Here is a 55,505-nt window from a genome sequence, read left to right as displayed (position 1 = left end):
CCCGGGCCGGCTCGACCAGCCGGTGTTCGTGCCCCCGCCCGACGCCGCCGCCCGCGCCGCCATCCTGCGCATCCTGTGCAGGGACAAGCCGCTCGCCGAGATGGACTTCGACGCCGTGGCCAAGGTGACCGAGCACTTCGTCGGCGCCGACCTCAAGGGCGTGGTGGACCGCGCGGTCGAGGTCAAGCTGCAGCAGTCGATCAGCGCAGGCCGGCCGATCCCGCTGTCCACGCCCGACCTGCTGGCGGCGGCCCGGAGCGTACGCCCGACGGCCGTACGCGAATGGATGGCCACCGCGCGCAACTACGTCATGCACGCCAACGACTCCGGCGCCTGGGACGAGCTGATGCCCTGGGTCAAGGGCAAGTGGTGAAGGTCGGCGACCCGGTCGAGCGGGCGCGCACGCTCCTGCAGATGCGGCGCCCGGCCGACGCCGAGCGGGAGTTGCGCGGGCTGCTCGCGCAGGAGCCGCAGCACCTCACCGGGCACGCGCTGCTGGCGCTCGCCCTGGTCGAGCAGCGCCGGGTCGCCGAGGCGGTCGCCGAGGCCGAGGAGTCCGTACGTCTCGCGCCCGACCACTGGTTCTCCCACTACGCCGGCGCCCAGGTGTACTACCGGGCCCGCGACGTCGATCGGGCCATGGCCGCCGTCCGCGCCACGCTGGACCTCGAACCGCAGTACGCGCCCGCGTGGGAGCTGCTGGCCCGCGTCCACATGCTCAAGGGCGAGTGGCCGCTCATGGCCGGGGCGGCGCGGCAGGGGCTGTCCCTCGACCCCGAGGACACCGACCTGGTGAGCCTGCTGGCCCTCGCCCACGTCAACCAGGGCGAGGCGGAGCCGGCGCGGGCCGCCGCCGCGCACGCCGTACGGCTGGATCCCGAGAGCCCGACCGCGCACTTCGTCTATGGGCGCGTGTCGCTGCGGTTCGGCGACGCCGGGCAGGCCGCCGACGCCTTCCGCGAGGTGCTGCGCCTGGACCCCGGCTACGGCGTCGCCAGGGACCTGCTGGTGGCGGCGCTCAAGCAGCGCAACCCCCTCTACCGGTGGTTGTCGCGGCTGCGTGGCCGGTTCGCCGGCGGCTGGCGGCTGATCTTCCTGCTGCCCGTCGTGCCGCCGCTCATCGCCGTCTTCATCGTGCTCGCGGTGCTGCACTGGGTGGCGTGGGTCGCCGAGGCGTGGACCACGCTGCGGCTGGCCCGGGGCAAGGCCACCGGCCTGCTGTTCGAGGGCACGGCGGCCCGGGTGGCGGCGGGTTGCCTCGCGCTCGTGGTGGTCGGCGCGGCCCTGCTCGCCGCGGGCGTCGCACTCGGCCATGAGGCTTGGGGCACCGCAGGGGTGGCCGCGATGGCGCTGGTCACGCCCGTCCAGGAGGCCGCCCACACCGGCGCACCCCGCCGCCGCACGGTGCTGTACGCCTGGTCCGCCCTCCTCGCCCTGACCATGATCGCTGGGGCGCTCTTCGCCCAGCCCGCGGTGCCCCTGCTCGCCGGCTACGCCGCCCTCGCCACGGTCTGGCCGGCCACGGCCCTCCGAGGCCGCCTCGCCACCGACGGCCTCTGAGCCTTCGATCTCAAGAGGCCGTCGGCGGTCAGAGGAGGGTGGCGCCGGTGACCTTGAAGCGGGAGAGGGCGTCGTCGATCCTGGCCAGCGTGTCCTCGTGGAGGATGAGGTCGGCGGCGGCCAGGTTCTCCTCGATGTGGGCGGGGGTGCGGCTGCCGGGGATCGGCACCACGTGCTCGTCCTGGTGCAGCAGCCAGGCCAGGGCGAGCTGGGCCGGGGTGATGCCGAGCGACACGGCGAGGTCGCGTACGGGGGCGTAGCGGTCGTTGTTGCCGGCGAGGTTCTCGGCCGAGAAGCGGGGGGCGTTGTGGCGGAAGTCGTCCTCGCCGAGGGCGGTGACCGTGCCGGCGAGGAAGCCGTTGCCGAGCGGGCTCCAGGCGACGATCCCGACGCCCAGCTCGCGCGCCGTGGCGAGCAGCTCGGCGTCGATCGGCCGCCACATCGACCACTCGGTCTGCACGGCCGCCACGGGGTGCACCGCGTGCGCGGCCCTGAGCTGGGCGGCCGTCAGGTTGGACAGGCCGATGTGCCGCACCAGCCCGTCGCGCACCAGCTCCGCCATCGCTCCCACCGTCTCCTCGATGGGCACGCCCGGGTCGGGATAGTGGGCGTAATAGAGGTCGATCACGTCGATGCCCAGGTTGCGCAGGCTGCGCTCGGCGTAAGGGCGTACGAGGCGGGGCTCGGCGTTCACGCGCAGCTCGCCGAAGGCGTAACCGACGGGCTGGGCCCGGCTCGGCTCGCCCTCGGGCACCGCCAGGCCGAACTTGGTCGCGACCGTCACCTCGTCCCTGCGGCCCTTGATCGCCCGGCCGACCAGGCGCTCGTTGTGGCCGTCGGGGCCGTAGGCGTCGCTGGTGTCCACATGGGTGCCGCCCGCGTCCAGCGCCGCCTTGATCGCGGCCTCGCCGCGGGCGTCGTCTACCTCGCCGTACATGCCGGGTGACAGCACCATCGCGCCGTAACCGATCGCAGGGACCCGCAGGCCGTCTCCAAGAGTGCGTGTCTTCATGCCGACGATCCTGGGGCCGCGGCGGGCCGCGCGTCCAAGACCCTTTGCTATAACCGATGGTTATGGACGTCCATTTGCGCGAGTTGCGGTATTTCGTCGCCGTCGCCGACGAGCTGAACGTCACCCGCGCCGCCGAGCGGCTCTTCGTCTCCCAGCCCGCGCTGTCCAAGCAGCTCAGGGTGCTCGAACGGCAGCTCGGCCACCGCCTGTTCGACCGGGTGCCGAGCGGGGTGGTGCTCACCCGGCAGGGCGCCGAGCTGCTGCCCGTGGCTCGCGACATGCTCGAACGGTGGGCGGCAGGGGTCGAGCGGGCGCGGGCCGCGGGGCCCGCCGGCACGCTCGTCATCGGCCTGCAGACCGCCGTCGGGCGGGGGCTGCAGCAGGAGGCGCTGCGGCGGTTCCGTTCGGTGATGCCGGGGTGGGAGGTGTCGCTGCGGCTGGTCGGCTGGGAGGACCCGAGCGGCGGGCTGGCCGACGGGTCGTCGGACGTGGCGTTCCTGTGGTTGCCGGTGCCGCCGGAGCTGCGGACGTACGTGCTGGTCACCGAGCGGCGCGGGGTCGCCATGCCCGCCGACCACCGGCTGGCCGGGCTCGCGGAGGTGCCGTTCGACGAGCTGCGGGACGAGCCGTTCATCGCGCTGCCCCCGGCGGCCGGGCCGCTGCGTGACTTCTGGCTCGGGGTCGAGCATCGTTCAGGGCCGCCGGTGATCGGCGTCACCGCCGGTACGGCCGAGGAGGTGTTCGAGGCGGTGTCGAGCGGGCTCGGGGTCGTGCTGGTGGCCGAGGGGAACGCGGAGCTGTACCGGCGACCTGGAGTGACGTACCGGCCTGTTAGCGGGCTGCCTCCCGGGGAACTGGCCATTGCCTGGCGCGAAAGGGATGCCAGGCCCCAAGTGATGGCATTCGTCGACGCGTTGCGACACGTCACCACTAAGGTCTGACCCGACGATCGGATCAAGCGGAAGGGCGACCCCCCACATGAGCGACTACGCGACGACCTTCAACCTCATCGACGCCGACAAGGACGGCCGGATCTCCGCCGACGAGCTGGTCCGGCTGATGGACGTGCTCGGCCAGCCCGTGACGCTGGAGGCCGCCCAGGAAGGGGTGCGGAAGCTGGACAAGGACGGTGACGGGCTGATCGACGTGGAGGAGTTCGGGGCCTTCCTCCAGAGGTGATAACAAACAAGCACTTGCTTACCATTTTCCTGTTGCCTGCGTCACAATGGCGACAGGAGGGACGATGGCCAACACGAGTGACACCAGCGGCAGCCGCCGGGACGCCGTGCGCGCGCTCAGATCGGGCATCGGGCGGATCTCCGACGAGCTGACCGCGGAGATCCAGGCCCGCATCCCGGAGTACGCCCGGCCCTCGGACGAGCTCTGCACCAAGGTCGTCAGGACGGCGGTGGAGCAGGCCGTCGAAGGCTTCGTCGATCGCGTCGAGCGGCCCGGCGCGGCGTGGGACCCCGAGCCGTTCCGGCTGATCGGCAAGGGCGAGGCCGGCGAGGGCCGCACCCTGGAGCCCCTCCAGTCGGCCTTACGGCTCGGGGCCCGAGTCGGCTGGCGCCGCCTCACCGACCTCGGGCTCCCCCCGGAATGCCTGCACGACCTGGGCGAGAAGGTCTTCGCCTACTTGGACGACCTCGCCGAAGCCGCAGCGGAAGGCTACGAGGCGGCCAAGGCGCACCTCCCCGACGCCCTGACCCGCCACCGCGCCCACCTGCTGAACCTTCTCCTGAACGACTCCCCTCCCTCTGCGGAGGCCCTCGGCAACGCCGCCCAAGCCGCCGCCTGGCCCCTCCCCACCACCGTCACCTGCATAACCCTCACCCCCACCCACCCCACCGCCAGGGGCACCGCGCCCCCCGCGGCGGGCATCACCCCCTTTCCCCCTCATCAAAAGGACGGTCGCCCTCGACGGCGGGAAAGCTTGGTGCGGTGGCCTGCTTGTGCGGGGTTGCCCTCCGACGTGTTGATGGGCCTGGAGCGGGACGTGCCGTGTCTCCTCGTGCCGGAGTCCGAGGGGAAGGGGGAGGTGATCGAGCGGGCTCTCCGGGGATGCAGGGCCGCGGTCGGGCCCGCTGTGCCGCTGATGGCGGCGGGGACGTCTCTGCGGTGGGCCTCAGAGGCGCTGGAGTTGTCGCGGCGGGGTGTGCTGCCCGGTGGGTTGCTGCGGTGTGCCGATCACATGGCGACGCTGGTGTTGTTCAAGGATGAGGAGCTGGTCAGGGCGCTGGCCCAGGTGCGGCTTGCGCCGCTCGCTCATCTGCGGCCGGCGCAGCAGGATCGGCTGGCCGAGACGTTGCTCGCCTGGTTGCGGCATGGCAGGGGCGCCGGTGAGGTGGCGGCCAAGTTGCACGTTCACCCGCAGACCGTGCGTTACCGGCTTCGGCAGCTCGAAGAGCTGTACGGCGACCAGCTCGCCGACCCCGACATCCGCTTCGAGCTGGAGATCGCGCTCAGGGCCAGGCAGGCCGCCCCGGCCGCCCGCTGACCTTTGCGGTTCCCCTGGGCGGACCGGGCCCACGGGCCTAGCATGGGGCGATGCCGACACCCGTGATCCTCGACTGCGACCCCGGGCACGACGACGTCTTCGCGATCTGGCTGGCGGCCGGGGACCCCGCCATCGATCTGCGGGCCGTCACCACCGTCGGTGGCAACGGCCGGCTCTACCACACCACCTACAACGCCAGGGTGGTGATCAGCCTGGCGGGCATCGAGGGGGTGCCGGTCGCGCCGGGCGCCGACAGCCCCATGGTGCGGCTGCTGAAGCCGGCCGAGTGGATCCACGGGGACAACGCGCTGGGCGGCCCAGAACTGCCGAAGCCCACGGTGGAGGCCGACGCGCGCTCGGCGATCGAGCTGATCAGGGACACGCTCGACGCAGCCGGCGAGCCGGTGACGATCGTGGCGACCGGGCCGCTGACGAACGTGGCGATGTTCGCCCGCACCTGCCCCGACCGCCTCCCGATGATCAGGGAGGTGGTCTGGATGGGCGGCTCGACGGGGAGGGGGAACGTCACCCCGTACGCCGAGTTCAACGCCTGGACCGACCCCGAGGCGGTGGCGATCGTGCTGGGCACGGGGGTGCCGTTCACGATGGTCGGGCTGAACGTCACCCACCAGGTCCTCGCCACCCAGGAGGTGATCGCGCGGATCGAGGCGGTGGGCAACAGGACGGCGGCGTTCGGGGTGGAGCTGCTCAACTTCTTCAACTCCACGTACGAGACCGACCAGGGCATGCCGGACGGCCCGCTGCACGACCCGGTGGCGGTGGCCCTGGTGGCCAGGCCGGGGCTGGTGACGACGGTCCGCACCCGCGTGGACGTCGAGCTGCACGGCACGGAGACCTCGGGCGCGACCTGCGTCGACCTGCTGGGCAAGCTCAACCGCCCGCCCAACGCGAACGTGGCCACCGGTGTGGACGTGCCCGCGTTCTGGCAGCTCGTGGAGGACGCCGTACGCACGCTCGCGTGACGGCGGACGGGCTGGGTAGCGGAGCCGGATGCGACTGACGTACACCTCCGACGTGTGGTGGAAGAACGCCGTCGTCTACTGCCTGGACGTGGAGACGTTCAAGGACGGCAACGGCGACGGCGTGGGCGACTTCCGCGGCCTGACACAGCACATCGACTACCTCGCGGGCCTGGGCGTGACCTGCCTGTGGCTCATGCCGTTCTTCCCCACCCCCAACAAGGACGACGGTTACGACATCACCGACTTCTACACGGTCGATCCCCGGCTCGGCACGCTGGGCGACTTCGTGGAGTTCGTGCGCACGGCGCACGACCGGGGCCTGCGCGTGATCGCGGACCTGGTCGTCAACCACACCTCCGACCAGCATCCGTGGTTCGCGGAGTCGCGGTCGAGCCGGGAGTCGCCGCTGCGCGACTGGTACGTCTGGAAGGACACCCCCGAGCCGGAGCCGGACCAGGTCGTCTTCCCCGACAAGGAGGACAGCGTCTGGGAGTACGACGAGCGCACCGGCCAGTACTACCTGCACAGCTTCTACCGGCACCAGCCCGACCTCAACGTGAGCAACCCGCAGGTCAGGGACGAGATCACCCGCATACTCGGGTTCTGGATGGAGCTGGGGCTGTCGGGGTTCAGGGTGGACGCGGTGCCGTTCCTCATCGACAACGTCGATCCCGAGCTGGCGGACCCGCACGAGTTCCTGGCGGACCTGCGGGGGTTCATGACGCGGCGCATGGGCGGGTCGGTCCTGCTCGGCGAGGTGAACCTGCCGTACAAGGAGCTGATGGCGTACTTCGGCGACGGCCTGGGCGACCAGCTCACCATGTGCTTCGACTTCGTCGGCATGCAGAAGGCGTGGTTGTCGATGGCCCGCGGCGACGCGCGGCCGCTGGCGGCGGCGCTGCGCGAGCGGCCCGAGCCGCCGAAGGACTGCCAGTGGGCGATGTTCCTGCGCAACCACGACGAGCTGACGCTCGACAAGCTCACGGACGGCGAGCGGCAGGAGGTCTTCGCGGCATTCGGGCCTGACGAGGACATGCAGATCTTCGGACGCGGCCTGCGCAGGCGGCTGCCGCCGATGTTCGGCGGGGACGAGCGGCGCGTGAAGATGGCGTACAGCCTGCTGTTCTCGCTGCCCAGCACGCCGGTGATCTTCTACGGCGAGGAGATCGGCATGGGGGAGAACCTCGCGGCGGAGGGCCGCATGGCGGTCCGCCTGCCCATGCAGTGGTCGCAGGACGGCGGCTTCAGCCGGGCCGAGCCGGTGCGCCCGATGGCCGAGGGCGCGTACGGCCCGGCACACGTCAACGTGGCGGCGCAGAAGCGGGACTCCGACTCGTTACTGCGCTGGTTCCAGCTCCTCATCGAGCGCTACCGGGAGTGCCCCGAGCTGGCGTGGGGCGCGTACACGGTGCTGGACGGCGGCCCCGACGCCGTGCTGGCGCACCGCTGCGACGCCGACGGCGCCACGGTGGTGGTCCTGCACAACCTGTCGGACGCGGCGCAGGAGGTGGAGCTGCACCTGGACGGCCTGGAGCGCTGCCGGCTGACGGACCTGCTGGTGGACGGCACGCTGGAGGTGCCGGACGACGGCGTCGTACGGCTGCCGCTCGACCCGTACGGCTGCCGCTGGCTGCGCGCCTCGGAGCCGGCGGTCTCCCCTGAGGACGCCTCGGTCAAGTCGCGGTGACGACCGGCCAGGCGGCCATGGCGCGGTCGGCGACCGCGAGCAGCTCGCGGAGGGAGGCGCCGTCGCGGGCCTGGGTGGACATGCCCTGGATGATCGCGGCGTAGAAGGTGGCGAGCCCGTCCGCGTCGGTGCCGGGCGGCAGGCGGCCCGCGTTGACGTCGTCGTCGATGCGCTGCCTGATCGCCGCCTTGGTCGCCTCCCTGAACCCGCGCAGCAGCTCGACCACCTCGGCCGACTCGCAGTTGACGGCGGCACTGATGATCATGCAGCCGTGCGGGTGGTCCGGGCGGGAGTATTCGCCGGCCGCGTCGCGCAGCACGCGCTCGACGGCCTCCCGGGCGGTGGGCTCCTCGGTCAGGGCGCGGGCGGCGAAGGCGCCGTAGGTCTCCTGGTAGCGCTGGACGGCCTCCTCGAACAGGCGGCGTTTGTCGCCGAAGGCGGCGTACAGGCTGGGCGGGTTGATGCCCATCGCGGTCGTCAGCGTGGCGACGGAGGTGGCCTCGTAGCCGTGCTGCCAGAACGTGCGCAACGCGCTCTCCAGCGCCTCGTCCCTGTCGAATGCTCGCCGTCTGGCCATGCGGCAATTCTATAGCGGTCGCTATGCTATTTTTCTGTAGCGATCACTAAAGCAAGGAGACGTTCGCATGCCTGTAGCCGCTCACGCCCTGGGAGACGTCCACTACCGCAAGGAGGGCAGCGGGCCCGGCCTGGTGCTGGTGCACGGCGCGTCCGGTGACGCGGAGACCAACTACGCCCACCTCGTGCCCGGCCTGTCCGACATCCGCACGGTCATCGCCCCCGACTACGCCGGCAGCGGCCGGACCTTCGACCACGGCGGCGACCTCACCCTCGACCTGCTCGCCGACCAGGTCGCCGCCACCTTCGAGGGGCCGTCGGACCTGGTCGGGTTCTCGCTGGGCGCGGCGGTCGCGGTCACCATCGCGGCCGAGCGGCCCGAGCTGGTCAGGCGGCTGGTGCTGGTCGCGGGCTGGACCCACCTCGCCGACTCCCGCCTTGAGCTGGGCCTGCGTACGTGGGCCAGGCTGTCGGAAACCGACCCGGAGAGCTACGCCGCGTACGGGCCGCTGCTGGCCTTCAGCCCCGGGTTCGTCAGCGAGATCGGCGTGGAGACCCTGATGGCGGGGGACCCGCCGCCCGGCGCCCTGCGCCAGATCGACCTGGGCCTGCGGGTGGACGTCAGGGACGCGCTGTCGAAGATCACCGCGCCGACCCTGGTCGTCGGGGCGGCCAAGGACTACCTGATCCCGGTCGAGCACTCCCGCGCGCTGCACGCGGCCATCCCGGGCAGTGCGTACGCCGAACTCGACAGCGGCCACGTGGTCCTCCACGAGCGCCCGGAGGAGGTCACCCGGCTGATCAGGAATTTCGTCACCAATGAGACCAACGGGTGATTCATCCCAGTTACCCTCGCCAACCATGCAGACCTCACGACTCGCCATCGCCGGGACCGCCGCGCTCAGCGCGCTGGTCCTGGTGGCACCCCCCGCGCAGGCCACGACGACCAGCTCTCCGGCGTCTCGTACGACATTGACGTCGCCAAGCCGGTCGGCCGGCGCGTCGCGAACCTGACCTACGACGGCGCGCCGGTGCCGGACGACAAGGAGTTCGTGGTCGCGATCAACAACTACCGCCAGTCGGGCGGCGGCGGCTTCCCGCACGTCACCGGGGCCGAGGTGGTCTACAACGCGCAGGTGGAGATCAGGCAGGCGCTCATCGAGTACGCCACCGCTCAGGGCACCATCGACCCGGCCGACTTCGCCGCCTCCAACTGGAAGCTGACCAGGGACGGCCGGCCGCTGTTCTAGAGGTAGGAGGGCCCGCTGACCCGATGCCGGAACGTCCACCACACCCATGCCTGCGCCGCCACCAGGAACGGCAGCAGGGTGAGGACGATCGGCACCAGCAGCGGCCCCGACGTGCCGGGCTCCAGCGGCAGCCGGAGCCCGGCCAGCACCCCCACGATCAGCAGCGCGGCGGACGTCAGCGCGTACGTGCCCGCCTCGCCGGCCCCGCCCGAGGTCACGGCCGCCCGCGCCCGCAGCTCGCCGCGCAGCCGCAGCGCCGCGAACGTCAGCCCGTGCGCGCAGAACAGCGCGGCGACCACCAGCGCGGGCAGCAGCGCGACCGGCCCCTCGATGCCGAGCAGCACCCCGGACAGGATCACGCCGAGGCTGATCGCCAGCCCCCAGCTGCCTGCCACGACGGCGCCGTCCCAGAACGCCTGCCAGCGCGCCCCCGGCACCCGCCCGCGCAGCCACAGCCCCATGTCGCGCACCACCCACGCGAGCAGCAGCGTCACCACCATCCAGAAGTTGCCGTGCAGCAGCTCGCCCTCCAGCCGGGGGAACAGCCCGGCCAGCACCCCGGCCGTGGCCACCAGCCACACCTCGTTGCCGAGGAAGAACGGAGCGATCGCGGCGATCACCTCGCGCCGCTCGCCCGGCGTCCTGCCCAGGTAGGGCAGCGCCATGCCGACCCCGATGTCGGCCCCGGCCAGCACGAGGTAGCCGAGCGCGAAGAAGGCCAGTACGAAGATCTCCATGTGCGGGGGGCTCCTAGAACGAGGGGACGGGGACGGGCGCCTCGACCGGCCGGTCGCCCAGCGCCACCGCGCCGGGGCCGCGACGGGCGTGCCTGGCCAGCAGCCAGGTGTTGACCGCGATCAGCACCGCGAAGACCGTGGCGAAGGCGAGCACGGAGAACGCCGCCTGTGCCCTCGTGACCGGCGACATGGCCTCCGACGTGCGCAGCAGCCCGTACACGACCCACGGCTGGCGGCCCATCTCGCGGAAGACCCAGCCGCCCAGCATGGCCACGAACGGCACCGGGATCATCAGCGTCAGCACCCAGTGCCACAACCGGAACCGGTAGACGGCCGGCTGGACGAGCATGAGCAGGAAGCTCGGGCCCATCACCACCATCATCAGCAGCCACAGCAGGATCATCACCAGGCCGCCCGCCCGCACCCAGCCGACGTCCGGCAAGTAGTCGCCGGGCCCGAGCCTGGCGACCAGCTCCGCCTGGAGTGAGGCCAGCCGGTCCGCGTCGGCCGACCAGGCGGCGGACTTGGCGGGCTGCAGGGTCTGGAACGAGATCCCGCCGATGACGGCGTTGAGGAAGGTCGCGGGCAGCGCGACGCCGATGCCGATGCGCAGCGACTTGCGGAACAGCTCCCACTCGGGGGTGCGGCGGCGCAGATGGTAGGCGCTCACCCCCGCCATGAAGAACCCGCCGACGATCAGCCCGCCCACCAGCACGTGCCAGAACGCCGCCTGCGCCGCCGGGTTGGCCACCATCGCGCCGAAGTCGGTCAGCCGCAGCCGCCCGCCCTCCACCACGTGGCCCACCGGGTTCTGCAGGAAACCGTTGGCGACGAGGATCCAGAACGCCGACGCGTACGCGGTGAGCGTCACCACCCAGATGAGCGCCAGGTGCGCCCACCGGTTCAGCTTGTTCCAGCCGAAGATCCACAGGCCCAGGAACGTGGACTCGACGAAGAACGCCACCAGCGTCTCGATCGCCAGAGCCGAGCCGAACACGTCACCCGCGTAGGTCGTCAGCCCGCTCCACGACAGCCCGAGCTGGAACTCCATCACCAGGCCGGTGACGATGCCCATCGCGTAGTTGATGATGTAGAGCTGCCCCCAGAACCGGGTCATCCGCAGGTGGACGTCCTTGCCCGAGATCGTCGCCGTGGTCTGCACGACCGCGAGCAGGGTCGCGAGGCCGAGCGTCAGCGCGACGAACAGGAAGTGCGCGCCCGCGGTGAGCGCGAACTGCAGGCGGGCGAGGTCGACGGTGTCCATGCCGTCGAGCCTCCGCCCGCGGCTTCGCTCGCCGCATCCGTCCACGGCGGGCAGCCGGCGTACCTCCTGGGATGACAGGCGGCCGCCGGCGTACGCCTCAGGGAGTAAGCCAGCCCGGGGTGATCATGCCGGCCTCGTACGCGATGACCACGAGCTGCGCCCTGTCGCGCACGCCGAGCTTGGTCAGGATGCGGCTGACGTGCGTCTTCGCCGTGGCGGGGCTGACCACGAGCCGGGCCGCGATCTCGTCGTTGGACAGGCCGCCCGCCACCAGCGTCATCACCTCGCGCTCCCGATCGGTGAGCGCGTTGAGCTCGGGGCCCGGGTCGGGGCGCTTGACCCGGCCGGCGAACTCGGCGATGAGCCGCCGGGTGATCGACGGCGCGATGAGGGCGTCGCCTCGCGCCACGACCCGGACGGCGTGGATCAGCTCGGCCGGCTCGGTGTCCTTCACCAGGAAGCCGCTCGCGCCCGCGCGCAGCGCCCCGTAGACGTAGTCGTCCAGGTCGAACGTGGTCAGGATGATCACTTTGACGTCGCCGAGCGCCTGGTCGCCGGCGATGCGGCGGGTTGCCTCCAGGCCGTCGAGCTCGGGCATGCGGATGTCCATGAGCACCACGTCGGGCCGGTGCTCGCGGGCTCCGTCGATCGCCTGGGCGCCGGTGGCGGCCTCGGCCACCACCTCGATGTCGTCCTCGTCGCTGAGTATGGACCGGAACCCCGCGCGTACCAGGGTCTGGTCGTCGGCGAGCAGTACGCGGATCATCGAGCCTCATTCGTGAGCGGGGTGGATCATGGGGTGAGGGGGAGGCGGGCGGTGACGCGGAAGCCGCCCTCTGGGCGGGGGCCCGCCTCCAGCGTGCCGCCGACGGCGGTGGCGCGTTCGCGCATGCCCTGGATGCCGTAGCCGGTGCCGTCCTCGTAGGGGGTGCCCGGGCCCTCATCTTCCACGCAGATGATGATATTTCCGGACTTGTTGGTGACGGTGAGGGTCGCCTGGTCGGCGCCCGCGTGGCGGGAGACGTTCGTCAGCGCCTCCCTGACGATGCGGGCGGCGGCCAGGTCGACCTCGGTGGGCAGCGCGTCAAGCGGGCCCGACGTCTCCGTACGGACCCGCAGCCCCGACGCCTTGACCAGCTCGTCCAGCCGCGCGAGCCCGGCGGCCGGCCCGGTCGGCGCGTCCTCGTCCACCTGCCGCAGCACGCCCAGCGTGGTGCGCAGCTCGCGCAGCGTCTCCTTGCTGGCGTCCTTGATCGTGCGCAGCGCCGTCTCGGCGTCCTCTGGCCGCTTCTTCAGCCCGTGCAGCGCCGCCGCGGCCTGCACGTTGATCATGGAGATGTTGTGGCCGATCACGTCGTGCAGCTCGCGCGCGATGCGCAGCCGCTCCTCGCCGGCCCGCCGCCTGGCCTCCTCCTCTTTCGTGCGCAGCGCGTCGAGCGCGAGTTGCCTGGCCGCTTCGAGGTACGCACGGCGGTTACGGGTGACGCCGCCGAACGCGATGGCGGCCACCACCCACCCGGCGATCATGATGAACATGCTGTCGTCCACGTGCCGGACGCCCCCGCTCTCGCCGTAGCCCATGGCCAGCAGCGCGGCCGCGCCCGTCGCCACGGCGGCGGCCAGGTGACCCCGGTCGGCGGCGGTGTAGAGGGCTACGAAGATCACCACGATGAGCGGCCCGTCGAGCTTCGCGTACGGGTAGTAGGCGACGGTCGAGGCCGCCGCCACGATCACCGCCGCGACCGGGTGCCGCCGCCGCGCCAGCAGCGCGCCGCAGGCGGCCAGCGGCAGCACGACGTCGAGCGCGTTGAGCTCGACGGGACGGCGGGTGACGTAGGTGAAGACGAGGCCCGCCAGCACGGCGGCGCAGATCGCGAGCGACACGATCGTGCCGGTGGAGAGCCTCGACATGGCTCCCATTCTGGACGTTGCCCGCGCTGCCCGGTAATCGGGCGGGTACTGCTGGGTAGAGCCCGTGCATGAGCACCAAGGACGAACTCCAGCAGATCGAAGCGGACCTGGCCCGGCTGCGCGCCGAGAACCAGGAGATCCGCGACCAGATCAGGGACATCGGCGCGACCGACCAGGTCGAGATCGGGGCGATGATCAGCCAGGCGGACGAGCAGGTCGAGCTGATCGCCGACCTCGAACGCCGCCGCGACGGGCTGCTGCAGAAGCTGGAGTCAGAAGGAGGCGGCAAGGAGGGCACCCGCTGACCGGCCGCCCTCCTGGGAGGTCAGCCGACGGCCGCGGCAGGGGGACGGCGTAGGGCGGCGCCCACCTCGTGCAGATGGGACAGCGCCTGCCCGTACGACTCGAACAGGCCGGTCTCCAGGTAGCTGACACCGATCTCGGCGCAGTACCGCTCGACGATGGGCTGCGCCTTGCGCAGGTTGGGCGCCGGCATGTTGGGGAACAGGTGGTGCTCGATCTGGTAGTTGAGCTGGCCGAGCGCGATGTCGGTGAACCAGCCGCCGCGCACGTTCCGCGAGGTGAGCACCTGCTTGCGGAGGAAGTCCAGCTTGTCGTCCTTGGTGAGGACGGGCATGCCCTTGTGGTTCGGTGCGAACGTACTGCCGAGGTAGACCCCGAACAGGCCCTGGTGCACGATCAGGAACAGCACCGCCTTGCCGGGCGAGAGCACGGCGAAGACCGCGCCGAGATAGATCACGGCGTGTACGACCAGCAGGATCAGCTCCAGCTTGCGGCGCTTGGCGGCGGGGTTCAGCAGCGCCTTGAAGCTGGCGACGTGCAGGTGCCAGGCTTCGAGCGTGAGCAGCGGAAAGAACCAATAAGCCTGATACTTCGCGATAAATCTGGGCAAGCCGGAGCTGCGCGCCACCTGATCCTCCGACCAGACGATCACCGCGGGGGAGACGTCGGGGTCGTGGTCCTCGTGGTTGGGGTTGGCGTGGTGGCGGTTGTGCTTGGTGGTCCACCACCCCCAGCCCAGGCCGATGCCGAGATTGCCGATGATCAGGCCGGCGACGTCGCTCGGCCGCCGCGTCCTGAAGACCTGGCGATGGCCGAGGTCATGGGCGAGGAAGCCGAGCTGCCCGAAGACCACCGCCAGTACGGCGGCCAACAGCAGCTGAAGCCAGGAGTCGCCGAGCCAGGCGAACAACGCCCAGCAACCGGCGTACACGACGGCGGCGATGGTCATCCGCACGGCATAGTAAACAGGGCGCCGGTTCAGCAGGCCGGCGTCGGTGATGCGATGGGCTAGTCGGGCGAAATCACTGCCTCGGGTGTCGATCGTGCCGGGACTGGCCACAGGTCTCCTTACTTCGCGGTGCAAGTTGCCCTAACCATCGCGCATCCATCGCCAAACCGGAAGGACGCCGCGTGCTGTCACGCCCGGCCCAGGCTCGGCAGCCGGATGACAGAGATCTGGCAGCGGACACCGGCATCGTCACCGGCATGACCAGCGTACTCATCGTCGGCTCAGGGCCGACCGGACTGACCCTCGCCATCGAGCTCGCCCGCAGGGGCGTGCCCGACCCGGATCGAACCCTCCACGCCCGCCACAGTAAAGGCTCAGGGGCAGCGGACGACCATCCCCGCGTACGACAGGTTGCCCCCGAACCCGAACAGCAGCATCGGCGCCCCAGCGGCCACCTTCCCCTCCTCCAGCAGCTTCGACAGGGCGAGCGGCACGCTGGCGGCCGAGGTGTTGCCCGACTCCACGACGTCCCTGGCCACGATGGCGTTGACGGCCCCGATGCGGGCGGCGACGGGCTCGATGATGCGCAGGTTCGCCTGGTGCAGGACGACGGCGGCCAGCTCGTCGGGACGCACGCCGCCCCGCTCGCACGCCTGCCTGGCGATCTCGGGCAGCCGCGTGGTGGCCCACCGGTAGACGGTCTGCCCGTCCTGGGAGAAGCGGGAGGGAACGCCGTCGATGCGGACGGCGGTGCCCAGCTCGGGCGCCGACCCCCAGACGACGGGCCCGATCTCCGGCGTCTCGGCCGCGGCGACGACGGCCGCACCGGCCCCGTCGCCGGTCAGGACGCAGGTGGTGCGGTCGGTCCAGTCGGTCACGGACGTCATCATGTCGGCCCCGACGACCAGGGCGCGGGTGGCGGCGCCGGCCCTGATGGCGTGGTCGGCCTGGGCGAGCGCGTGCGTGAAGCCGGAGCAGGAGGCGCCGACGTCGATGAGCGCCCCGCCCCGTACGCCGAGCCGCGCCGCCACCCGCGCGGCCACGTTGGGCGCCCGCTCGGTCTGGGTGCAGGTGGCGACCAGCACCAGGTCGATCTCGGACGCGTCCATGCCGCTGGCGGCCAGCGCCTTGGCGGCGGCGCCGGCGGCGAGGTCGGTCACCGTCTCACCCTCGGCGGCGACGTGGCGGGTGCGGATGCCGACCCGCTTGGTGATCCACTCGTCGCTGGTGTCGACCATGGCGGCCAGGTCGTCGTTGGTCAGTATCTTCGTGGGCTGGTAGTGGCCGGTGGCGACGAGTCGTGATCCAGTCATGCCGGGGACTATAGCAACCGAACGTTCGGACGCTAATCTAGGTGAGGGAGGTACGGGTGAGTCCACGCAAGTCGGTCGCCGAGGCCATGGGGACGCGGGCGGCGATCCTGGATCGGTCGGTGGCCGTGGCGTCCAAGGAGGGGTTGGAAGGGCTGACCATCGGGCGGCTGGCGGCCGAGCTGGGCATGAGCAAGTCAGGCGTGCTCGGGCACTTCGGCTCCAAGGAGGCGTTGCAGCTCGCGGCCCTGGGCCGGGCGGGGGAGGTCTTCCGCGCCGAGGTCTGGGAGCCCGTCGTCGCCGTCGCTCCGGGGCTGCCCCGGCTGCGGGCGCTCTGCGAGGCGTGGGTGTCCTACCTCGAACGCCAGGTCTTCCCCGGCGGGTGCTTCTTCGTGGCGGCGGCGCACGAGTTCGACGGCCGGCCGGGGGCCGTGCGGGACGCGGTGGAGTCGCTCTTCGACGCCTGGCGGGCGCGGCTGCTCAAGGAGATCGGCCGGGCCGTGGCCGCCGGCGAGCTGCCTCAGAGCACGGATCAGGCCGGGCTGGCGTTCGAGCTGACGGGCCTGGCCATGGCCCTGAACCACGCGATCCAGCTGCACCGCGACCCCGAGGCCGCCGCCTGCGCCCGCCGCGCCTTCGCCGCCCGCCTCGGCGGGCCGGAGACGGCGGGCGGCGGGCCGGAGACGGCGGGCGGCTAAGGCGACGATCACCCCTGAACGGAAGGCGGCCATGCCGACGCGGCCCCCAGCGGTGCGGGCGCGGTGGTGGGGCTGGTCAGGCGGTGGCGAGGCGGTCGAAGAGGGCGAGGGCCGCTTCGCGGACCTCGGCCGGCGTCACGCCGTCCAGGGTCTTTCTCGCGTCGTCGATGTCGCGGGTGGTGGCCAGGGTGATGGCCACGGACGTGGCGGCGGCGCGGTCGATCGATCCCGTCGGGGCGGCGTCGGCCATTTCCTGGGCGCTCGCGGCGAGGTCGAGGTTGTCTCTCAACGGATCTCCTCGGGTGAAGACGGTTCGGCCCATTGCATCACTTGAGGTCGTGCTGCATCCACCATTCGGTGAATTCCCGGCACCGCCCGTCGGGTCCGAATCGGATCACCCATAGATTGCTGTACGTTTTGTCCGGATATGTCGTAACTCCCTGGATGATGCTCACATCGTCCGTCACACAAACCGGATGCCATTGAAAGTCTGCCTCGCCAGGCTTGTCCTGCCGGCCCAGCCACTGCGAGATGATCTCGTCGCGCCCCTGCCAGGGCCTGCTGAAAGGCTCGGGGTAGTAGACCGCGCTCTCGGTGAACAGCGCGGCGATGTCATCGGGGTCGTTGGAGTTCCAGGCTCGGACATACCCCTCGATCCAGGGACGCGGCTCGATCACGGAGTCATCCTCTCAAGGGGTCGTGGCCCACGGACATCAGCTCCCGCCGTGAGTCGTCGTCCGTACGGTCGCCCTTGGTCTCGACGATCTCGACGACCCGGCGCATGACGTCGAGGTCGGCCCCGGTGAGGTCGCCCTTGCGCTTGCTCATGACGTGCAGCACCCCCCGGCCCAGCTCGTCGATGCCCAGATCGGGGTCGGCCGGGAAGCTCTCCTCGCCGGAGGCCTCGGCGAGCAGGTAGGCGCGCAGCTCCTCGGAGTTCATGTTGACGGTCCGGTGGAACTCTTCCCACAGCATGTCGGTGTCGAAAGCCTCAGTCATACTCGCCCGCCTACCCGGTCGGCCCCGACCTACGCGCGCCCTTGACCGTGCGCGGAAGGTTACGATTCGCTCCCTTTCAGATCACGTTCGGGTACAGAGGTACTCAGAACGTCTCTTCCTCACTCGGTCGGTTCGGAGCCGTCTCCGCGCGGGGGACGCGGGGGCGGCTCCCCTGAGACTCGCCGCGGAGGAGGGGACGGCACGTGCCGCGGGCCAGGGAGAGGCGGTCTGCCAGCCGCCCCGCCCGCCGCTCGCGGCACGTGCCGCGCAGGGACGTCTCAGGCGACGGGGCCGGTGCTGCCACGCGGGGTGAGGCTGGCGGCGCGGTCTTCGTACGGGGGCACGCTCTCGCCCGCGATGAGAGCCAGCAGGCGCTGCGCCGCGTGCGCGCCGTAGGCCGGGATGTCGCGGGTGAGAGCGGTCAGCGGCGGGCGTACGACCTGGGCGAGCGGCGAGTCGTCCCACGCCACGATGGACAGGTCGCGCGGCACCTCCACCCGCATCTCCTGCGCGACCGACAGCCCGGCGACGGCCATGATGTCGTTGTCGTAGACGATGGCGGTGGGCCGGTCGGGGGAGCTGAGCAGCCGCCTGGTGGCCCGCGCGCCCTCCTCGCCGGTGTAGTCGGTGTGCACGATGACGTGCTCGGCCACGCCCTCGCACGCCTGCACGAACGCCTGGTCGCGGACCGCGGTGTGCACCAGCGCGGGCAGCCCGGCGACCCGGGCGATGCGGCGGTGGCCGAGCGCCACGAGGTAGCCGACGGTCTCGCGCACGGCCTCGCCGTCGTCGGACCAGATGGCCGACAGCGAGCCCGACTCCGACGGGTGCCCGATGACCACGACCGGCATGCCGAGCCGCTCGAGGTCGGCCACCCGGGAGTCGGCGTAGTGCAGGTCCACGAGGAACACGCCGTCGATGCGGCTCTCGCCCCACCAGGTGCGATAGACCTCGCTCTCCTGCTGGTGGCTGGTGACCACCTGGAGCAGCAGGCCGTAGGAGCGGTCGGCGAGCACGCCCTCGATGCCGCTGATCAGCTCCATGAAGAACGGCTCGACACCGAGGATGCGGGCAGGCCGGCAGAGCGCGAGCCCGACGCAGTTGGCCCTGGCGCCGTTGAGCGCGCGGGCGGCGCTGTTGGGCCGCCAGCCGATCTCCTCGGCGATGGCGACGATCCGTGCCCGCGTCGCCTCCGACACCCCTGGCTGGCCGTTGAGCGCGTAGGAGACCGCTACTTTGGAGACCCCCGCGCGGCTGGCGATGTCGGCGATCGTGGGACGTTTCACGGACTGATATTAACCGCTTAAGCGGCGTGCCAGGGCTTCGCGTCCTGCGTCTCCTTGGCGTCGCCGGCCACCCGCAAGGCGTACGTCGGCCGCTCGGCCCCCTCGACGGGCCCGAGGTAGGCGTGCCCGGTCATGTGACACCACGCCGGCAGGTCGACCGGCGCGGCCGGATCGGTGGCGATCAGGTGGATCACCGCGCCGGGCCCGGCCTCGCGCACATGGCCGCGCAACTCGATGAGCAACTGCACGCACAGCTTGTCGCCGCCGTCCACCACGAGATCAGGCATGCGTATAGGAAACCACCCTGCGGCCCGCGGACGCACACCACCCTCAGGAGATGCCGGGCGGCGCGGTGGAGTCGCGGATGACGAGCTGGCAGGGGAGGGTGTGGACGCCGGGCGTCGCCTTGCCGTCGATGGCCGCGAACAGGTGCTGGGCGGCCGTCCTGCCGAGCACTTCGAGGTTCATGTCGACGGTGGTCAGGGCGGGCCTGGTCTCGGTGGAGAGCACCTCCCAGTTGTCGTAACCGACCACCGCGATGTCGTCGGGAATGCGCCGTCCCCGCTCCCTGGCGCCCTCGACGAACCCGGCGGCGATCTGGTCGCTGCCGCAGAACACCGCGTCGATCTCCGGCTCGGCCATCAGCAGCATCTCGGCCGCGTGCCGCCCCCACCGCTGCGACCACACGCCGGACAGGGTCTGCCCGGCCTGCTCGACGCCGGCCTCGGCGAGCGCCCTGCGCACGCCCTCCTCGCGGTCGCGGGCCGCCTTGTAGTGGGTGGGCCCGGTGATGTGCGCGATGCGGCGCCGGCCGAGCGCGAGCAGGTGCTGCACGGCCATGGCGGCGGCGCCCACGTCGTCGGGCACGAACGAGACGTCGTCGGGGTCATCGGACGGGCCGTAGGCGTAGACGACGGGGACCGGCAGGTCCTTGCTGATCGACGGCCGCGGGTTGGTGCTCTCGCCCACCACGATGAGCCCGTCGACCCGCCGCGACAGCAGCGCGCGTACGTGGTGCTGCTCCCTGATGGCGTCGCCGCGCGCGTCGCACAGCAGCACCGCCATCTCCCCGGCCCCGAACGCGTCCTCCGCGCCGAGCAGCACCGGGATGCCGAACCGGCCGACGCTGTCGGAGGTGAGCAGGCCCACCGTGCGCGTCTGCCCGGACAGCAGCCCCCTGGCCAGGGCGTTCGGCTGGAAGGAGAGCTCCGCCGCGGCGGCCAGCACGCGTTCGCGCGTGGCCGCACGCACGTCCTGGCGCCCGTTGAGCGCCTTGGAGGCCGTGGCGATGGACACCCCCGCCAGCGAGGCCACATCGTTGATGGTCGCCCGCTTACCCGCCATACGTCGAAACCCTTTTCGGTCTATGGGAACTGCTTAGCACCTTAGCACCCATTGACACGGCCTCATGTTTCTTCTACGTTTCCGAAAACCTTTAAGTCCAGGAGCACATCATGAGACGAAGGCTGGCAGGGATTTCCCTCTTCTCGGTGTTAGCGCTCACAGCCGCAGCCTGCGGCACCAGCGGCGGCGGCGACGGCGGGCAGCCCGCTGACGGCCCCGTGACGATCACGATGTGGACCCGCGCGGCCACGCAGACCCAGACGGAACGCCTGGTCCAGGCCTACAACAGCAGCCACAAGAACCAGGTCGAGCTGACCGTCATCCCCACCGACAACTACCAGCCCCGCATCGCCGCCGCGGCCGGGGCCAAGCAGCTGCCCGACGTGTTCGCGGCCGACGTCATCTTCGTCCCGAACTACACCTCCCAGGGCCTGTTCATGGACCTGACCGACCGCATCGCGAAGCTGCCGTACAAGGACAAGCTGGCGCCCTCGCACATGAAGCTCGGCACGCTGGACGGCCGGCAGTACACGCTTCCGCACACGCTCGACCTGTCGGTCTGGTTCTGGAACAAGGACCTGTACGACAAGGCCGGGCTCGACCCCGAGCAGGGCCCGAAGACGCTCAAGGAGCTGGCCGAGCACGCCACCACCATCCAGGACAAGCTCGGCAAGGACGGCAAGGTCCACGGCACGTTCTTCGGCGGCAACTGCGGCGGCTGCTACGTCTTCACCTTCTGGCCCTCGGTCTGGGCGGCCGGCGGCCAGGTCATGAACGACGACGGCACGACGTCCCTCAACGATCAGCCGGCGATGACCGAGGTCTTCAGGATCTGGCGCGAGCTGTACGAGAAGAAGGCCACGGGACCGACCGCCAAGGAGGAGCAGGGCCCGACCTGGACCGGCTTCTTCCCCAAGGGCGAGATCGGCGTCATGCCGATGCCCTCGACCACGCTCGGCCTGATGCCGGAAGACATGAAGATCGGCGTCACCCCGATCGCCGGGCCCGACGGCGGCGAGTCCACCTTCGTCGGCGGCGACTCGGTCGGCATCGCGGCGACCACCGAGCACGCGGACGCGGCCTGGGAGTTCCTGTCCTGGACGGTGTCCGACGAGGCGCAGGTCGAGGTCATGGCCAAGAACAAGGACGTGGTCGCGCGCACCGACCTGGCCGACAACAAGTACTCGGCCGAGGACCCGCGCGTGGTGCTCATCAACTCGCTGGTGGCCAAGGGCCGGACGCCGTACGCGCCGCGCTTCGGCCAGACCTTCAACGACCCGCAGGGCCCTTGGCTGCGGCTGGCCCGCGAGGCGGTGTTCGGTGACGCCTCGAAGGTGCCCCAGCTGAACGCCGAGATCACGAAGTCGCTGCAGCAATGACGCTGACCGCCGGCAGATCCGGGCGGCGGGCGGCGCACTCCGCGCCCTCCGCCCGGTGGCGCAGCAGCAGAAAGGTGCAGGGCTGGCTGTACGCCGCCCCGACGGCGGTCATCGTCGGCGTGCTGTTCGTGGCGCCGCTGGTGCTGGTCGTCTGGATGTCGCTCAACCGCTGGCCGCTGCTCGGCCCGGCGGCGTTCAACGCGCCGGACAACTACACGAAGATCGCCGACAACCCGCTGTTCGTGGACGCGGTGCTCTTCACGCTGAAGTACACGGCGATCACGACCGTGCTGCTGTCGCTGGTGGCGCTCGGCCTCGCGCTGCTGGTGCAGGAGCGCAGGCCGGGCATCGCGTTCTTCAGGACGGCGTTCTTCCTGCCGGGAGCGGTCGGCTTCGCCGCGGCGGGCCTGCTGTTCTACGGCATGCTGAACAACGACTTCGGCCCCATCGACCCGATGCTCCAGGCGATCGGCGTCACCGACGAGCCGGTCAAGTGGATCGGCACGCCGAACATGGCGCTGTTCTCCACGATCACGCTGGTGCTCTGGCGCTTCGCCGGCTTCAACATGCTGATCCTGCTGACCGGCCTGCAGGCCATCCCTACCGAGGTGTACGAGGCCGCGCGCAGCGACGGAGCGGGCCGCTGGCAGATCCTCACCAGGATCACGCTGCCGCTGCTGCGTCCCACGCTGGCGCTGATGCTCATCCTCAGCGTCACAGGATCGCTGCTGGCCTTCGACCAGTTCTTCGTCTTCACCAACGGCGGCCCTGACAACAGCACGGTCTCCATGGTGATGGTCATCTACCGGGACGCGTTCTTCCGCTTCGACCTCGGCGGCGCGGCGGCCCTGTCGGTCGTGCTGCTGCTGGCCCTCGTCGGCCTGAACGCGCTGATGATGAGGAGGCTCAGGTGAGTCGCTACCTCACGCTGTCCGCGCTGGCGGTGCTCTTCCTGTTCCCGCTGGTGTGGAGCGGTTACGCCTCGCTGGAGGAGCCGTCCAACTACCTGGAGATGGCGAGCTTCGGCGAGGGGCTCGACACGTACGCCGCCAACAGCGTCCTGGTGTCGGCCATGACGGTGGGCGGCACGCTGCTGGTGTCGGCGCTTGGCGGCTACGGCTTCGCCCGCTTCGACTTCCCCGGCAAGAACCTGCTGTTCCTCGCCACGCTGGCGATCCTCATGGTGCCGTACGCGACGATCCTCATCCCGCTGTACGTGCTGCTCGGCTACCTCGGCCTGCAGAACTCGCTGGTGGGCCTGTCGCTGGTGTTCGTGATGTTCCAGCTCCCGTTCGCGCTGTTCATGATGCGCAACGCGTTCGAGGCGCTGCCGCGCGAGCTGGAGGAGGCCGCGCTGGTCGACGGGTGCGGCACGTTCCGTGCGTTCGCCAGGATCCTGCTGCACGCGGTGCGGCCCGCGCTGGTCACGGTGGGCCTGTTCGCCTTCCTGGCCTCGTGGAACGACTTCTTCGCGCCGCTCATCCTGCTCAACGACGGCTCGTCGTTCACGCTGCCGGTGGCCGTGGTGAGCATGACGCAGCACACGTTCGGCGCCATCGACTACGGCATGCTCCAGGCCGGCGTCATGGTGATGGCGATCCCCTGTCTCATTCTCTTCGTCGTTCTGCAGCGCCACTACGTGCGCGGATTCATGTCAGGAGCTCTGCGTGGTTGATCCTGTCCTGCCCTCATCGGGCGCCCTGTCCCCGCTCGGCCTCGACGCGGTACGCCTCCTTCCCGGCTTCTGGGGCGACCGCGTGGCGCTCAACCGCGAGGTCACGATCGCCCACTGCCTGGAATGGGAGGAACGCGAGGGCTGGATCGGCAACTTCCGCGGCGAGCGGCCGCGCAGGGGCCGGGAGTTCAGCGACTCGGAGATCTACAAGCTGCTGGAGGCGATGGCCTGGGCCGACCATCCCGGCCTGCCCGCGCTGGCCGAGACCGTCGCGCAGGCCCAGGAGGGCGACGGCTATCTCAACACCCGCTGGTCGGGCAGCCGCTACACCGACTTCGAGTGGGGCCACGAGCTGTACTGCTACGGCCACCTCATCCAGGCGGGCGTGGCCAGGCTGCGGACGTACGGGGAGGACCTGCTCACCGAGGTGGCCGTCAAGGCGGCCGACCACGTGTGCCGCCGCTTCATGGACGGCACCGAGACCTGCGGTCATCCGGTGATCGAGATGGCGCTGGTCGAGCTGTACCGCGCCACCGGCACCGGCCGCTACCTGGAGATGGCCCGCCGCTTCGTCGAGCGGCGCGGCCTGCCCGCGCTGGCCGACATCCCGTTCGGGCGCGGCTACTACCAGGACGACGTGCCGGTCAGGCAGGCGCAGGTGTTCCGCGGGCACGTCGTCCGCGCGCTCTACCTGGCCTCCGGCGTCGTGGACGTGGCGGTCGAGACCGGGGACCAGGAGCTGCTGAAGACGGTCGAGGCTCAGTGGGAGCGCACGGTGGCCCGGCGTACCCACCTGACCGGCGGCATGGGCTCGAGGCATGCCGACGAGTCGTACGGGGAGGACTGGGAGCTGCCGCCGGACCGCGCGTACAACGAGACGTGCGGCGGCATCGCCTCCATCATGCTGGCGCACCGGCTGCTGCTGGCCACCGGCGACGTGCGCTACGCCGAGCTGGCCGAGCGCACGATGTACAACCTGCTGGCCACCGGCGTCGCGCTCGACGGCCGCTCGTTCTTCTACGTCAACCCGCTGCACGTCCGGGTGCCCGCGACGCCGCTCGACGGGGTCAACCACGCGGCGGAGGGCGGGCTGCGCTCGCCCTGGTTCGACGTCTCGTGCTGCCCGAACAACATCGCCCGCACGCTCGCCTCGCTCCCCGCGTACGTGGCGGCGGGCTCCCGCGACGGCGTCGTCATCCACCACCTCACCCCGGCCGAGATCCGGCACGGCGGGCTCGCGCTGCGCGTCGAGACCGGCTACCCGTGGACCGGCTCGGTCACCGTCCGGGTGCTGGAGGACGGCGCGGGCCGCATCGCCGTCCGGGTGCCCGCGTGGGCGGCGGACGCGACGCTGGCCAGGGTGCCGGCGTCGGCGCCCGACGCGCCGCTGCGGGAGGAGCCGCGGGTGCGGCCGGTCGAGCCCGGCTACGTCGCCGCGGAAGGGCCCTGGCGGGCCGGCGACGAACTGCGGCTTGAGCTGCCGGTGCGGCCGCGCTGGACGTTCCCCGACCGGCGCATCGACGCGCTGCGGGGCAGCGCGGCGGTCGAGCGGGGGCCGCTGGTCTACTGCGCGGAGTCGGTGGCCGACGAGCCGCCGCTCGGCGACCTGACCGCGCACGTCGAGCCGCCCGTCGAGCACGAGGGCGACGGCGTGGTGGAGCTGGAGGTGGGGGCCGCGCTCGGCTCAGGGGCGAACGGTGGCTGGCCGTACGGGGCTCCGTCCGCGACCGGCGGGGGCGGCGACGTCCGGCTGCGGCTCGTCCCCTATCACCGGTGGGGCAACCGGGGTCCCGCCACCATGCGTGTCTGGCTACCGATCTCAGGAGATGCACGTGCGTAAACAGCTGGTGTGCCTGGCCGTGTCAGCGCTCACCGCCGGGCTCGGCGTCGCACCCTCCCACGCGGCGCAGGACGACCTCGGGATGCCGGTCTTCACCGGCGCCGATCCGGTGCCCGCCGAGCCGGTGGGCTACCACCCGCGCCGGATGATGGAGCGGATCTACAACAAGGAGAAGGGCGGCGACTCCTACTGGATCGACCGCATGCTCGCCCGGCCGGGTGACGACCCGGCGGGCACGTGGCTGATGTCACGCGGGCGGGCGCTGTTCATGAAGGAGCACGACCCGCGCAAGATCGGCTTCGGCGGGTACGTCGCGTACTGGGAGAGCATCGACAACCGCGACGCGTACGTCATCGACCTCGGCACCGGCCTGACCGAGACCGTCGCGGACCGTCTCCAGATGCCGAGCCACTGGACCGGCCGCTACACCGGCGACGGGCTGGCCGTCGGGGTCAAGAAGTTCATCACCCACGAGAACGTCGCCGTCACCACCCTGGAGATCACCAACACCGGCACGACGGCCCGCGAGGTGCCCGTCACCGTCACCTCCCCGTACGCCAAGACCGCCGACGGCGACCGCGAGCTGACCGGCGCGGTGTGGGCCAAGAACCGGCTCACCACGATCTTCCCCCGGCTCAGCGGCGACGGGCTCAAGGCGGCCGGCGGCGCGCTCAAAGGCACGGTCACCGTCAAGCCGGGCAGGACCGTGCGGACCAAGGTGCAGATGGGCTTCGTCACCGACGAGCTGCCGGGGTCGCGCAAGGAGTACGGGGCGTACAAGGGGCGCTCGCCCGAGCAGGCGCTGCGCCGCCAGCTCCAGGACTACAACGCCTGGTGGGCCGAGAACCTGCCCTACATCGACGTGCCGGACGAGAACATCAAGAAGTTCGTCTACTACCGCTGGTGGCTGATGCGCTTCAACTTCCTCGACGCCGACATCCCCGGGAACGACTTCCAGTTCCCCACCTCGGTCGAGGGCGCGCTCGGTTACAACAACGCGATCGTGCTGACCGTGCCCATGTTCGTGCAGGACCTGAAGTATCTGCGCGACCCGGTCTACTCCTACGGGCCGTGGGTGTCGGCGGGCGAGGTGTCGCGCAACTCCAAGTACACCGACAACCCCGGCGACCCCGAGAACTGGTCCAACAGCTACACCCAGTACATCTCGGCGGCGGCGCTGGAGAGCTACCAGCTGCACGGCGGGCAGCCGGCGATCCTGCGCAACCTCGCGAGGTACGCGGAGAAGGACGTCGCGGGGCAGCTGGAGGCGTACGACTCCAACGGCAACGGCGTCATCGAGTACGACTGGGAGGCGATGACCGGCAACGACGCCGACGCGGTGTCGTTCCACTACTACGACCGGGCCAACGAGCGTCTTGAGGGCGCGTACGTCTACGCCAACGCGATGGCGGCGGCGCAGGCGTACGAGCTGGCCGGGGACGCGGCGAAGGCGGCCGAGCTGCGCGGCGTCGCGGACAAGGTGCGCGACGGGATCCTCACGCTGCTCTGGGACGACGACGAGAAGCTGTTCAAGCACCGCGACCTGCAGACCGGCAACCTGATCCCGTGGAAGGAGTCCAACAACTACATCCCGTACGCGACGGGCCTCGTCCCCACCGACGACCCGAAATATCGGGAGGCGCTGCGGTTGTGGGCCGATCCGGCGGAATATCCGATCTTCCCGGCGTACACCGCCAACCAGAAGGACAAGGCGGAGGCCGCGGCGCAGGGCAAGCCGGGCTCCAACAACTTCTCGCAGATCAACTCCACCCGGAACTTCGCGCTGTTCGGCAAGGCGCTGCGCGAGTACGCGAGCCCGTACATCACGGCCGAGCAGTACAAGCAGCTCCTCTACTGGAACGCCTGGTCACAGTACGTCGGCGGCGACACCCGCTATCCCGACGCCAACGAGTTCTGGGCGAACTGGAACCCCAAGACCAAGACCATCGACTACCGCTCCTGGATCCACCACACGATCCTCGGCAGCAGCAACTGGACCGTCATCGAGGACGTGATGGGCCTGCGCCCGCGCTCCGACGGCAAGGTCGAGCTGTGGCCGGTGGACATCGGCTGGGACCACTTCACCGTCAACGGCATCGACTACCGGGGCAGCGACCTCACCATCGTCTGGGACAAACCGGGCGACGGCGCCCGCCACTACGCCGGCGTGCCGGAGGGCTACTCGATCCTCATCGACGGCAAGCGCAAGGTCACGCTGTCCGGCCTCGCGCACGCCGTCTGGGACCCCAAGACCGGCGAGGTCGAGGGCGGCGACGTGCTGCACGCGGAGAAGGCGCCTGCCATGAAGGCGCCCACGCAGGTGGAGCTGCGCGGCGATCGCGTGGCGGACCTGTTCCAGAAGGCCGGGGTGGACCTGCGCTCGGCCCGGCCCAACCTGGTCGAGACCGCCACGGCCGAGCACGGCGACCCGGCGGGGGCCGTGGACGGATTCACGATCAACGAGCCGTACTGGGCGAGCCAGGCCGGGCCCGACCACCTTGAGGTGGACCTGGGCAAGGCGCAGAAGGTCGACCAGGTCAGGCTGTACTTCGTCAACGACCGCAGGACCAGGACCGAGCCCGCTCACTACACCGTGCAGTACCAGGACGGCGACGCCTGGAAAGAGGTGCCCCGGCAGGTCAGGACCCCCGCCTACCCCCAGGCCAACCTCAACGAGGTGCGCTTCCCCGCCGTCACCGCCCGCAAGCTGCGCGTCCAGGTCACGCCGCAACCCGGGCACAGCGCCGGGATCAAGGAGGTGCAGGCGTACCGCAGCGGCGAGCCCGCAGGACGGGCCGCCAATCAGCCGCCCTCGGTGACGCTCGTGACCGACCCCGGCTTCGGCCGTCCCGGTCAGGTCAGGATCGAGGCCGTGGTCAAGGACGACGGGCTGCCCTCCGGCACGCTCACCACCCAGTGGACCAAGGCGGACGGGCCGGGCGACGCGTTCTTCACCGACCCGACCGGCACGACCACGGTCGTCGCGTTCTCGGAGCCGGGGACGTACACGCTGCGCCTGACCGCCTCCGACGGCGCGAAGAGCACCGCGAAGACGGTCACCGTCACCGCCTCCGCCCAGGCCGAGCAGGCGAACGCGGCGCCCAGGGCCACGCCCACCGCCTCCTACACCTCGCCGTGGGAGAGCGTCGCCGCGATCAACGACGGCATAGACCCGCCGCGCTCCAACGACGGCGCCAACCCGCGCTGGGGCACCTGGCCGCAGCAGGGCACGCAGTGGGTGCAGCTCGAATGGCCCGAGCCCGTCCGGGTGAACAAGGCCGACGTGTACTTCTTCGACGACGGCGGCGGCGTGCGCGTCCCCGCCTCGTGGAAGATCCAGCAATGGGACGGCGACTCCTTCGAGGATGTCACCGGCGCCGCCTCCTATCCGGCGGCCGCCGACGCCTACAACACCGTCGCCTTCGACACCGTCACCACCTCGCGGCTGCGCGTCCAGCTCGCATCCGGCGGCGCGTCCGTCGGGCTGCTGGAGGTCAGGGTGTACGAGGTGCCGCCGGACGCGGTGCGGCCCGTCCACGTCCCCACCCTCGCGGGGACGCTGCCCGAGCTGCCCGCCACCGTCGAGACCGTCTACGCCGACGGGGCGCGCGGCAGGGCCGCCGTCACCTGGCAGCAGGTGACGCCCGAGCAGGTCGCTGACGGCGGCACCAGCTTCACCGTCGCCGGGCTGGCCGAAGGCGTGCGCGAGCCCGCCCAGGCCACCGTGTACGTGCGCGCCACCGGCGCGGTCACCATCACCTCTATCGCCGACGAGGCCGTCACCACCTCCGCCGGGGTGGCGCCGGTGCTGCCCAGGACGGTCATGGCGACGTACAACGACGGGTCTCGGGACAGCTCGGTGGCCGTCACCTGGGAGGCCGTCGATCCCGCCCGGTACGCCGAGCCGGGCACGTTCACCGTGACCGGTCAGGTGGCCGGGACGACGCTCCCCGCGAAGGCCACCGTGACCGTCCGCTAACGCCTATATTGTCCTGGCCCCGCGCGTTCGGCCGGGGCCAGGACAGCGGCCGCCGGGACCCCCGTCGGCCGGCGCGAGGCGTGCCGGCCGGCCGGACACGGGCGGTCCGGGGAGGCGGGCGAGCACGATGGCCGAACGTCCCGGCGGTGAGATCGTGGAGGGGCGGCGGCTCACCGGCGGGGTGGTGTTCGCGGCCGTCCTGGCGGTGGCGTCGCCGCTGCTCGGCCTGCTCGCCATCCTCGTCTACCTCGGGCTGCCACCCGAGTGGACGCCGCCCGAGATGGCGAGCCCGCAGACCGCCGTCATCTTCACCTTCCCCGCCGTCGGCGCGTTCCTGCTCCACCACCGGCCCCAGCTCAACATGGCCTGGCTCATGGTCATCGGCGGCGCGTCCGCCGGCATCAGCGACCTGTCCAGGATGCTGATGTTCCGGGTCGCCGCCGACGGCGAGCTGCTGATGGCCGGCTGGTTACGGGGCCCCGCCCAGCTCGGCTGGGCGATCTGCGGCCTGACGCTGACCATGGTGCTGCCGCTCTACTCGCCCGACGGCCGCCTGCCGTCCAGGCGCTGGCGGCCGGTCCTGTGGCTGGGCGCCGCCGCGCTCGGGACCGCCACCGTGCGGGTCCTGGTCAGGGTGACGCCGCCGCGCGAGGGCTACCCGTACCCCGAGGTCATCCCCAACCCGACGCAGGTGCCCGCGCTGGCGTCGTACCTGGACGTGGTGGACGTCGCGACCTGGGTCGGCATCTACACCGCGATGGCGCTGGCGTGGCTGTCGATGGCGGTGCGCATGCGGCGGGCCGGGCCCGAGGTGCGGCGGCAGATCGGCTGGCCCATGTTCGCCTTCGCCGGGTACATCGTCTTCCTCGTCGGGGCCGCCATCTGGCCCGCACTGATCTGGCCGGCGGTCGCGTGGGCGGCGGCCATCCCGTTCGCGGTGGCGTTCTCCGTCATGCGGTACCGCCTTTACGGCATCGACACCGTGATCAGCCGGGCGTTCGTGGCGGCCGGGGTGGTGGCCGTGGTCAGCGCCGTCTACTTCGGCGCGGGTGCGCTGTCCGGGCTGCTCGTCTCCGGCTACCACCAGGTCGCCGGGGTGGCCGCCGCGTTGTTCGCCGGCGTCTTCTTCCACCCGCTGCGGCGGGCGCTCCAGCGGGCCGTGGACCGGCTCCTGTACGGCTCCGTCGGCGACCCCGCCGTGCTGGCCGCCCGGCTCACCCAGGCCGTCCGGCGCGGCGACCCGGCCGAGGCGCTGACCTCGGTGGTGAGCGTGCTGCGCGACGGGCTCGCGGTCGAGGGCGTCGCCGTCGAGGTGACCGACGGGCAGCCGCACTACGTCGAGAGCGGCCGGGTCGGGCCGTCGCCGCGCGAGGTGCCGCTGGTCTGGCACGGCGCCAGGGTCGGGCGGCTGCTCGTCGGACCGCCAGGGCCGCGCCGCTTTCCCGCCGCGCACAACGACCGCGTGCTGGGCACGCTCACGCCGTACGCCGCCGACGTCGCCCACGCCGTACGCATGGCCGCCGACCTGCAGCGCTCCCGCGAGCGCATCCTGACCGCGCGCGAGGAGGAGCGCCGCAGGCTGCGCCGCGACCTGCACGACGGGCTCGGCCAGAGCCTGTCGGCCATGGCGATGACCGTGAACATGGCCCGCCTCACGCTCAAATCCTCTCCCGAGGCGGCGGGCGAGCTGCTGCGGGAGCTGCACACCGGCATGGGCGCCGTCACCCAGGACGTGAAAGAACTGGTGTACGGCCTGCGCCCGCCCGCCCTCGACGACCTCGGCCTGGCCGGCGCCCTCCACGGCCTCGCCGGCGGCCCCCAGCCCGAGGCGGTGGAGGGCGCCGGCCGCGACAGCGTCGCCGGTTCGTCCCCTGAGGTCACGGTGGAGATCGAAGGCGACCTGGACGACCTGCCCGCCGCCGTCGAGGTGGCCGTCTACCGCATCGTGCAGGAGTCCCTGACGAACATCCGCCGCCACGCCGGGGCTTCCACGGCGTGCATTCGCGTCCAGCGCGAGGAAGGCCGCCTGCGCGTCCTGATCACCGACGACGGCAAGGGCCTCCCGGACACGCCCCGCGCCGGCGTCGGTCTGGGCTCGATGCGCGAGCGCGCGGCCGAACTGGGCGGCGTCTGCGTCGTGACGGGCGAGCCGGGCGCCGGCACCCGCGTGGAAGTCACCCTCCCGCTGCTCGCCGCCTCGCCCGACCCAAGAACCCGCTCCGTTTCCTGATCCGGTCGGGGAGCCCGCCCTTCCCTGCGTCCTGGGAAGGGCGGGGCCCTCCTTTCACCGGTCAGGAGGCGGTGCAGGTGTAGCCGGAGACGGTGGCGGTGTTGCCGCTGGGGCGGGTGACCTGGAAGCCGAAGCTGGTGGAGCCGCCGGCGCTCAGGGTGCCGTTGTAGGCGGCGTTCCTGGCCGTCACGGTCTGGCCGCTCACCGAGACCGAGGCGTTCCACGAGCCGGCCAGGGTGTGGCCGGCGGGCAGGGTGAAGGTGACGGTCCAGCCGGTGATGCCGGACGTGCCGCCGTTGGTGACGGTGACCGGCTGCACCACGTACCCGCCGCTCCATTGGGTCTGGACGGTGCCGGCGGCCGTGCAGCCGCCGTCGCCGCCGCCCGAGGTGGTGGTGAAGGTGGCGGCCGGCGAGTTGCCCGACTGGTTGCCCGCGCCGTCGCGGGCGCGGACGTACACCTGGTACTGCGTCGAGGGGCTCAGCCCGGTGAGCGTGATGGAGGTGGTGACGCTCTGCCCGAGCAGGGTGTCGTTGCTGCCCTGCTCCCGGTAGACGTCATAACCGGCCAGCCCGGAGCCGCCCGCGTCGGTGGAGGCGGTCCAGGTGAGGGTCGCGCCGCTGGAGGTGACGCCGGACGCGGATGGGGTGCCGGGCGTCGTGGGGGCGGTGGTGTCGGTGCCGCCGCCGCCGAAGTACGTCGCCTCGCGCGAGGTCTGCCCGATGCCGTTCGCGCCGTTGAAGATGCGCTCCCCCCAGGAGGTCAGGCCGGCCGGGTCGAAGTTGTTCACCATGTCGAGATACTCGACCCCGCCGCCGTTGCCGCTCCACGACCAGCCGATGTAGCCGATGCCCCGCGCCTGGGCCTGCGCCATGATCGTGTCCTCGTCGGGGTTGCCGTCGCTGTGGTTGTGCCCGAACTCGCCGATGACCAGCGGCAGCCCGGCGGTCCGGAAGGCGTCCAGGTATGCGGTGATCTCGGCGGCGGTGTCATAGACGCCGTACATGTGGACGGAGAAGACCGTGTTGTCCTGCGGGTCGGCGTCGGCCACCCGCTGCGCGTTGTCCCGCATGACGAACTGCCAGTCCTGGCCCCAGTTGGGCGCGTCCACCATCAGCAGGTGCTGGAAGCCCAGGCTGCGCATCCGGGTGATGGCGTCGATGGTGGCGGAGGTCCAGGACGAGGGGTTGTTGTTGCCGATCGGCTCGTTGCCGATGTTGACGACGATGAAGTCCTCGGTGCCGGTGAGCGCGCTCTTGACGCTGTTCCAGTAGTCGACGGCCTGGTCCAGCGTGTACGCGCCGCTCTGCTCGCCGTAGCCGGTGGTGTCGTGGTTTTCGAGCACGCATATTAACCGGTTCTGCCGACACAGCGAGACGATATTGGCGACGTCGGAGGCGCCGTTGGCGGGCCACCGGCCGCCGCTCAGCACCACCCGTACGGTGTTGGCGCGCAGCGCCTTGATGTGCGCGAAGGCGCCCGTCTGGCTCGTGTACCAGGTGTGGGCGTGGCTGACGCCGCGCATGACGAACGCGTTCCCGTTGGCCTCGACGATCCTGGTGCCGCTGACCCGGAGCCCGACGGCGGCGTGCGCCGGAGCGGCGGGGAGGATCAGCATCGTGAGGAGGAGCGACAGGAGCGCCGCCACGGCGGCCCCGAGTCGTGTGCTCATGGAGGGGTGCCCTTCTCTGTTAACCGGTTAGGTCGGCGGGCACACATGGTCCGCGCAAATCACGCCGATGTACAGGAAGAGCGGGCGGGGCGGTCAGGAATGCCTGGATCGGGGTGAAACTTTCACCTCGGGCGGCTTGTCGCGCAGCGCCGGCAGGCCCAGCGCGATCGCCGTGAGCGCGCGGGTGAGCGTGGGCTCCAGCTGGGGGCAGGCGGCGGCCAGCTCGGGGTCCTCGGCGTAGACCTGGACGAGCGCGGGCGGCGGGTTGGCGGCCGGGTAGAGCATCCCGGCCAGCCCGCAGGCGGCCCCCACCAGCTCGCCGCCCTCGCGCGCGGTCAGCCCGGCGACGGGGGCCACCTGCGCGCCCAGCTCGGCGGTGACCCCGATCGCCGTCCGCTTGTACGTGCGGGCCGCCGAGACGGAGACGTTGTGCTCCAGGCTGTTGGACGAGTGGCTCATCAGGTCGCAGAACAGCGGCCGCTCGACCAGCGTGCCGGTCAGCACGGCCACCACCCGATGCAGCCCCTCGGCTCCGCCCCGAGGCTCGTCGCACAGGCAGCCGGCCACGGCGTCGGCCCAGGAGTGCCACTCCTCGGCGAGCAGTTCGAGGTAGATCTCCTCGCGGGTGCCGAAATAGCGGACAATGTTGGACTTCGCCAGCCCGACGGCGTCGGCGACCGCGCCGAGGCTGACGTTGCGCACCCCCGAGGTGCGGGCGAGCTCGCGCGCGGCGGCGAGGATCGCCTCGCGCCGCTGCTGCTTGTGCTCGGGCCTCCTGGCCCGGCGAAACGCCGCCCGTGTCATGTCGTCAGCAGCATAACGCGCGAAGATAACAGAACGCCGGTCTCTTGTTAGGTGAACGACGTTCTGTTAACGTCACCCCCATATCCGCCATGGGAGGACTCTCGAGTGACCGAGATACGGATGAAGGTGAACGGCGACGTCGTGGCCCTCGACGTCGAGCCGTGGGTGAGCCTGCTCGACGCGCTGCGCGACCGGCTCGGCCTGACCGGCCCCAAGAAGGGCTGCGACCAGGGGGCCTGCGGCGCGTGCACGGTGCTGGACGGCAGCATGCGGATCAACTCCTGCCTGGCCCTGGCCGTCCAGTACGACGGTCACGAGATCACCACCATCGAGGGCGTGGACCACCCGCTCCAGGAGGCGTTCGTCCGCCACGACGGCCTCCAGTGCGGCTACTGCACGCCGGGCCAGATCTGCTCGGCGATCGGCATGCTGGCCGAGCACGCGGCCGGGCAGCCCAGCGCGGTCACGGGCGAGGCGGCCGTGCGGCGGCTGTCGGAGCCCGAGGTCAGGGAGCGGATGAGCGGCAACCTGTGCCGCTGCGGGGCCTACAACGGCATCGTGGACGCGATCATGGACGTCGCGGGGGAGGCCGGACGATGAGGCTGTTCGCGTACGTCAAGCCCGCCGACGTCGACGCCGCCGTGCTGGCCGCCTCGACCGAGCCGAGAGCCCGCTTCATCGGCGGCGGCACCAACCTGGTCGACCTCATGCGCGAGGGCATCGAGCGGCCCGACATCGTCGTGGACGTCACGGGCCTGCCGCTCGACACCATCGAGGAGCTCCCCGACGGCGGCCTGCGCGTCGGCGCGCTCGTCCGCAACAGCGTGCTGGCCGCCGACCGGCGGGTCCGCGCCCGCTACCCGGTGCTGTCGCAGGCTCTGCTCGCCGGGGCCTCGGCGCAGCTGCGCAACATGGCCACCGTCGGCGGCAACCTGCTCCAGCGCACCCGGTGCCCGTACTTCTACGACACCGACGCCGCCTGCAACAAGCGCGAGCGCGGCACCGGCTGCGACGCGCTCGACGGGTTCAACCGCGGCTCGGCGATCCTCGGCGTCAGCGAGCACTGCATCGCCACGCACCCGTCCGACATGGCCGTGGCGCTCGCCGCGCTGGACGCCGTCATCGAGGTACGCGGCCTCGACGGCACCCGCCGCGTCCCCCTGACCGAGTTCCACCGCCTGCCCGGCGACACCCCCGACGTCGAGACCGACCTGACCCCAGGCGAGCTGATCACCGCGGTCGAGATCCCCGCGCTCGCCGCCCCCTCCCGCTACCGCAAGGTCCGCGACCGCGCCTCGTACGCCTTCGCCCTGGTGTCGGTCGCGGCGGCGCTGGACGTCCGCGACGGCGTGATCGCCGAGGCCCGGCTGGCGCTCGGCGGCGTCGGCACCAAGCCCTGGCGGGCCAGGGAGGCCGAACGCCTCCTGGCCGGAGGCCCCGCCGACGAGGACGCGTTCGGCCGCGCCGCCGACGCCGAGCTGGCGGCGGCCACCGTACGCCCGGCCAACGCGTTCAAGTCCGGCCTGGCCCGCGCCACGATCGTGGCCACGCTGCGCGAGCTGAGCACCGAAGGGACCGCCCGATGACCACGTTTGCTCCTCCCGAGACCCGCACCCCCTACGTCGGCCGGGCCGTGGACCGCATCGACGGCGCCGCCAAGACCCACGGCGAGGCCCGTTTCGCCGCCGAGCACTCCTACCCCGGGCTGGCCCACGCCGCGCTCGTGCACTCCACGATCGCGCGCGGCCGCATCACCGCCATCGACACCGCCGCCGCCCGCGCGGTGCCCGGCGTGATCGAGGTGCTCACCCACGAGAACGCCCCCGCCATGAAGCCCGCCAAGGGTGGCCCGCTCGACCTCAGCTCGATGGTCTCCGGCACCTCGGTCAACTACCTCGCCACCGACCAGGTGCACTGGAACGGCCAGCCCGTGGCCGTCGTGGTGGCCGAGACGCAGGAGACCGCCAGGCACGCGGCCAGGCTGGTGCGGCCGGCGTACGAGGAGCTGCCCGCGGCGGTGGACTTCGCCGCCGAGGCGCCGAACGCCGTACCCGTCAAAGGCAACCCGATCATGCAGCACGGCGCCGAGAAGGGCGACGCGGAGGCGGCGCTGGCCGCCGCGCCGGTCTCGGTGGACCTGACGTTCAGCACGCCCGCCCTGAACCACAACGCGATCGAGCCGCACGCCACCACCGCCGTGTGGAACGGCGACGAGCTGACCGTGCACGAGAGCACGCAGAGCATCGCCTTCCTGCGCAGGCACCTGGCCAAGCGGTTCGGGGTGCCGGAGGGGAACGTGCGGGTGCTGTCGCCGTACGTGGGCGGCGGGTTCGGCGGCAAGGGCTCGGTGTGGGCGGGCACGCTGCTCGCCGTGCTGGCCGCCCGCGCGACCGGCCGTCCCGTACGCCTCGCGCTCACCCGCGAGGCCGTCTACCGGACCGTCGGCGGGCGCACCCCCAGCACCCAGCGGGTCGCGCTGGGCGCCGACGCCCACGGACGGCTGACCGCGCTCATCCACACCAGCGTGTCGCACACCAGCAGGATCGGCGGCAACGCCGAGCCGATCACCGCGGCCTCCCGCCACCTCTACGCTGCCCCCAACATCCTGCTGCGCGAATCATCCGTCCAGCTCGACCTGCTGGCCACCACGTTCATGCGGGCGCCCGGCGAGGCCATCGGCACGTTCGCGATCGAGTCGGCGATGGACGAGCTGGCCTGGCGGCTCGGCATGGACCCCATCGAGCTGCGGCTGGCCAACGAGCCCGAGCGCGACCCGGTGGGCGGGCAGGAGTTCTCCCACCGGCGGCTGCGTGAGCTGTACACGAAGGGGGCCGAGCTGTTCGGCTGGCACCGGCGCACCGAGGGCATGCGCGACGGCCGGCTACTGGTCGGCATGGGCGTCGCCACCGCCTTCCACCCCGCGATGCTCTGGCCCGCGAGCGTCACCGTGCGGCTGGCCGCCGACGGCACCGTGGTCGTGCGCTGCGGGATGCAGGAGATGGGCATGGGCGCGGCGACCGCGCAGGCCCAGATCGCGGCCGACGAGCTGGGGGTGCCGCTGGAGTCCGTACGCGTCGAGTACGGCGACTCCGACCTCCCGGCCGCCCCCATGGCCGCAGGCTCCGGGCAGACCGCGAGCGTGGCCGCGTCCGTGGTCGCCGCCTGCGCCAAGGTGAAGCAGGCCGTGCTCGCCCTGGCCCGCCGCGCCCCCGGCTCGCCGCTGCGCGGCCACCGGCTCGCCGACCTCCAGGCCCGCGACGGCGGGCTGCACCACGCCGGGGGCGGGCAGACGTACGCGGACATCCTCACCGCCGCCGGCCGCGACCACGTCGAGGGCGCCATCAAGCAGGGCATGCTCGGCTTCGTCGTGGGGATGCTGCGCGAGCGCCGCCGCTGGGTGAAGGCCGCCACCGGCGCGCACTTCTGCGAGGTGCGCGTCGACCCCGACACCATGGAGGTACGCGTCGCGCGCTGGCTCAGCGTCTTCGACATCGGCACCGTGGTCAACACCAGGACCGCCGAGAGCCAGATGCGCGGCGGCATCGTCATGGGGCTCGGCCTCGCGCTGACCGAGCAGACCCTGATCGACCCGCGCAACGGGCGGATCGTCAACCCCAGCCTGTCGGAGTACCACGTGCCGGTGCACGCCGACGTCCCGCGCCTCGAGGTGCACCACCTCGGCGACCCCGACCCCACCATGCCGCTCGGCATCGTCGGGGTCGGTGAGGTGGGCATCACCGGGGTCGCCGCTGCCGTCGGCAACGCCGTACGCCACGCCACCGGCACCCGCGTCCGCGACCTGCCGATCACCCTGGACAAGCTGATGTGAGCCGGTTTCCCTGTCGGGCGTGCCTAAGCTGATCTCAGCGATCTGAGGAGGCTCCCATGTCACGCCCGCCCTTCCCGCCGTTCACCGAGGAGACCGCCCGCATCAAGGTGCAGGCCGCCGAGGACGCCTGGAACACCCGCGACCCGGAGAAGGTGGCACTGGCCTACACCGAGGACACCGTCTGGCGTAACCGCGACGAGTTCCTGACCGGGCGGGCCGAGGTGGTCGCCTTCCTGCGCCGCAAGTGGGACAGGGAGCTGGAATACGCGCTGCGCAAGGAGCTGTGGGGAGTGCTCGGGAACCGGATCGCGGTGCGGTTCCAGTACGAGTCGCGGGATTCGTCCGGACAGTGGTGGCGTAGCTACGGGAACGAGCAGTGGGAGTTCGACGAGTCGGGGCTGATGCGGCGCAGGGAGGCCAGCATCAACGACGTGCCCATCTCGGATTCCGAGCGGCGCATCTTCGGGGTCAGGGGCGAGGACGAGCGCGGCGTGGACGTGCTGCCGATCTTCTAGCGCTCGGGCGCTCGGTCGCGGGCTTGGGCCGGTTCGCTTGAGTTGGGCCGCTTCTGTCAGGGGCTCCGGCGATCAGGGTGTGCGGATCCACATCGGGTCGCCGTACCGCTGCTCGACGCCCTCACCCGGCACGAAGTCCGGCGCCGTGCCCAGCACGACCAGCCCCTGCACCTCCAGATACCGGATGAGGCCCGCCGCCACCGAGAACACCGTCTCCATCGAGCCGCATTCCGGCGGCATGTGCTGCTGCAGCACCGTCACCACGTCCTGCAGCTTGAACTCCGCCGGCAGCAGGTCCGCCACCTCCTTGACGAAGTCCTCCGTCACCCGGGCCCGCACCACCACCGCGCCCTGCCGGCTCTGCCCCGAGCCGTCGCAGTTGTGGCAGCCGTCGCTGTGGAAGGGGGCGATCGAGATCAGGCCCGACCCCAGGCAGGTCACGCAGCGCCCCCACTCGGCCGCGTGCAGCGTCGCCGCCTCGCGGTCGGCCAGCGGGACGGCGCAGGAGCAACGGTAGGAGTTGTAGGTGCCGGCGACGTAGTCGCGGTAGCCGATGTACGCGGGGGCGTCGACCCATTCGGTGGTGATCACGTGCAGCTCGTTCATGAAACTCTGTTCCTTCGGCTGGGGTGACCACAACATAGCCCCGGCACCGGCCCGAAATCACAGGATCGACCGAACCCATCACTTTCCGTAAGGCTCTGGCGGGCGGGTTTCGCAGGGCTCTGGCGGGCGAGTTTCGCTGGTCGAGGCTCTGGCTAGCGAGTTTCGTAGGGCTGTGGCTGGCTGGGCGGGCCGCCCTTGAGCTCGTGGAAGCCAGGAGTGCCCGCGACCAGCAGCACGCCGTCCCAGAGCCGCCCCGCGTCCTCACCCGTCGGCACCCGGGAGATGACGGGCCCGAAGAACGCGGCCCGGCCGGTCACGGCCACGACCGGCGTACCGACCTGATTGCCCCCGACGTGTTCGAGCGCCTCGGCCGTCGAGGCCCGCAACTCGTCGTCGTAGTCGTGCCCCATCCCCGCCTCGGCCAGGTCTTGGGGCAGGTCCGCCGTTTCCAGCGCCGTCTGCAGATCACCGAGCCAGTCACCTCCGCCCGTCGTCCACAGGGCTGTGTAGAACCGGCCGAGCGCCTCCTGCCCGTGCGTCTTGCGGACGGCCGCGCAGATGCGCGCCGGCACCCACAGGTACCCCTCGGGGTCGCCTTCGGGATCGTCCTCCCGACCCTCGTTGAGCACCGACAGGCTCATAACATGCCACAGCACCTCGACCGCCCGCACCTTGCCGACCTCGATGAGCCACCGCGAGGTCAACCACGTGTACGGGCAGGACGGGTCGAACCACATGTCCGCCATCATCATGACCACCATCCTCGGAGTTACCTTCATGAGTGTGCTGACCGTCGGCGTGGACCTGGCCGCCGAACCCCCGCGTACCGCCGTGGCCTGGCTGGGCTGGTCACCGGGCCGAGCCCACCTCACCCGCCTCGACCTGGGCGCGGACGACACGACCTGCCTCGAAGCCATGCTGACGGCGGACAAGACCGGCATCGACTGCCCCCTGGGCTGGCCTGCCCCGTTCATCGACTTCATCACCGCACATCGCGAGGGAAACGTCACGGTGCCGCCCGGCGTACCCGGCATGACCTGGCGCCGCGCCCTCACCCATCGCCTCACCGACCACGTCGTGCAGGCTCGAACCGGCCTCCGCCCCCTGAGCCCTTCGGCCGACCGCATCGGCCACACGACAATGCGCTGCGCCGCCCTCCTCGCTAGTTTGGCCACCCGCGGTCACCCGGTGGACCGCAGGGGCACCGGCGCGGTGGCGGAGGTCTACCCGGCGGCCTCCCTGAAGCTGTGGGGCTTCCTGCACGAGGGCTACAAACGCACCCGCAACCTGTCGTCGTTGAACGCCCTCGTAGACCACCTGAAATCCTCGGCTCCCTGGCTCGACCTGGCCTCGTTCGAGCCACTCTGCCGAAAGTCCGACGACGCCCTGGACGCCGTCATCTGCGCCCTGACCGCCCGCGCCGCCGCCCTCGGCAAGACCACCTCCCCGTCGCCGGAGGAGTCGGCCACGGCAGCCACGGAAGGCTGGATAGCCCTCCCCACCACCCCACTCACCGACCTCGCCCCCTGAGATTTTGTCGGTGCCGCCCGCCAAGATCTGGGCATGCCCACCGACCCCATCCACGCCGAGCTCGCCGAGATCGGCGGCTGCGTCACCTACGTCCGCGACTTGCCGTTCGAAGAGGTGGTGACCCGGCTCGGCGGCCGCCCCAAGACCTTCACGCCCGAGCCACAGCGGGACTATTCGACGGAGAGCGAAGCCCACGTGGGCATCGCATCGATGGGCGACTGGACCATGATCGTCGAGTGGAGCTCGCTGCTCGGCATCTCAGGAAGCGTCATGGGGCGGCTGTCCGCAGGCACCCGCCTCGTCTCCCACTCCTGCCTCGACATCAAGGCCCTCGACTACTTCTACTGGTTGGACGACGGCGAGCTGCGTTTCTGCTTCATCGCGCAGGAGGGCTACATGGAGCCCGTGCCCGCGGAGCTGGCGGCGTTCATGGAGGACATCGAGGCCCGCTACCCCCGCGCCGACCCTCACAAGGGCCCGATGTGGCTCCTGACCGAACATCTGACGGGCATCAAGCCGACCCCGGAGTTATTGACGGAGACGCCGCGCCTGTACGGCATGGTTCCCAACGTGGAGTGGGAAATCATCGCCTGGTGACCACCTCCAAGACCCGAATACTCCCCACCTCCCCGCCGTACCAAAGCTGAAATTCAGCACCCGGCGTGACATATCGCCCCGCGTCCTCGTACCAGAACTCCGCCTCACCCACGACCTCGCCGTCCCCAGGCGCCAAGGAGACAGCCCCGGCGACATCCACCTCAACCCCCAGCAGGACCGGCCGCCCAGCGTCATCCGTCCCGATTCGCGCCATGAGCGACCGTGTCGGCAGCGGCATGGGTTGCCTTAGCCCCGGAACCCGCACCCCCACCCTCGCCCGCACCGTCATTTGAAGATCCTCACCAGCCTGACCAGCTTCACCAGCCCATTACGCAAGAAGTATGCGGACCCTTCCCCAGCCGCCGCGATCGCCTCAGCCTTGGCGAGATGCCGCGCATCGATCTCGGCCTGCGTGACGACGTACGTCCCCCACCCCCGCTCCTGGGCCAGCTTCGCGAAGTTCTCCGCCTGCTCCCGCGTCGGAAAGAAGTACTTCCCCTCCAGCCCTTGGATCACCGTGTAGGCGCCCCTCTCTTCGACCGACTTCAGCTCCGCCTCGGCCACGGCCCGCCACAAGGGCACAACGCCCGCCGCCTCCAGCCCCGGCAGCTCAGGCCCCGGGAGAGCTCCCTTGACCACCAGGAACTCTCGGCAGGAGGCCCCGAGATCGTCCCCTTCCCGGGCCCCCACGACGATGCAGATCTTCCCGCTGTACTGGCCATGCACCCCGTTGGTGACCCGCTGGCAGGGAGGAACATCCATCGTCCCGGTCACAGGCACCGTCTCCGGCGGAACGGTCGGATCCAGATAGGCCGGAAGCGTCACCCGCTGATAGGCCGTGAAAGACACATGGCTCCGGACCCAGCACTCGACCCGGAACCGCGCCACCGACACGGTCTCCTCAAGCCTGCGGCTCCCGAGCAACGCGGTAAGCGTCACCTGCCCACCCGGCGGGGCAGCGATGACCTTCGGCTCCCGATCCCGCCGCACCCCGTCCACCGACACTTGGGCGTGGGCCCCTTCGGGATAGGAGTCGTAGATGAGCGGCATGGCCGGCACCGGCCCCTCGGCGGCGACGGTGTGAACCGCGTACGCCGACCCACCGACCAACGCCACGAGGGCCGCGATGACCGAACCCAGCTTCCACTTCATGCCCCACACTCCTTGACCTCAGGAGCGCGTACGGAAGGGGCGATGAATCGGGTTCGAAACCCAATCGATCAGGCATACCGGGCCGGCCTGTCGAGGCGCGGGGGAGACGGGACCGGACGCGAGCGTTCTTGGGGCGATGGGCCGGAACGATCGACACCATCGCCCACCACCGCTCACACGGCCTGACCGCCCAGAATCATCTCGAAGGTCCGCCGAGCAACAGCCATCAACGTCCAGGCCGTCTCATGCACGGTCCCTTGCTCCTGATCAGCCCGCTGCACGAACCCCTGCCCACCTGCGGTGCACAGCTCGTACGCCATGACCTGACACCCACAGGTGTGCGCGACAACCCGGACAACCGCCGCCCGAGACACCGGCTCGTACCAGGAGAGCTCGACCGGTTCGGGAAGCAGTGGCCCGACATGAGCCCCGTGATAGTCGGGAACGCTCAAAAGACCCGCCCCTCAAAGACCTCGACGAGATTCCGCAGCGCAGCCCCCACCCTCGCCATGACGATCCTCTGGACCTGATCGCTCTCCCGCGGTAGCCGATACCCGTGCCTCTCCAACACCTCCCGCACCTCGGCGGCGAGAAGGGGCGTGAACCGCACGTCTGTGATTGTGTTTCCCATGGGTCGGACCTCCTACGTCCGATCAAGGGCCTGTCTCGACGCTTGCCCCGTTGAGACAGGCCCGCTTTGGCTTTCCAGCAGCGTACGCACAACACGTACAGCTCGTCTAGTACGTATAGCCCGTACCCGACGTAGGCCCCTAGCCATACGTCCTTAACGTGTTGATGTGACCATTGACCAGCTCGACCCCACCCCGATCTACGAGCAACTGGCCCGCATCATCAGGGACCGCATTAAGGCCGGCGACCTGGAGGAGCGTCAGCTCGTACCCTCGGAAAGCTCCCTCCAGCAGGAGCACGGCATCGCCCGGGGCTCGGTACGTCGCGCCATGGAAGTCCTACGTGAGGAGGGCTGGGTGGTCACCATCCAGGGCCGCGGCACCTTCGTCGCCCCTAAGGACCGCTGGCCGAAGAACTGACGCGAGTCAGCCATACGCAGCTGGGATGCGGCACCAGGCGTGACCTACCGCGCCGCGTCCGCGTACCAGAACCCCGCCTCCCCAAACAATCTCGCTTTCCCGGGCGACAGGGGGACAGCCCCGGCGCTGGGGTGAACTCGGGTGGTCGGTGGAGGCGATGGGCTGGCCAACCGGCACGACCACCGCCCGCCACCCTCGTCACACGGCCTGACCGCTGAGGATCATCTCGAAGGTCCGCCGCGCAACAGCCATCAACGTCCAGGCCGTCTCATGCACGGCTCCTTGCTCCTGATCAGCCCGCCGCACGAACCCCTGCCCACCTGCGGTGCACAGCTCGTACGCGATGACCTGACACCCACAGGTGTGCGCGACAACCCGGACAACCGCCGCCCGAGACACCGGCTCGTACCAGGAGAGCTCGACCGGTTCGGGAAGCAGTGGCCCGACATGAGCCCCGTGATAGTCGGGAACGCTCAAAAGACCCGCCCCTCAAAGACCTCGACGAGATTCCGCAGCGCGACCCCCACTCGCGCCATGACGAGTCCCTGCACTTGATCGCTCTCGCTCGGCAGCCGATACCCGTGCCTCTCCAGCACCTCCCGCACCTCGGCCGCGAGAAGGGGCGTGAACCGTACGTCTGTGACCGTGTGACCCATAGGCCTGGACCTCCGTTTTGAGAGCGATCGACACGTCCTGGCAGGCAGCGGGGTTACGCCTACGCAGCCGAGGACGGGGTTCTGAACGAACCTGACTAGTGAGCCGAGACCAGGCTACGAAGCTTCCCTATAGATGTCTACCCTTGTCGGCGGACAGACGGTCATGTAGGGGGACGTGAGGGGCTCCCTACAGTGATTGGCATGGCGGAAGAGTGGCAATTCGATCCCACAAGCCCCAAGTCAGCGCAGATAGCGGCCGAGCTGGAGAAGCGCATACGGGCCGGAGAGTACCCACCCAAGCACCCCATCTATGAAGTGCGGCTCGTGCAGGAGTTCGGCGTGGCCCGCGAAACCGCGCGAAAGGCGACGGTGATCCTCAGAGAACGAGGCCTGATCTTCACTGTCCGCGGCATGGGCAGCTTCGTCTCAGAACCCAGCTCCTGGGCCGACTGATCGTGCACATTGAACTCGGCTCGTAATACCGATGGTCACGAGCGGAGGCTGGTCGGGCAGCTGTGCCCTGCCGGCGATGGACGGCCGGGCACAGCGCCAGTACCGCGGACAGCCCAGAGGGCTAATCTCGCTGGCCGACGAAGCAAGAACCGTTAGCTGATCTTGGAGAGGGTCTCGCGATCGCGGAAGTACTCATGCCGCTTGTGATCAGCTTGGCCCGTGAAGGCACGGAAGGCGCCTAGCTTGTACGCGAGCCCGCTCTGACGTGTCTCCTTGATGATCTCGAAGTCACGGCTCAGAAGACTGATGCGGCGGTCGATCTCCGGGTCGGAAAGGTCCTCCTTGGCCTTCCGGGCAATCTGAGCTGCTGTCATGAAGTCGCCCGTCTCACGAAGAGCCCGGTAGATTGGGTCATGCTCAATGACGGGGTCAAACTCACGACGAGCAGCAGTGCGGTTGAGGGCTGCGACGATTGCAACGCCGAGAGCCTTGGCCACAGGCGGTGGGAAGGCGTTCCCGATCTGGCGGTAGCTAGACGTCTTCTTGCCGGTGAAAGTCCACTTGAACTCTTCCCCATCCCAGCCCTGGATGCGGGCGACCATCTCACAGGTCAGCTTGGGTCCGACCGGGAAGACATCGTCTGGCCCGGGAACGTCATTAGCCACCCCAAGGGCGTCCACGCCAAGTTCTGCCCAGGCCCGTTTGGCGCGGGTCGGCCCAAGATCGGCACCGCCATGCTTCTTGGAACCGCCCACGATGGTGGGCGCGATGTCGTTGGCCTTCTTGGCCCACTCCTCCGCTCCGCGCCACCCGTTGGCCGAAATCAGCGGTAGGAGAGCCTCACCAACGGTAGGCGCTTCTCCCGTCGGAGCCGGCCAGTGAAAGTGCACGAAATCTTCAGGCTTCATCGCTACGAGCACGAACCTGGGCCGAAGCTGGGGCACTCCGAAGTCGGACGCGTGGAGGAGACGCCACTCAGCCGCATAGCCGAAGTCAGCCAGCTTGTCGAGCACGTGCTGGCGGTAGCCGGCGAAGCGGGGCATGCTGAGCCCTCGGACGTTCTCCAACAGCAGCGCGCGTGGCTGAACGATCTTGACCTGCTCGACCGCCCAAGCGAAAAGGTCCCGCTCATCGGTTGCGCCCAGTTGCTTGCCAGCAATCGTGAACGGAGGACAGGGAACTCCGCCGGCCAGGAGATCGATAGGCGCTCGTCCAGGTCCAGGGGCGTAGTCCTCTGGATCCCAAACAGCCGGATCCGCGACATCACCCTTGACCACCTTCCAATGTGGCCGGTTGTGCCGCAGGGTGTTCACGGCGTTCTCGTCCAGCTCCACGGCCAGTTCGTGCTCGAACCCAGCCTTCTCAAGCCCGAGTGCCTGCCCACCCGCGCCGGCGCAGATCTCGATGACACGAAGCGGTTCAGCCACGAAGGCCCCTTTCACTTGCTTGGTGGCACGCGGGTGCGTCACCACATGTATCTTCGCGGAGAAGGCCCGGAACGACGTGATTATCGGTGCGGAAGTGTCTGAGACCAAGAGGGACGAGGCCAGAAGACAGGCCCACGAGCGAGGCGTCTACCCCGCCCCGCTCAACGAAGGACGCTCGCGGAACATGCGCGCCAACAGGAGGGCCAACACGAAGCCCGAGGTCGCGTTGCGCAGCGCACTGCACCGGCTCGGCTACCGATACCGCAAGGACTTCCGTCTTGATCTCGGCGAAGTCAAAGTGCGTCCAGACATCGTCTTCACGGCCCGCAAGGTAACAGTCTTCGTGGACGGGTGCTTCTGGCACGTCTGTCCGCAGCACGGCCGCGAGCCGACGACCAACGAGTGGTACTGGACGCCGAAGTTGCGCCGGAACATCGAGCGTGACCACAGAGTCAACGCAGCGCTCGACGCCGCAGGCTGGACTGTCCTGCGCCTGTGGGAGCACGAGCCGCTATCCTCCGCAGTTGAGGCGGTCGTTGCCGCAGTTGATCGAAGTTCCGAACGCTCGTGCGATAGTAGTTCATCCACGCTGTGAACGAGTCACTGCAAGCCCAGGTGCTGGGCGCGACAGGGCGCGACGCTGCTTATTTAAGGCAGTCGTTTCTTCCCGGCGCCTGAGTTTCGCACCCTCCTGTACGCGCGCCTGGCCCTCTCGGCCTCGGTGCGACCTCTGTACCAAGCGGTGACTATCTTCGGGAGCCACTCACCGATCTTGTCAGGGTGCCTAAATGCGTACACGATGGCAACCAAGATCAGTGCAGCCGCTCCACCTATGCTTGCTGCTGTTGTAGTGAGCAGGTCCAAGATAGGAGGGGTGCTCATCGCAGCCTGCCGCTGCGAGGAGCCGAACCCTCGTAAACGTATCTCATGGTCCCTCGCCAAATTCGACGCTTCACAATTGCTGTATGGGTGGCATAAAGCAGGTCCTGCTGTACCGCATGTGGGTAGAGGCTGCCGCTCCATGTCGTAACGGCCCTGCTCACCAGGCGCCTGAAACGGTATGTCGAACTGGCTCTCGTGAAAGCTGGGCAGGCTTCGCAGGCAATACATAACCGACTCGGTGGCCGTCAGTGCAGCGTCCGCCAGAGGCGATACGCACACTGGTCGCCGTCGGGGTGCCCGAAAGCGGCGGCTTTCTTATACCACGCTATCGCTTCCGTTGTATCTGCCTCGGATTCGGCCATGATGCCGAGTCGGAACGCGGCTAGTGCGTCCTCCTTATCTGCTGCTAGAGATAGGTAGATACGGGCCGCCGCAAAGTCTTGCGCGCGCTGATATCCGAGAGCGTATTTTCGCGCCTCTTCCAAAGCCTCCTGGATGGACGCTGGTGGAGCATAGTCAAGATTTGCAACTGCAGCCACGGAGGTCCAGAAACGGACGTCATCCACGTTGCCGTGGAGATGATGCAGAAGTGCGAGCTTGGCCGGCGCGTCGCTAGTCTGCGTCTCGCTCGCCTCCCGGAGCAATCGCATGCCATACTCCTCACCGAGCAGCTCGATCGTGTGTTCCCGGCGCGCCCCGGTGAAGTCACTTGAATCGTTTTCATTTTTCCAAGGCCGGCTTCTCGTCGCTGCCCTCAAAACCTTCGTGGCGAAGGCGGCCGCCTCGTTGTAAACCTCCATGCGCTTTTCGTCGGACCAGCTTGAATATCGGGGATCGTCTAGGCGAAGAAGAGTCAACATCAAGACAATCAACCCAGGGCGCCCGGGCCTTCTAGTTGAGCCGCTCTGCCACCGACTGATTTGCGATTCGTGGACCGAGCAAGCCTTCAAGCTGGGGTCGATGCCGACAAAGTCCCGGGCTGTAGAAGCCGATTGCTTAGCGATACTGCACGGACGGTGTCCACGATCAGCGATCGCGTCGCGGATTAGCCGGGCTGTCTCAGGAAGCGAATCCGCGGTGGTGCCAATGGGCATGGCAGGCCCCTTAAGGGTGAACGGCCGACACTTCGGGAAAATCATGCCATAGGCCAATGGCGCCCGGAGGCGAGTCCTGCGCGTTGTCTGGTTGCATTTTCTTGCACTTTGTCCGGGACCGGCGCATGTTTGCTGTCGGCCACGAAGCCGACCCTCTCAAGCAAGTCGGCTCGCTAGCTCCGGGAGGGCAGCCTCAGGTCGCTGATCAGGCATTTCTCTGTGCGCGCTGAGATAGAAGCCGATGAGCAGGGATTCTCTCAGTCGCCGGAGCGCGGCGACACGCCAGGGCATCGTTTGGGGCCTATCGGTGGTGCCGTTGAAGAGGCCGTCGCCTGACCGGCGGCCAGGGGCGTGCAAGGCGGCGCAATTACACGCAAGTTGCACGGCACCCTTGGCGCTCTGCTGTTGCATATTTGATCTGTGACATACTATTGTCTGCCACTGGCGAGCCTCTGGTGCTGCCGGGGTCTCGTGCTTGTTGCTACCGCTCTCACCAATCGGTGCTGCCGTCGAGCATGGGCGAATCATAGCCATTGAGCAGTGGTAGCAAGCGAGGGATGCCGCTCTGAACTTGGTCCGACGGAATGGTGAGCCGACAGGAATCCCATCGTCCGCTCAATCCATGGTCATGGGGTGCGTTCTCCTTGATCCATGAAGTGGGAATTGAGCACACTGCTTCAGCTTTGAAATCCGCAGCCAGGCGGACTGCTACGAGCTGCCATGCTCGATCATTGAGCATCGTCTCATATTCATGGCGGGATAGGAATATAACGAGGCGGTGCCGACGTAGCGATGCTTTGACTTCGAGGTGCAGGCGGAAATCGTCGCTAGTTCTGACATCAATATCGTATCCGTAGGCATCGGAATGCTGGGACACTTGTTCAACGTGCGCGTTGGTCGATTTCCTAAGTAGTTCGACCAGCGCGGTTTCGCCTGCTGCTCCGATCCTGGCTCGCTGAGCGAGATCAACCTTGCCCCACAGAGCGTGGACCTGTCTGAAAGCCTCAGAGGTGCTCAGTCCGATGACCTCTGAGGCTCGCAGCGCGTCGTCCGGTAGTTCGCCTGGGCTCTGCACGAGGACGTCCGCGTCCTGAAACCAGGGAAGGCTTTTCAGTGTCGCTTCGAAGACTCGCTCAGCGATGCTGCCTGGCGTCTGTACGTCTTCGAGCAAGCCCTCCTCTCTGAGCCACCCGTACGCTGCGTCGTACTGAGTGGGCGTCAGGTCGCTGAAATCGGGGTGAGTTGTCAAGAGGGCGCGGCAACGTCGCTGTCCGATGGCCGGCAATCTCTCAAGCCACCGGACAGCGGCGCGCAGGATGGGTTCAGGCGGCGGGGGCACGAAGGTGACCCATCAGAATCTGCAAGTCGCGCTGGTCGAGGCCCCCTCCGATGGCAGGCTCCTCGTACAGATCCGCGAGTTCCCGGACGGTTGGATCATCGAGGATGCTGCCCATGAACAGCAGTTTGTCGGCCAAGCGTTGTTCAACGAGTTCGTCAATGGTGCCTTCGGACGCCAGTACGGTGACTCTTGTTTCGGTGTCCGGAGGCAACCCCAGGCGGTGGATGCGGTCGAGGCTTTGGAGGAACCGGCCAGCCGCGAAGTCCCGGTCGACGTAGACAGCGTCATGACAATCGTGGTGCAGGCTGATGCCCTCCCCAAGAGTGGCGGGGTTGGAGAGCAGCACCATGCAGTTGGGGTCGTTCCTGAATCGAGACAGCTCAGAGTCTCGGTCCTCTGTGCCGCCATGCACCATGGCCGGCTGGAACTCGCCAAGGATGCGGTTCAGCGTGTTGAGACTTCGTATGAACGTGGACCACACCAGGGTCTTCCGGCCGCGCTCAGCATTGGCCGCGACGATCGCCAGGGTTTCCTGATACTTGGGGGACATCTCGTAGCTTGGCAGGTCGCGCATGAGGGCTGAAAGCGGTGACGTGTCAGGCACCGACAGCGGCGGCACTCGGTACGCGAGCGGCTCATAACGGGTCGTCCCCACGGACAGCAAGGCGGGACTGGTCGCGGCCATGAGCATGTAGACGACGATTCTTCCTAGCGTCAGGAAGTCCGCCTCTGCGCCGGCGGCTCGGGCCGAGAAGCGACCTCGCAAGGCGTCATAGATCTCCTTGTGCAGAGGCGGCATGGGGACGACACGCAAGGTGGTCGTCACCGGGGGAAGGCCCAGCTCCCTCTTGGTCGTTCTGGTGAAGAGCGGGCGCAGCACCTGGCTGGCCTTCGCGAGATCGCCGTCTCCAACCGCTTGGATGACTTTTTGCCGCCCATGCCCAGGCCATACGAAGGCGAAGAGGTTCTCCAAATCCTTCGGGCCATTGGGCGCGGGCGTGCCAGTAAGGATGAGCCGGTGCTTGGCTCGTGGCCCCAGGGCCAAGCAAGCCGCGCCATACGCACCGTCGGCCCCCAGCTTCATTCTGTGCGCTTCGTCGAGCAGGAGCATGGACGGACGGGCGGACAGCCAGTAGCCGAGATCGTTCGCCACGCCGTCGAACCGTAGCCGTTCGTAGTTGACGATCAGTGCGTCGGCGGAGGGGTCGTTGTCTTTGCCGTAGACCTCCATACGCAACGGATCAACGAGGCACTGCTTGTTCTCGAAGAGCCACGACTCGTAGCAGGATTTGGGCCCTACCACTAGGAGGCGTTCGACCCCGTTGCGGCGCAGAGCTTGAAAGACGCCCAAGCCGACGCGGGTCTTGCCGGCCCCAGGTACCGAGAAGTTCGCGCCGTGCCGCAGCGAGAGCAGGCGCGCGATGTCCCGTAGCTGGAACTCGGTGAGATCACCCGTCCACGACGTTCCCAGCAACTGCGGAACATCGGCTGGAGTTACTTCGGTTGAAGGCTTGCCTCCGTCAAGCCTCTCGCTCATGGCTTGCGCGTCCGCGGCAGAGCCGGTGGCCAAGGCTGCCAGCTGCGGGTCCCAGACGACAGTGGCAGGTTCAGGCCAGGACGCCAGCGCGACCAGGTTCACGAGAAGGTCTTCGACATCAACCTCGAGCTCGCCCGACATGCGAAGGACACCACTGCGGAACTTGAGTGCCAGGCGTTTGAGGTCTTCCTCGTGGTCGCTGCCGGCGCGTAGGCGTGCCCTAGCAACCCCATCGCCGAAACCGATTTCCAGACTGGCCTTCGAGACGGTGCCCGGCATCAGTCTTCCCGCGTCGCGGCCAGCAGCCACTCAACTCCGTCGCCGGGCGAGGTGAAGGTCCGGCTGGCTTGTCTCGCAAGCCTCGCAAGGCTCTCCCGCAGCTCTAGCAGAGCGTCGTCGAAAGCGTCCTCGTCCAGGACGCGCTTCGCCTTGGCTTCAGCGAACTCCGCCGCACATTGCTTGACGTAATCCGCTGCATCGGTGAGGCGCTCCTGAACAGCGATCTTGCGCTTCTCCAGCTGGGCGTTCTGGCCGGCTAGCTTCACTGCTACGTCGAACGTCTTACGGGCGGATGTGATGAGCCGGCCTGCTTCTGCTTGCGACTCCGCCTCCACCTTGTCGCCAGCCACGCTGGCTGCCTTCGCCTTAAGTAGCTGGTCAGTAAGGGCTTGAGCTGCTTTCACAGACACAGCAGCGTCGGGCAGCGAAACGCCAGGAAGGCCGGGGATATTGACTGTTCCAGGTGCCTGCACCTGGGGGCGGAGCTCGTCGGGCAGGCGCTCATTCAGGTATCTGCTGTGGAAGTCTGCCTCCGCAAGTCGTAGCGAGGTCTTGGGATAGTTGAGCACGACCATCGCGAGCCTGGCCTCTTTGAGCTGTTCAGCAGCCTCTGGATCAGTCTCGGCCTTCTTCGCGAAGTCTCGCTGGAGCTCTCGAAGCTTCTCCTGGTGCTCTTCGAAGTCGATGAGCCGCAGCTGTGCGCCGTCGCTGGTTTTGCTGCGCTCGATGGCCTCGTTGATCATCTGGTAGACCCAGCGGTCCTGACGGAGGGTCTTCACCTTGATGTTGAAGTCGCGGGCCACGTCCTCTTCGCGCCGCCCGCTGGCCAGTTCCTCCTCGATGGCAATGAGGCGGTTGATGTAGGAGTAGTCCCGGCGCTTGTCCCGCCGTAGCTGGAGGGCGAGTTCGACATTGTTGATGTCACGACGGGAGGTGTCGGCGGGAAGCACGCCGACGCGGATGTCCTTGGTGCCTAGGTCCCGCAGGGCCGCGCAGCGGGTGTTCCCGTCGACGATGATGCCGTCAGGGCTGATGATTCCCGGCTCTCGTTGCCCGAAGTCATCAAGCTCTTCCATGAGCGCCGTATAGTCGGGATCCGTCTGGTTGGGGTCGGAGGCCTTCTGGCGAAGGAGATCATGGAGATACGCCTGTGCGGGCTCGCTCCACGGCGTCTGCTCCAAGATTTGGTTCCGCTGCGGATCCAGGGTCCTCTGGGCACGGATGCGGTGGGTGTCGGGGTTGAAGTACAGCATGTCGACGGGCATCGAGATCACGTACAGGTGTTTCTGCTCACCGCGCCAGTCGACCGTAATCTTGGCCCCGTTCTCCGACATGGCTTGCTTGAGACGTTCCTCCACCAAGGAGCGGATCCTCTCGCCCTCAGGGGGAACACCGAACTTCACAGCCATGCCGTCGCCTCCAAGGACCCTAATAGCAAGCACTCCAGGCATCATGATAGAGAGCGTTTACGAGACCCCGAATTGATCCAGAGGTCGCATCCCCACCCGGAGAAGACGGAGCAGGACACATGACGCTTCCCGCCTGGAACGATCCGCAGTACAAGGCTGGGACTATGGTGAAGTCCGCGCTGTGGCTTGTGCAAGTGGTTGGTGAGGGCAACACCTTCACTAAGGAGCACGTCCGCCAAGCCTTCCCGGGCGTTTCGCAGGTGGACCGCCGTGTACGCGATCTTCGCGACTACGGCTGGGTCATCCTCACCAACACCGAGGACGCCACGCTCACCGCCGAGGATCAGCGCTTCGTCAAGGCTGGCGTGCCTGTTTGGGACCCTGCCGCCCGCCGAGCGGCCGCGCCTAACAAGGCGATATCGGCCAAGGACAAGCAGGCTGTTCTGCAACGTGACGACTACTTGTGCACCGTCTGTGGGATCTCTGGCGGTGAGCCCTACCTCGAGGACTCAAATCAGACGGCAGTGCTCTCCGTCGTGCGCGTAGAAGTAGTCCTGCCAGATGGCAGTGAGGAGATACTCCTCGCTACTCAATGTAAACGCTGTCGTGCGGGGCGAAGCGGAGACCCGGTTCGTGCTGACGAAGTTCTCGCGAATATCAAGGCCCTCGAATCGCATGAGCTGCGGCGACTCAGCCGATGGATGCAGCGGGGACGTCGCGGCTCAACGCCCTTAGAACGAGCGTGGGCCTCTTATCGGCGGCTGCCTGAAGAAGCGAAGCGAGCGGTGCTTGCTGCTCTGGAGGAAGGGCAACAGCAGCCGAACGGCTCTGTTCAGCGATCGGGTTGATCGCTCCGGAAATTCGCATAGCGGACAAGGCGGTGCGGGGGCGTCCTCTGGAGCAGATCATCGTAAGGGGACCAAGCTCTCTTGCATGGATGCTGGCAAGGACCCCCTGCGATCAGGGGTCAAGCTTCACGAGGCGCTTGGTGGCGTCCGACTGCCGTGGCGGTGCGGTTCACGTCGCCGGCTGCGATCGCCTCCACCAACTCTGTGTGGACATCAACGCGGTGGCGCAGGTAGCTAGTCGAGTCCGTGGTGGAGTCGGGGGTGGCGTGGGCGGACAGGTCTGAGATGCAGTGGGTCATCGTCAGGTAGACGGCTTTGGCCAGGTGGTTTGGGGTTATGTCGGCTATGCGTTCGTGCAGGGCCAGGTTTGCGCGGATGAAGCGGTCTCTGTTGGACGTCGCGCGCTTCAGTGCCGTGAGGAGTTTGCGTAGGGCGGTGATGTCCTGCTTGGTGCGGTGGCGGGCGGCGTCCAGCGCGATCAAGGGCTCCAATGAGTCGCGTACCGCGATTGCGTCAGCCACTGTCGTCGGCATCGTGCGTACCGAGAGCAAGGTATGGCGGAGGCGGACTATTGGGTTGGGGGCGGCGACGAAGAGGCCGCCGTTGCGGCCCGGGCGGATCTCCACCGTGCCGCGGTCGCTGAGCAGCCGGGCCGCCTCGCTGATCGTGGCGCGGCCGTAGCCCGACAGGTCGCGGAAGTCGTCCATGGTGCCGATCAGGTCGCCGGGGCCGAGGCCGCGGGCGTCGATCATGGACTCGATGTCGGTGGCGAGGGACTCGGCGCGGGTCGGAGGTGAACCGGAAAACACCCGAACCATTCTGGTCAATTGAGCGCGGCGGCGCTACGCTCCGGTCAACCCTTTGGAGGACGATGTGACCCCGCTGCTGCGACAGGTCCTGAGCCAGATCGACGGGCCCGATCCCCGGGTCAACGAGGTGGTCTCCGCGCTCGTCAAGCACCTGCACGCCTTCGTCGAGGAGGTGCGGCCCACCGAGCGCGAGTGGATCGCGGGGCTCGACTTCCTCATAGAGACCGGGCAGATGTGCACGCCGCATCGGAACGAGTTCATCCTGCTGTCCGACATGCTCGGTCTGACCAGCGCCGTGGACGACGTGAACAACGAGGGTCCCGAGGGCATGACGCCGTCCTCGGTGGAGGGGCCGTTCCACTCGCCCGCCCCCGAGCGGGAGCTTGGCGCGTGGATCAGCGCGGGGCCTGAGCGGGAGCGCGGGACGCCGACCGTGGTGCAGGGGCGGGTGCTCGACTGCGACGGCATGCCGCTGCCTGGCGCCGTGGTGGACGTGTGGCAGGCCAACGACACCGGCCTGTACGACACCCAGGACGACAGCCAGGACCTCGGCAACCTGCGCGGCCTGTTCACCACGGACACGGATGGGCGCTACTGGTTCCGTACGATCCGGCCGAGCAGTTACCCCGTGCCCACTGACGGCACCGCCGGGCGGCTGCTGCGGGCGGTCGGGCGGCATCCCATGCGGCCCGCGCACTTCCATTACCGGGTCACCGCCCCCGGATACCGGCCGTTGACCACGCACGTCTTCCTCGCCGGCGACCCCTATCTGGGCTCGGACGCGGCGTACGCGGTGAAGGACGCGCTGGTGCGCGAGCCGGTGCGGCGTGCGGACGGCGACGAGGAGATCACGTTCGACATCAAGCTGGTCCCACTGGACTGGAAGGAGGGGCAGTGAGGCTCGTCGGGGTCCGCGTGCGCGGGGACGACGTCGTACGGGTCGCGCGGCTCGACGGCGACACGGTGACGCTGCTCGCCGAGGTGAACGAGTTCTGGGCCGACGCCCGCAGCCTGGTCGCCAAGGTGGCGGGCATCAGGGAGGGGCTGCGGCTGGCCGACGGCAACGTGACGCTGTCCACGGAGGCCGTGACGTTCGTGCCGCCGGTGCCGCCGTCCGCGCGGGTGATCTGCGTGGGATTGAACTACCGGGCGCACGCGGCCGAGGGTTCCTTTGAGGTGCCCGAGCATCCGACGTTGTTCGGGCGGTGGACGGCGTCGCTGAGCGTGGGCGGGGTGCCGGTCGCGGTGCCGGCCGGTGAGGCGGGGCTGGACTGGGAGGGGGAGGTGGCGGCGTACGTCGCGGAGCCGGTGCGCGACGCCGACCCCACGACCGCGCTGAAGGCCGTGCTCGGCTACTCCACCTTCAACGACCTGACCGCGCGCCGCGCCCAGAAGCTCACCAGCCAGTGGACCTTGGGCAAGAACGCCGACCGCAGCGGCCCCCTGGGGCCGATCGTGACCGCCGACGAGGTGGGGGATCTGCGGGACGGGCTGCGGGTGCGTACCAGGGTGAACGGGAGTCTTGTCCAGGACGGCAACACCCGCGACA

56 protein-coding genes and 1 pseudogene (2 of these 57 running past the window's edge) are annotated in these 55,505 nt (G+C 69.4%); 30 read left to right on the top strand and 27 right to left on the bottom strand.

Going from position 1 to position 55,505, the window contains the following annotated elements:
* Both AB0K12_RS33375 and AB0K12_RS33370 read left to right on the top strand, forming a co-directional pair.
* Positions 1–373, top strand: the end of a protein-coding gene (locus AB0K12_RS33375; protein WP_364570221.1) for an AAA family ATPase. It extends 1,025 nt beyond the left edge of the window; the window shows 373 of its 1,398 coding nt (coding positions 1,026–1,398); the start codon falls outside the window, past its left edge; the stop codon is at positions 371–373.
* Positions 370–1,560 (top strand): tetratricopeptide repeat protein, encoded by a 1,191-nt coding sequence (locus tag AB0K12_RS33370; RefSeq protein ID WP_364570218.1) that lies wholly within the window; start codon positions 370–372, stop codon positions 1,558–1,560. The genes AB0K12_RS33375 and AB0K12_RS33370 overlap by 4 nt, the downstream gene beginning before the upstream one ends.
* Positions 1,561–1,588: 28 nt before the next feature.
* Here the strand turns inward: AB0K12_RS33370 and AB0K12_RS33365 are convergent, their stop codons facing one another.
* Entirely contained in the window at positions 1,589–2,572 is a 984-nt protein-coding gene (locus tag AB0K12_RS33365; protein WP_364570215.1) for an aldo/keto reductase, read from the bottom strand.
* Between the two features lie 62 nt (positions 2,573–2,634).
* Between AB0K12_RS33365 and AB0K12_RS33360 the strand changes: the two genes are divergently transcribed.
* From AB0K12_RS33360 to AB0K12_RS33340, 5 genes are all read left to right on the top strand, one after another.
* Positions 2,635–3,513: a LysR substrate-binding domain-containing protein gene (locus tag AB0K12_RS33360; RefSeq protein WP_364570212.1), complete on the top strand. Its 879-nt coding sequence runs from the start codon at positions 2,635–2,637 to the stop codon at positions 3,511–3,513.
* Between the two features lie 37 nt (positions 3,514–3,550).
* Entirely contained in the window at positions 3,551–3,751 is a 201-nt protein-coding gene (locus AB0K12_RS33355) for an EF-hand domain-containing protein (RefSeq protein WP_364570209.1), read from the top strand.
* Positions 3,752–3,815: 64 nt separating this feature from the next.
* Positions 3,816–5,069 (top strand): helix-turn-helix domain-containing protein, encoded by a 1,254-nt coding sequence (locus AB0K12_RS33350; RefSeq protein ID WP_364570206.1) that lies wholly within the window; start codon positions 3,816–3,818, stop codon positions 5,067–5,069.
* A 50-nt stretch (positions 5,070–5,119) separates the two neighbouring features.
* Entirely contained in the window at positions 5,120–6,052 is a 933-nt protein-coding gene (locus AB0K12_RS33345) for a nucleoside hydrolase (protein ID WP_364570203.1), read from the top strand.
* 28 nt (positions 6,053–6,080) lie between these two features.
* Entirely contained in the window at positions 6,081–7,739 is a 1,659-nt protein-coding gene (locus AB0K12_RS33340; protein WP_364570200.1) for an alpha-amylase family protein, read from the top strand.
* Here the strand turns inward: AB0K12_RS33340 and AB0K12_RS33335 are convergent.
* Entirely contained in the window at positions 7,726–8,316 is a 591-nt protein-coding gene (locus tag AB0K12_RS33335; protein WP_364570197.1) for a TetR/AcrR family transcriptional regulator, read from the bottom strand. The genes AB0K12_RS33340 and AB0K12_RS33335 overlap by 14 nt on opposite strands.
* A 67-nt stretch (positions 8,317–8,383) precedes the next feature.
* Between AB0K12_RS33335 and AB0K12_RS33330 the strand changes: the two genes are divergently transcribed.
* Together AB0K12_RS33330 and AB0K12_RS33325 are read left to right on the top strand one after the other, a co-directional pair.
* Positions 8,384–9,151 (top strand): alpha/beta fold hydrolase, encoded by a 768-nt coding sequence (locus AB0K12_RS33330; protein ID WP_364570195.1) that lies wholly within the window; start codon positions 8,384–8,386, stop codon positions 9,149–9,151.
* 3 nt (positions 9,152–9,154) lie between these two features.
* Positions 9,155–9,565, top strand: a complete 411-nt coding sequence (locus AB0K12_RS33325) for a 5'-nucleotidase C-terminal domain-containing protein (RefSeq protein ID WP_364570281.1) — start codon at positions 9,155–9,157, stop codon at positions 9,563–9,565.
* Here AB0K12_RS33325 and AB0K12_RS33320 read toward each other — a convergent pair.
* The 4 genes from AB0K12_RS33320 to AB0K12_RS33305 all read right to left on the bottom strand — a co-directional run bounded on the left by AB0K12_RS33320 (position 9,562) and on the right by AB0K12_RS33305 (position 13,477).
* Positions 9,562–10,302, bottom strand: coding sequence for a cytochrome d ubiquinol oxidase subunit II (locus tag AB0K12_RS33320; RefSeq protein ID WP_364570193.1), 741 nt, complete (start codon positions 10,300–10,302; stop codon positions 9,562–9,564). The two genes, AB0K12_RS33325 and AB0K12_RS33320, sit on opposite strands and share 4 nt — an antisense overlap.
* Before the next feature lie 13 nt (positions 10,303–10,315).
* On the bottom strand, positions 10,316–11,566 hold the full coding sequence (locus AB0K12_RS33315) for a cytochrome ubiquinol oxidase subunit I (RefSeq protein WP_364570190.1): 1,251 nt from the start codon (positions 11,564–11,566) through the stop codon (positions 10,316–10,318).
* A 97-nt stretch (positions 11,567–11,663) separates the two neighbouring features.
* On the bottom strand, positions 11,664–12,332 hold the full coding sequence (locus tag AB0K12_RS33310; RefSeq protein WP_364570187.1) for a response regulator transcription factor: 669 nt from the start codon (positions 12,330–12,332) through the stop codon (positions 11,664–11,666).
* Positions 12,333–12,358: 26 nt separating this feature from the next.
* Entirely contained in the window at positions 12,359–13,477 is a 1,119-nt protein-coding gene (locus AB0K12_RS33305; RefSeq protein ID WP_364570184.1) for a sensor histidine kinase, read from the bottom strand.
* A gap of 68 nt (positions 13,478–13,545) precedes the next feature.
* On the opposite strand from AB0K12_RS33305, the gene AB0K12_RS33300 reads away from it, so the two are divergent.
* Positions 13,546–13,782 carry a hypothetical protein gene (locus tag AB0K12_RS33300; RefSeq protein WP_364570181.1) on the top strand — a complete coding sequence of 79 codons (237 nt, stop codon included), beginning with the start codon at positions 13,546–13,548 and terminating at the stop codon, positions 13,780–13,782.
* Between the two features lie 20 nt (positions 13,783–13,802).
* Here AB0K12_RS33300 and AB0K12_RS33295 read toward each other — a convergent pair whose 3' ends face one another.
* Positions 13,803–14,729, bottom strand: a complete 927-nt coding sequence (locus tag AB0K12_RS33295; RefSeq protein ID WP_364570178.1) for an acyl-CoA desaturase — start codon at positions 14,727–14,729, stop codon at positions 13,803–13,805.
* A gap of 257 nt (positions 14,730–14,986) precedes the next feature.
* On the opposite strand from AB0K12_RS33295, the pseudogene AB0K12_RS33290 reads away from it, so the two are divergent.
* Positions 14,987–15,052: pseudogene (locus AB0K12_RS33290) on the top strand (FAD-dependent monooxygenase); the annotation flags it as partial.
* Between the two features lie 51 nt (positions 15,053–15,103).
* On the opposite strand, the gene AB0K12_RS33285 reads toward AB0K12_RS33290, so the two are convergent.
* Complete coding sequence (locus tag AB0K12_RS33285; protein WP_364570175.1) at positions 15,104–16,042, bottom strand: beta-ketoacyl-ACP synthase III; 939 nt, start codon at positions 16,040–16,042, stop codon at positions 15,104–15,106.
* A 56-nt stretch (positions 16,043–16,098) separates the two neighbouring features.
* Here AB0K12_RS33285 and AB0K12_RS33280 point away from each other — a divergent pair, with 56 nt between their 5' ends.
* Positions 16,099–16,737, top strand: a complete 639-nt coding sequence (locus tag AB0K12_RS33280; protein ID WP_364570172.1) for a TetR/AcrR family transcriptional regulator — start codon at positions 16,099–16,101, stop codon at positions 16,735–16,737.
* Positions 16,738–16,813: 76 nt separating this feature from the next.
* On the opposite strand, the gene AB0K12_RS33275 is transcribed toward AB0K12_RS33280, so the two are convergent.
* The 6 genes from AB0K12_RS33275 to AB0K12_RS33250 all read right to left on the bottom strand — a co-directional run bounded on the left by AB0K12_RS33275 (position 16,814) and on the right by AB0K12_RS33250 (position 20,366).
* Positions 16,814–17,026 (bottom strand): hypothetical protein, encoded by a 213-nt coding sequence (locus AB0K12_RS33275; RefSeq protein ID WP_345391009.1) that lies wholly within the window; start codon positions 17,024–17,026, stop codon positions 16,814–16,816.
* A gap of 37 nt (positions 17,027–17,063) precedes the next feature.
* Entirely contained in the window at positions 17,064–17,414 is a 351-nt protein-coding gene (locus AB0K12_RS33270) for a nuclear transport factor 2 family protein (protein WP_355415024.1), read from the bottom strand.
* Between the two features lie 4 nt (positions 17,415–17,418).
* Entirely contained in the window at positions 17,419–17,736 is a 318-nt protein-coding gene (locus AB0K12_RS33265) for a DUF3140 domain-containing protein (RefSeq protein ID WP_364570167.1), read from the bottom strand.
* A 278-nt stretch (positions 17,737–18,014) separates the two neighbouring features.
* The gene (locus AB0K12_RS33260; RefSeq protein WP_364570163.1) at positions 18,015–19,022 is read right to left on the bottom strand and encodes a LacI family DNA-binding transcriptional regulator; all 1,008 of its coding nucleotides are present in this window, start codon (positions 19,020–19,022) and stop codon (positions 18,015–18,017) included.
* A gap of 17 nt (positions 19,023–19,039) precedes the next feature.
* Positions 19,040–19,309 carry a sulfurtransferase TusA family protein gene (locus AB0K12_RS33255; RefSeq protein ID WP_364570160.1) on the bottom strand — a complete coding sequence of 90 codons (270 nt, stop codon included), beginning with the start codon at positions 19,307–19,309 and terminating at the stop codon, positions 19,040–19,042.
* A 43-nt stretch (positions 19,310–19,352) separates the two neighbouring features.
* A complete protein-coding gene (locus tag AB0K12_RS33250) occupies positions 19,353–20,366 on the bottom strand; it encodes a LacI family DNA-binding transcriptional regulator (protein WP_364570157.1) in 1,014 nt (337 codons plus the stop codon).
* A gap of 146 nt (positions 20,367–20,512) precedes the next feature.
* Here AB0K12_RS33250 and AB0K12_RS33245 point away from each other — a divergent pair, with 146 nt between their 5' ends.
* From AB0K12_RS33245 to AB0K12_RS33220, 6 genes are all read left to right on the top strand, one after another.
* The gene (locus AB0K12_RS33245) at positions 20,513–21,745 is read left to right on the top strand and encodes a sugar ABC transporter substrate-binding protein (protein WP_364570154.1); all 1,233 of its coding nucleotides are present in this window, start codon (positions 20,513–20,515) and stop codon (positions 21,743–21,745) included.
* The gene (locus AB0K12_RS33240) at positions 21,742–22,659 is read left to right on the top strand and encodes a sugar ABC transporter permease (protein WP_364570151.1); all 918 of its coding nucleotides are present in this window, start codon (positions 21,742–21,744) and stop codon (positions 22,657–22,659) included. The genes AB0K12_RS33245 and AB0K12_RS33240 overlap by 4 nt, the downstream gene beginning before the upstream one ends.
* Positions 22,656–23,420 (top strand): carbohydrate ABC transporter permease, encoded by a 765-nt coding sequence (locus tag AB0K12_RS33235; protein WP_364570148.1) that lies wholly within the window; start codon positions 22,656–22,658, stop codon positions 23,418–23,420. The genes AB0K12_RS33240 and AB0K12_RS33235 overlap by 4 nt, the downstream gene beginning before the upstream one ends.
* The gene (locus AB0K12_RS33230) at positions 23,413–25,260 is read left to right on the top strand and encodes a beta-L-arabinofuranosidase domain-containing protein (RefSeq protein ID WP_364570145.1); all 1,848 of its coding nucleotides are present in this window, start codon (positions 23,413–23,415) and stop codon (positions 25,258–25,260) included. The genes AB0K12_RS33235 and AB0K12_RS33230 overlap by 8 nt, the downstream gene beginning before the upstream one ends.
* On the top strand, positions 25,253–29,239 hold the full coding sequence (locus AB0K12_RS33225; protein WP_364570142.1) for an Ig-like domain-containing protein: 3,987 nt from the start codon (positions 25,253–25,255) through the stop codon (positions 29,237–29,239). Before AB0K12_RS33230 ends, AB0K12_RS33225 begins: the two co-directional genes overlap by 8 nt.
* Positions 29,240–29,366: 127 nt before the next feature.
* On the top strand, positions 29,367–31,469 hold the full coding sequence (locus AB0K12_RS33220; RefSeq protein ID WP_364570140.1) for a sensor histidine kinase: 2,103 nt from the start codon (positions 29,367–29,369) through the stop codon (positions 31,467–31,469).
* A 61-nt stretch (positions 31,470–31,530) separates the two neighbouring features.
* On the opposite strand, the gene AB0K12_RS33215 is transcribed toward AB0K12_RS33220, so the two are convergent.
* Both AB0K12_RS33215 and AB0K12_RS33210 read right to left on the bottom strand, forming a co-directional pair.
* Positions 31,531–33,141, bottom strand: a complete 1,611-nt coding sequence (locus tag AB0K12_RS33215) for a cellulase family glycosylhydrolase (protein WP_364570137.1) — start codon at positions 33,139–33,141, stop codon at positions 31,531–31,533.
* Positions 33,142–33,234: 93 nt separating this feature from the next.
* Positions 33,235–33,945 carry a TetR family transcriptional regulator gene (locus tag AB0K12_RS33210; protein ID WP_364570135.1) on the bottom strand — a complete coding sequence of 237 codons (711 nt, stop codon included), beginning with the start codon at positions 33,943–33,945 and terminating at the stop codon, positions 33,235–33,237.
* A 120-nt stretch (positions 33,946–34,065) separates the two neighbouring features.
* Here AB0K12_RS33210 and AB0K12_RS33205 point away from each other — a divergent pair, with 120 nt between their 5' ends.
* Genes AB0K12_RS33205 through AB0K12_RS33190 form a run of 4 tightly spaced genes read left to right on the top strand, consistent with a single transcriptional unit; the run spans position 34,066 to position 38,289 of the window.
* Entirely contained in the window at positions 34,066–34,545 is a 480-nt protein-coding gene (locus tag AB0K12_RS33205; RefSeq protein ID WP_364570278.1) for a 2Fe-2S iron-sulfur cluster-binding protein, read from the top strand.
* Complete coding sequence (locus AB0K12_RS33200) at positions 34,542–35,531, top strand: xanthine dehydrogenase family protein subunit M (protein WP_364570132.1); 990 nt, start codon at positions 34,542–34,544, stop codon at positions 35,529–35,531. The genes AB0K12_RS33205 and AB0K12_RS33200 overlap by 4 nt, the downstream gene beginning before the upstream one ends.
* Positions 35,528–37,774 carry a xanthine dehydrogenase family protein molybdopterin-binding subunit gene (locus AB0K12_RS33195; protein ID WP_364570129.1) on the top strand — a complete coding sequence of 749 codons (2,247 nt, stop codon included), beginning with the start codon at positions 35,528–35,530 and terminating at the stop codon, positions 37,772–37,774. Before AB0K12_RS33200 ends, AB0K12_RS33195 begins: the two co-directional genes overlap by 4 nt.
* A 56-nt stretch (positions 37,775–37,830) precedes the next feature.
* Positions 37,831–38,289, top strand: a complete 459-nt coding sequence (locus AB0K12_RS33190; RefSeq protein ID WP_364570126.1) for a nuclear transport factor 2 family protein — start codon at positions 37,831–37,833, stop codon at positions 38,287–38,289.
* A gap of 72 nt (positions 38,290–38,361) precedes the next feature.
* On the opposite strand, the gene AB0K12_RS33185 is transcribed toward AB0K12_RS33190, so the two are convergent.
* The gene (locus AB0K12_RS33185) at positions 38,362–38,895 is read right to left on the bottom strand and encodes a hypothetical protein (RefSeq protein ID WP_364570124.1); all 534 of its coding nucleotides are present in this window, start codon (positions 38,893–38,895) and stop codon (positions 38,362–38,364) included.
* 152 nt (positions 38,896–39,047) lie between these two features.
* Positions 39,048–39,647, bottom strand: coding sequence for a disulfide bond formation protein DsbA (locus AB0K12_RS33180; protein WP_364570121.1), 600 nt, complete (start codon positions 39,645–39,647; stop codon positions 39,048–39,050).
* 25 nt (positions 39,648–39,672) lie between these two features.
* Between AB0K12_RS33180 and AB0K12_RS33175 the strand changes: the two genes are divergently transcribed.
* A complete protein-coding gene (locus AB0K12_RS33175; RefSeq protein ID WP_364570118.1) occupies positions 39,673–40,425 on the top strand; it encodes a DUF429 domain-containing protein in 753 nt (250 codons plus the stop codon).
* 33 nt (positions 40,426–40,458) lie between these two features.
* Positions 40,459–41,022 carry a DUF6461 domain-containing protein gene (locus tag AB0K12_RS33170; RefSeq protein WP_364570115.1) on the top strand — a complete coding sequence of 188 codons (564 nt, stop codon included), beginning with the start codon at positions 40,459–40,461 and terminating at the stop codon, positions 41,020–41,022.
* Between the two features lie 285 nt (positions 41,023–41,307).
* Here AB0K12_RS33170 and AB0K12_RS33165 read toward each other — a convergent pair whose 3' ends face one another.
* The 3 genes from AB0K12_RS33165 to AB0K12_RS33155 form a co-directional block, all read right to left on the bottom strand.
* The gene (locus tag AB0K12_RS33165) at positions 41,308–42,174 is read right to left on the bottom strand and encodes a hypothetical protein (RefSeq protein ID WP_364570112.1); all 867 of its coding nucleotides are present in this window, start codon (positions 42,172–42,174) and stop codon (positions 41,308–41,310) included.
* Positions 42,175–42,347: 173 nt separating this feature from the next.
* A complete protein-coding gene (locus AB0K12_RS33160; protein WP_364570110.1) occupies positions 42,348–42,494 on the bottom strand; it encodes a hypothetical protein in 147 nt (48 codons plus the stop codon).
* Positions 42,495–42,622: 128 nt separating this feature from the next.
* Positions 42,623–42,805, bottom strand: coding sequence for a hypothetical protein (locus AB0K12_RS33155; RefSeq protein ID WP_364570107.1), 183 nt, complete (start codon positions 42,803–42,805; stop codon positions 42,623–42,625).
* 166 nt (positions 42,806–42,971) lie between these two features.
* Between AB0K12_RS33155 and AB0K12_RS33150 the strand changes: the two genes are divergently transcribed.
* Together AB0K12_RS33150 and AB0K12_RS33145 are read left to right on the top strand one after the other, a co-directional pair.
* The gene (locus AB0K12_RS33150) at positions 42,972–43,223 is read left to right on the top strand and encodes a GntR family transcriptional regulator (protein WP_364570104.1); all 252 of its coding nucleotides are present in this window, start codon (positions 42,972–42,974) and stop codon (positions 43,221–43,223) included.
* An 857-nt stretch (positions 43,224–44,080) separates the two neighbouring features.
* Entirely contained in the window at positions 44,081–44,332 is a 252-nt protein-coding gene (locus tag AB0K12_RS33145; RefSeq protein ID WP_364570101.1) for a GntR family transcriptional regulator, read from the top strand.
* A 152-nt stretch (positions 44,333–44,484) separates the two neighbouring features.
* On the opposite strand, the gene AB0K12_RS33140 is transcribed toward AB0K12_RS33145, so the two are convergent.
* A complete protein-coding gene (locus tag AB0K12_RS33140; protein ID WP_364570098.1) occupies positions 44,485–45,759 on the bottom strand; it encodes a DNA cytosine methyltransferase in 1,275 nt (424 codons plus the stop codon).
* A 94-nt stretch (positions 45,760–45,853) separates the two neighbouring features.
* Here AB0K12_RS33140 and AB0K12_RS33135 point away from each other — a divergent pair, with 94 nt between their 5' ends.
* Positions 45,854–46,354, top strand: coding sequence for a very short patch repair endonuclease (locus AB0K12_RS33135; protein ID WP_364570095.1), 501 nt, complete (start codon positions 45,854–45,856; stop codon positions 46,352–46,354).
* A gap of 532 nt (positions 46,355–46,886) precedes the next feature.
* On the opposite strand, the gene AB0K12_RS33130 is transcribed toward AB0K12_RS33135, so the two are convergent.
* From AB0K12_RS33130 to AB0K12_RS33115, 4 genes are all read right to left on the bottom strand, one after another.
* Positions 46,887–47,441 (bottom strand): hypothetical protein, encoded by a 555-nt coding sequence (locus AB0K12_RS33130; RefSeq protein ID WP_364570092.1) that lies wholly within the window; start codon positions 47,439–47,441, stop codon positions 46,887–46,889.
* A 784-nt stretch (positions 47,442–48,225) separates the two neighbouring features.
* Positions 48,226–48,906, bottom strand: coding sequence for a DUF3883 domain-containing protein (locus AB0K12_RS33125; RefSeq protein WP_364570089.1), 681 nt, complete (start codon positions 48,904–48,906; stop codon positions 48,226–48,228).
* 151 nt (positions 48,907–49,057) lie between these two features.
* Complete coding sequence (locus tag AB0K12_RS33120; protein ID WP_364570086.1) at positions 49,058–50,890, bottom strand: DEAD/DEAH box helicase; 1,833 nt, start codon at positions 50,888–50,890, stop codon at positions 49,058–49,060.
* The gene (locus tag AB0K12_RS33115) at positions 50,890–52,299 is read right to left on the bottom strand and encodes a transcriptional regulator (protein WP_364570083.1); all 1,410 of its coding nucleotides are present in this window, start codon (positions 52,297–52,299) and stop codon (positions 50,890–50,892) included. Before AB0K12_RS33115 ends, AB0K12_RS33120 begins: the two co-directional genes overlap by 1 nt.
* Positions 52,300–52,418: 119 nt before the next feature.
* Between AB0K12_RS33115 and AB0K12_RS33110 the strand changes: the two genes are divergently transcribed.
* Positions 52,419–53,147: a hypothetical protein gene (locus AB0K12_RS33110; RefSeq protein ID WP_364570080.1), complete on the top strand. Its 729-nt coding sequence runs from the start codon at positions 52,419–52,421 to the stop codon at positions 53,145–53,147.
* A gap of 119 nt (positions 53,148–53,266) precedes the next feature.
* Here the strand turns inward: AB0K12_RS33110 and AB0K12_RS33105 are convergent, their stop codons facing one another.
* A complete protein-coding gene (locus tag AB0K12_RS33105; protein ID WP_364570077.1) occupies positions 53,267–53,899 on the bottom strand; it encodes an FCD domain-containing protein in 633 nt (210 codons plus the stop codon).
* Between the two features lie 109 nt (positions 53,900–54,008).
* Between AB0K12_RS33105 and AB0K12_RS33100 the strand changes: the two genes are divergently transcribed.
* A complete protein-coding gene (locus AB0K12_RS33100) occupies positions 54,009–54,854 on the top strand; it encodes a dioxygenase (RefSeq protein WP_364570074.1) in 846 nt (281 codons plus the stop codon).
* A protein-coding gene (locus AB0K12_RS33095; protein WP_364570071.1) for a fumarylacetoacetate hydrolase family protein crosses the window boundary here: on the top strand, positions 54,851–55,505 show its 5' portion. 203 nt of this gene lie beyond the right edge of the window; 655 of the gene's 858 nt are visible here — the first part of the coding sequence; it begins with the start codon at positions 54,851–54,853; the stop codon falls past the right edge of the window. The genes AB0K12_RS33100 and AB0K12_RS33095 overlap by 4 nt, the downstream gene beginning before the upstream one ends.

The organism is Nonomuraea sp. NPDC049419, from assembly GCF_040676995.1.
Lineage (GTDB): Bacteria > Actinomycetota > Actinomycetes > Streptosporangiales > Streptosporangiaceae > Nonomuraea > Nonomuraea salmonea.
The sequence above is the reverse complement of the archived record's forward strand: the minus strand, read 5'-3'. Positions and strand labels throughout refer to the sequence as shown.

Coding starts and splice junctions, on each gene's coding strand:
- AB0K12_RS33160 (WP_364570110.1), bottom strand. CDS start 42,494: ATGGCGTACGAGCTGTGCACCGCAGGTGGGCAGGGGTTCGTGCAGCGG.
- AB0K12_RS33105 (WP_364570077.1), bottom strand. CDS start 53,899: ATGATCGACGCCCGCGGCCTCGGCCCCGGCGACCTGATCGGCACCATG.
- AB0K12_RS33205 (WP_364570278.1), top strand. CDS start 34,066: ATGAAGGTGAACGGCGACGTCGTGGCCCTCGACGTCGAGCCGTGGGTG.
- AB0K12_RS33215 (WP_364570137.1), bottom strand. CDS start 33,141: ATGAGCACACGACTCGGGGCCGCCGTGGCGGCGCTCCTGTCGCTCCTC.
- AB0K12_RS33130 (WP_364570092.1), bottom strand. CDS start 47,441: ATGGAGGTTTACAACGAGGCGGCCGCCTTCGCCACGAAGGTTTTGAGG.
- AB0K12_RS33335 (WP_364570197.1), bottom strand. CDS start 8,316: ATGGCCAGACGGCGAGCATTCGACAGGGACGAGGCGCTGGAGAGCGCG.
- AB0K12_RS33355 (WP_364570209.1), top strand. CDS start 3,551: ATGAGCGACTACGCGACGACCTTCAACCTCATCGACGCCGACAAGGAC.
- AB0K12_RS33220 (WP_364570140.1), top strand. CDS start 29,367: ATGGCCGAACGTCCCGGCGGTGAGATCGTGGAGGGGCGGCGGCTCACC.
- AB0K12_RS33120 (WP_364570086.1), bottom strand. CDS start 50,890: ATGCCGGGCACCGTCTCGAAGGCCAGTCTGGAAATCGGTTTCGGCGAT.
- AB0K12_RS33360 (WP_364570212.1), top strand. CDS start 2,635: ATGGACGTCCATTTGCGCGAGTTGCGGTATTTCGTCGCCGTCGCCGAC.
- AB0K12_RS33115 (WP_364570083.1), bottom strand. CDS start 52,299: ATGGCTGTGAAGTTCGGTGTTCCCCCTGAGGGCGAGAGGATCCGCTCC.
- AB0K12_RS33255 (WP_364570160.1), bottom strand. CDS start 19,309: ATGCCTGATCTCGTGGTGGACGGCGGCGACAAGCTGTGCGTGCAGTTG.
- AB0K12_RS33315 (WP_364570190.1), bottom strand. CDS start 11,566: ATGGACACCGTCGACCTCGCCCGCCTGCAGTTCGCGCTCACCGCGGGC.
- AB0K12_RS33145 (WP_364570101.1), top strand. CDS start 44,081: ATGGCGGAAGAGTGGCAATTCGATCCCACAAGCCCCAAGTCAGCGCAG.
- AB0K12_RS33345 (WP_364570203.1), top strand. CDS start 5,120: ATGCCGACACCCGTGATCCTCGACTGCGACCCCGGGCACGACGACGTC.
- AB0K12_RS33155 (WP_364570107.1), bottom strand. CDS start 42,805: ATGGGAAACACAATCACAGACGTGCGGTTCACGCCCCTTCTCGCCGCC.
- AB0K12_RS33200 (WP_364570132.1), top strand. CDS start 34,542: ATGAGGCTGTTCGCGTACGTCAAGCCCGCCGACGTCGACGCCGCCGTG.
- AB0K12_RS33340 (WP_364570200.1), top strand. CDS start 6,081: ATGCGACTGACGTACACCTCCGACGTGTGGTGGAAGAACGCCGTCGTC.
- AB0K12_RS33185 (WP_364570124.1), bottom strand. CDS start 38,895: ATGAACGAGCTGCACGTGATCACCACCGAATGGGTCGACGCCCCCGCG.
- AB0K12_RS33295 (WP_364570178.1), bottom strand. CDS start 14,729: ATGACCATCGCCGCCGTCGTGTACGCCGGTTGCTGGGCGTTGTTCGCC.
- AB0K12_RS33285 (WP_364570175.1), bottom strand. CDS start 16,042: ATGACTGGATCACGACTCGTCGCCACCGGCCACTACCAGCCCACGAAG.
- AB0K12_RS33250 (WP_364570157.1), bottom strand. CDS start 20,366: ATGGCGGGTAAGCGGGCGACCATCAACGATGTGGCCTCGCTGGCGGGG.
- AB0K12_RS33195 (WP_364570129.1), top strand. CDS start 35,528: ATGACCACGTTTGCTCCTCCCGAGACCCGCACCCCCTACGTCGGCCGG.
- AB0K12_RS33110 (WP_364570080.1), top strand. CDS start 52,419: ATGACGCTTCCCGCCTGGAACGATCCGCAGTACAAGGCTGGGACTATG.
- AB0K12_RS33180 (WP_364570121.1), bottom strand. CDS start 39,647: ATGATGATGGCGGACATGTGGTTCGACCCGTCCTGCCCGTACACGTGG.
- AB0K12_RS33310 (WP_364570187.1), bottom strand. CDS start 12,332: ATGATCCGCGTACTGCTCGCCGACGACCAGACCCTGGTACGCGCGGGG.
- AB0K12_RS33330 (WP_364570195.1), top strand. CDS start 8,384: ATGCCTGTAGCCGCTCACGCCCTGGGAGACGTCCACTACCGCAAGGAG.
- AB0K12_RS33265 (WP_364570167.1), bottom strand. CDS start 17,736: ATGACTGAGGCTTTCGACACCGACATGCTGTGGGAAGAGTTCCACCGG.
- AB0K12_RS33175 (WP_364570118.1), top strand. CDS start 39,673: ATGAGTGTGCTGACCGTCGGCGTGGACCTGGCCGCCGAACCCCCGCGT.
- AB0K12_RS33350 (WP_364570206.1), top strand. CDS start 3,816: ATGGCCAACACGAGTGACACCAGCGGCAGCCGCCGGGACGCCGTGCGC.
- AB0K12_RS33365 (WP_364570215.1), bottom strand. CDS start 2,572: ATGAAGACACGCACTCTTGGAGACGGCCTGCGGGTCCCTGCGATCGGT.
- AB0K12_RS33190 (WP_364570126.1), top strand. CDS start 37,831: ATGTCACGCCCGCCCTTCCCGCCGTTCACCGAGGAGACCGCCCGCATC.
- AB0K12_RS33305 (WP_364570184.1), bottom strand. CDS start 13,477: ATGTCGAGGCTCTCCACCGGCACGATCGTGTCGCTCGCGATCTGCGCC.
- AB0K12_RS33320 (WP_364570193.1), bottom strand. CDS start 10,302: ATGGAGATCTTCGTACTGGCCTTCTTCGCGCTCGGCTACCTCGTGCTG.
- AB0K12_RS33300 (WP_364570181.1), top strand. CDS start 13,546: ATGAGCACCAAGGACGAACTCCAGCAGATCGAAGCGGACCTGGCCCGG.
- AB0K12_RS33165 (WP_364570112.1), bottom strand. CDS start 42,174: ATGAAGTGGAAGCTGGGTTCGGTCATCGCGGCCCTCGTGGCGTTGGTC.
- AB0K12_RS33170 (WP_364570115.1), top strand. CDS start 40,459: ATGCCCACCGACCCCATCCACGCCGAGCTCGCCGAGATCGGCGGCTGC.
- AB0K12_RS33210 (WP_364570135.1), bottom strand. CDS start 33,945: ATGACACGGGCGGCGTTTCGCCGGGCCAGGAGGCCCGAGCACAAGCAG.
- AB0K12_RS33240 (WP_364570151.1), top strand. CDS start 21,742: ATGACGCTGACCGCCGGCAGATCCGGGCGGCGGGCGGCGCACTCCGCG.